Origin of the sequence: Prolixibacter denitrificans (genome assembly GCF_003014495.1) — a bacterium.
Taxonomy (GTDB): Bacteria; Bacteroidota; Bacteroidia; order Bacteroidales; family Prolixibacteraceae; genus Prolixibacter; species Prolixibacter denitrificans.
On sequence record NZ_PYGC01000001.1, the window covers coordinates 1 to 57671 of the forward strand.

Consider the following 57671-nt stretch of genomic DNA (forward strand, 5'->3'; position numbering starts at 1 on the left):
GCCTCTTCTCTTCCCTTTTTAACCTCCCACTGAACGCTGCTCCCCTTTCGGAAAGCGGATGCAAAGAAAGCGTATTTTTTCGTATTACTCCAAACTGGAACGCGACTTTTTTAACAAAAGAATCAAAAGTCGCTCATTTACAAGAGTAAAAATTTTCTAATACGTCAATGGATTACATGCCTTTTTCGCTAGAGGGCGAATTGTTAAACGAGATCGAAGGGCAAAAGGTTTACAGATTTCAGAAAAAAATTCACCTCTGAGAAGGAAATTTTACAAAACGACTCACCACGGCATAGCTAAGTAAGTTCGGAAACCCGAACAGACATCGACTTGAAAAGACAAAATACCTTCATTCCAACTTCAAGCCTCAACCTTTCCGTTGAACTCCGGGTCAACTCGACCAATAACGGAAATCCTACATCCACCAGACAAACAACCTGACCATTCTCGTGGAGCAATCGCTTAATGTTTCCCTCCAGCTGATTTTGAATAGAAATTTCCGGAACAGGATGCAACGAGATGGCAATATCGCCTGGCGGAACCGAAACTTTTACTTCTCTCCCCAAGGCAACACCTTCATTGCAAGCTTCGCAATGCACCTTTACCTTTTTCTCCCCTTTCTCACCGGTAAGTGTTGTTATTCCCCGCTCTTCGTCGACTTCATCGACATAGAGAGAAATCACATTCAGCAATCCCTCTCCGGAACTTCGGGGCAACATTTTTCGCGATAAAACGAGATCGAGATATTTGCCGAATGCTTCAATGCGACCATCACGCACCATGAGAATTTCATCGGTCAGGCGAAGAATATCAGGTAAATCGTGACTCACGACCAACATGGGAATTCGATACTTTCGGTGAATACGAACCAGGTAAACCAGGATTTGTTCCCGCAAGGCGACATCGACCGCCGAGAACGGTTCGTCCATCAGCAGTAACTGCGGAGAGCGTAACAACGCCCGTCCCATGGCAATTCGTTGCTGTTCGCCGCCTGAACATTGCTCCGGCTTCTTTTTCAAAAGGTGACCAATTTCCAGAGTAGAAACCACATCATCGAACTGGATATGCCGCTGCGATTTCGGTAACAGCTTTTCACCATACCGGAGATTGTCTTCTACCGAAAGGTGCGGGAAAAGCCTCCCCTCCTGGAAAACAACTCCCAACTTCCGGTTACGGGAAGGAATATCTATTTTCTTTTCTTTATCGAGAACAACCTCGTCGCCGATGCGGATAAGACCTTTATCCGGACTCAGCAAGCCATTGACTATTTGAAGCAACGTTGTTTTTCCATGCCCCGACGGACCATAAATTCCGGTAATACCTTCTCCGAAGACACATTTCATATCGAACTGAAACTGTCCACGTGATAAAGTTGCCTGGAATTCAATAACGTTCTTCATCGGAATGGTTCTTCTTTTGATTGACTATCTTTTTGAGCGTTTGATTGCTCTTCTGTTTAGAAATTCTGCCACAATCATGGCCAACAACGACAACAAAACCGAAATCATTACCAAACGGAAAGTCGCTGTATCCTGACCGGGAACCTGCATATAGGAAAAAACTGCTAATGGCAGCGTTTGTGTCTCACCTTCTATGTTTCCCGCAAAGGTGATGGTAGCTCCGAATTCACCCAAACTTCGGGCAAATCCCAAAACAAACCCGCTGATAATGCCCGGCGACGCCATCGGTAGTGTCACCGAAAGAAACGTCTTTAATCGCGAGGCACCTAATGTACGTGCGGCCTCTTCATATTTCACATCGACCAGCTCGATGGCCAGCCTGATGGAGCGCGTGATTAATGGAAATGATACGACCACACTGGCCAACAGCGCTGCATAAAAACTGAACGCAATGCGAATTCCGGCGAGGTCATAAAGCCATTTTCCTATGATTCCGTTCGTGCCAAGGATGATGAGTAAAAGATAACCTGTTACGACCGGCGGCAAAACCAAAGGAAGATGTATCACTCCTTCCAGCAGCGCTTTCCCACGAAAGTGATTGCGCGCCAAAAACCAGCCTATAGCAATAGCAAAAGGCAGTGCAATAACCGAAGACCAGATTGCCACTTTCAGCGAAAGCGAAATGGCAGATAAATCGGAAGCAGTAAAATGAAACAGGTCGGTCATTTGTTAGTGTTGGATTTTCCCGGCTCAGTAATGGCTTTGAAACCGAAACTTTTCCAAATATAATCAGCTTCAGCGGAATGCAAATAATTCAACAAAGAATCAGCCGCCGAACCGCCATATTTTCCTTTCGCAGCCCAATATTCAACTGGTTGATGAGAGCTTTCAGGAAAAACTCCCACAGCCCTGACTTTATCCGATTTCATAGCATCGGTTGCATAAACAATCCCCATTTCACACTCGCCCAGCTCGACCACCATCAAGGCTGAACGCACATCTTTCGTCTTCAGAAAGCGAGGTTCCAACGATTTGTACCACCCTAAAGATTTCAATGCTTCAGCTGCATATTGCCCCGCCGGAACATGTGCCGGATCGCCAATAGCTAATCGTCCGGCAAATGCTTTTGGGAAATCCAGTGATGAAGAAATATTCAATGTATCGATTGAGCTGTTCTGGGGAACCACAGCAACCAGTCTGTTCCGGGCAACCGAAAAACAGGCGGTAGAATCAGCTGAGCCATTTTCAATGGCAAACCTCATCCAGCGCGGACTGGCCGATAGATAGATGCCGGGCGTAGCTCCCTCCTGCATTTGTCGCGCCAACGTTCCGGAGGAGGCGAAATTCAATGTAACCTTCATTCCCGATCTCACCTGATATTCTTTAGCCAGTGTTGTCATTACATCGGCTAAACTGGCTGCCGCAAAAACGCTTACTGTCTGCTTCGACTTTTCTGCCGAATGCCCTTTATTCTTTTTCGATTGACAGGAAAAAGTGAATATGAGAATGAAACTAATTAGTCCGGTTTTAATGCGCATACATTCGGAGTTTCTACAAATATAGAAAGGTAACCGGGAACGGCTTCTGCTCGTAAACATTTACGGCAAAATGATCGCATATTTTACATATCGAAGCAAAATCAGATTACTCTTCAGGCATTATTTATGATTAATTTTTATTATTTTTACTGTTACACGAATAATATTTTCACTGTATTTGAAGCCATTTTATTGCGATTTAAAATTCGAAAAAATGGGCTGTTAAGCCAATACAGGCCGCCGGAATTTCTTCGTGATACAGAACTCAATTAAACTTTTCCCAGATGAGTCAGATTATTCAATGTAACTTAACCACACATTCGCACCAATTAGCTTTTATTGACTTACTTAACCACTATATTTCGGATGATATGGGTGGCGGCGAGACCCTGAGTCGCTCGAAAGCTGAAGAACTATACGAGCAATTGAATAATCAGCCCAATTTCCGTGCGTTTTTTGTTTTGTATGAGGGAGAAGTTGCCGGAATGATTACCACATTCAAAAACATCTCTACTTTCCAGGTACGACCACTCATCAATATTCACGACGTAATCGTAAAAAAGAACTACCGAAACAAGGGACTAGGGCATAAACTGGTGGGTTATGTTCTCGAGCTGGCGCGAAATGAGAATTGCTGCCGGGTCAATCTGGAAGTACGGGAAGATAATCACCGGGCAATGGAGGTTTACCGCGATTTTGATTTCGGACCGACCAATCCGAGAATGGTTTTCTGGGAACGAATACTCGATGAATCAGAAGAACGGGTTAAATCGGCCGCTACAGAAGAAGACTTATCCAACGATTAAAATAAAAAGAGGCCCCAAACTGAGGCCTCTTTCTTTTTATGCTTCGTATTTGTAATGTCCGATATCTTCGAGTGATGAAGCCCGAATGAATTCGGCCCTTGAACGTACTTCAGCCTTGGCAATCTTATTGAATACAGCTGCTGAACGCAGGAACGAGTTATCGCGGTTGGTATCGAGAACCAGCAGGTAACTCATAATGATATAACCTGCCATCTCCACCAAACGACGCGCATGGAAATCGAGGAATTCATTATCCTCTGCATCATGCACTTTCTTCACGGCTTCTTCGTAATCCTCCGTAAGTGAAATCAGTGTCCGACGGAATTTTTCCAATTCCGGTTTCAGATCGGCCTTTTCGTATTCACGGATTTTCTTCAGATAGCCACCGGTTGTCACACCACGAATAGCAGCAACAACCTGCAACTGGGTAGTTCCTTCATAAATAGAAGTAATACGGGCATCGCGATAGATGCGCTCGACCGGATAATCCTTCATGAAACCAGAACCACCGTGAATCTGAACGGCATCGTAAGCATTCTGGTTACAATACTCAGAACTGATACCTTTAGCCAGCGGCGTAAAGAAATCGGCCCAACGCTGATATTCTTTCATTTCGTCGCGCTCTTCTTTCTCCAGTTTACGCTCTTCGGCAATATGCTGATAAGTCTTGTAGACATCGACAAAACGGGCAGTTTCATACAACAAAGTACGCGAAGCATCGAGTTTGGCCTTCATCACCGAAAGCATTTCATATACGGCCGGGAACTCGATAATGGCTTTGCCGAACTGCTGACGCTCACGGGCATAATCCAACGCTTCCCGGTAGGCAGCCTCTGATACACCAACCGACTGTGCGGCGATACCCAGACGGGCGCCGTTCATCAAAGCCATTACGTATTTGATTAGTCCCATACGGCGGGTACCCACCAGTTCGGCAGGAGCATTTTTGAATACCAACTCACAGGTTGGAGAACCAATGATACCCATTTTGTGCTCGATACGGCGAACAGTTACACCTCCCTGCTGCTTATCGTACACAAACATTGAAAGGCCACGACCGTCTTTAGTTCCTTCTTCCGAACGAGCCAGCACCAGTGAAATATCGCCATCTCCGTTGGTGATGAAACGCTTCACACCATTCAACATCCAGACACCTTTTTTCTCGTCGTAGGTTGCTTTCAGTTGAACAGACTGTAAATCGGAACCGGCATCCGGCTCCGTCAAATCCATTGCCATGGTCTCGCCTTTACAAACCCGTGGCAGGTAATGTTCTTTCTGCTCGGGAGAAGCGAACTCATTCAACGTTTCAGCACAATCCTGAAGTCCCCAGATATTCACAAAACCAGCATCGGCGCGCGAAACAATGTCGGCTGCCATGATGTAAGGAACGATTGGGAAGTTGAGACCACTATATTTCCGCGGAAGCGTGATTCCCATCAAACCGGCATCAACCAATGCTTTGATGTTCTCGGCGGTTCCGCTGGCGTAATTCACGTGGCCGTCAACAACCTCTGGACCTTCCTGATCGACACCCTCAGCATTGGGTGCAATGATGTCGCCACAGATTTCTCCGACCACTTCCAGTACACGATCGTAACTGTCCATCGCATCCTCGAAATCGATTGGGGCGTAATCAAATTTTTCCTTATCGGTGAAATTCCGCTCTTTGAGAGCCACAATCTTTTGCATCAGCGGATGCGAAAGATGGAATTTCAAATCTTTATTATCGTTATAATAATTTGCCATTTCTCTTGTTTTTTCGGGACAGACCCGGTTCAACCCTCAATTACTTGGTGTTCTTTTTATAAAACCTGATCATCTTGGGAATCACTTCACCAACATCACCGTGAATCACATAATCGGCAATGCTGTTGATGGGAGCATCGGGATCGGTATTGATGGAAATAATCTGTGCCGATTCTTCCATTCCCGCGCGATGCTGTACCTGTCCTGAAATACCGCAGGCAATGTACAGTTTCGGACGAACGGTTACACCGGTTTGTCCAATCTGACGTTCGTGCTCGGCATAACCGGAGTCAACGGCAGCACGCGAAGCACCAACTTCTCCGCCTAGTACCTCGGCCAGTTCGTACAACATTTTGAAGTTCTCTTTCGAACCTACGCCATATCCGCCAGCCACAATAATGGGTGCACCTTTGATGTTCACTTTCTTTTTCTCCATGTGGCGCTCGATAACTGCTACCACAAAGTCTTCATCAGAAACATACTGTGCTACATCGAGCTTCTTCAGCTTGCCTTTATATTCCGGATTGAAAACCTCTTTTTTCATCACGCCTTCGCGGACCGTTGCCATTTGCGGGCGACAGTCGGGATTGATAATGGTAGCGATAATGTTTCCACCGAACGCGGGGCGAATCTGGTACAACAGATTTTCGTAAGTTTTACCGGCTTTCTTGTCCTCGTGTGGGCCAATTTCCAGACTGGTACAATCGGCAGTTAATCCACTATGAAGAGCAGAAGAGACACGTGGTCCTAAATCGCGACCGATTGGCGTAGCTCCCATGAGGGCAATCTGTGGTTTTTCTTTGTCGAAAAGCTTATTCAGAATAGTTGCATGAGGTAATGTAGTAAAAGGCTCCAAACGAGGATCATCAGCAATATACACTACGTCAGCACCATAGGGAAATATCTGTTCTTCGACGCCATCAAGTCCTTTGCCGATGACGATAGCTTCCAGTTTGCATTTGAGTTGATTGGCGAGGCTACGTCCTTTGGTCAGCAATTCCTGACTCACTTCGGCCACAACACCTTCCTCAACTTCGCAATATACAAATACGTTATTCATGATTTTCCATTTTTAAATCATCAGCTTGAGCATTAACCGATGGTGTGGCTCAAAATCAATTCTTTCATTAACAAATCGATATCATTGTCGACCGGCTTGAGAACTTTGGCATCTTTTGCCTGCAATACCACGTTCTCTATTTTCTTCACCTTCGTGGGTGAACCGCTCAGTCCAAGCTGTTCCTGCTCAGCCTTGATATCGTTCACTGTCATCTCACGAATATTGAGGTAAGGGCGTGAATCATACAGATAGAGGTAATCCTCGCTGGCTTCCTGACGCTCGGTTACGGTGCGCGCATGCTTGTATTTCATCAGCAAAGTCGCATTCCGGGTACGACACGGAGCAGCACTGCTGTTAACAGTCACAACCAGCGGAAGCGGAGCCTTCACAGTTTCCACACCATTTTCGAGACGACGAAGAGCCGTCACATGTTTCCCCGTGGAATCGATAATTTTCTCTACATATGTTACTTGCGGAAATCCCAGCTTTTCAGCCACCTGCGGACCAACCTGGGCGGTATCACCATCGATAGCCTGACGGCCGGCGATAATCAGATCGACTTCGCCCATCTCTTTGATAGCCTGTGCTAATGCATATGAGGTAGCCAGCGTATCAGAACCGGCAAATGCTCTGTCTGTCAACAAAACGCCGTCATCAGCCCCACGATACAATCCTTCGCGGATAATCTCAGCAGCACGGCCAGGGCCCATGGTTAATAACGAAACAGTTGTTCCGGGATAACGGTCTTTTAATTGTAAAGCCTGCTCCAGCGCGTTCAAATCCTCAGGGTTGAAGATAGCGGGCAAGGCTGCCCGGTTCACTGTCCCGTCGGCTTTCATGGCATCTTTCCCAACATTTCGCGTATCGGGAACCTGTTTTGCCAAAACTATAATTTTTAAACCCTTCATAGTGATTTTGTATGAGTTTTATATTCACGGAAGTGAGCAAATATAGAATTTCAACCATATGTTATCAAGATGAATTTAAGACACTTATGTCCGAATTAGGATTTCGTTTTGAAAAAAGGATAAAAGCACATCGGGTTCATTAGGCTCCACATCCCATGGGTCAAGAGATTAAAACAAATTAATCTTCCGGTCGAAAGTTTATAATACAGGAGAGGTTCTTCTCAATTTAGAATAATTTTATTTTTGGAAAGACTCTAAACAGGCTGATACAGCGCGAACAGCTGTCGCACAAGGGAAACTACTTACACTATAATTTAGGGCGAATTAGCTACTGTTTTCGGATAGTTAGTTCAAAACCGGCTTCTCGCCTTTCCGCTTTATCGTCATCAATTTGTTCTTGACCATGTAATTGGCAAACTTTTCGTAACCGTGTTCCTGAATAAGTGAAATGGCAGCCGGACGGTCGCTGTTAAATAATACCGACATTACTACTCATATCCTGAAGATTCAATTATTGGGGCAGCCTTAGTCTTTCATCCGGACGGAAAGAAATTCTGTTTAGTATAATTCCGGCTCTGAAATAACCTCTATTTGCTAAACAATAACGAGATGAAGTCTTCACGTCCTCGAGATGAAGAACTTTGTGGGGCGAGATGAAGAAGTTGTCGCGACGAGATGAGCATCGCAAACCAGCAAGATAAAGTTTCCGCACCATCGGGATGAAGTTCCCGAGCCGAAAAGAAAATAAACTCATTTTGATGACCCGTTTTGCAAGTGACTTTTACATCTTTTCCCAAAATGTCACCATTACCATTCTGTCCTCCTGAAAAAGACATTTGTCCACATCACTTTTCGTCGAGCATAATATCTTGCTAACTTTAATCCAAGGAAGAATCCATACCAATGAAGAAGAAATTACTATTGATAGCTGCACTTGGCAGCATGGTGATGGCCTGCGAGAAAAACTCGACTCCGGGTGGCACTGGAATTCAAGTCGACACAACAGCTACAGCCTCAACTGATACATTTAATATTCTTGATATAAAAGATACCTACGCCGATTTGGCTGACTATAGTCATTGGCGCGATTGGGGACCATACAATTTGCATGATCCATCGATTATGTATACCGGAGACTATTATTATTGCTATTCAACCGATGTAGCCTACGGACAAGATATCCAGCGAAGCAGCATCATGGTTCGTCGTTCCAAAGATTTAGTCGACTGGGAATATCAAGGCTGGGCTGTGGACGGTCTTCCTTCCCAGGCGGTTCAGTACATTAAGGACAACGGAGGTACCCCGTTCGATGGAGTTTGGGCTCCATACATCATGAAAGTGGGCAACCAATATCGTCTCTACTATTCCTTGTCGTCTCCCACACCGAAGTTGAGTGCTATTGGACTGCTCACCAGTACTTCACCTGATGGCCCCTGGACCGAAAGTGGCCTCGTGGTTACCTCAAAAGAGTCGATACAGATGACCAATGCCATCGACCCGACGGTTCTGGTTACACCCAGTGGGGACCAATATATGTACTACGGCTCAGCCTGGGATGGCATTTACATCCTGCAGCTTGACCCGGCAACCGGTTTGCCAAAGAAAGCAAATGATAAAGGTGTTCGCATCGCAGCCCGTGGCTGGACGGGAAATACCGTCAATGGAAACATCGAGGGACCGGAAATTATTTATAACCAGGAACAGCAAAAATATTACCTGTTCATCTCGTATGACTGGCTCGAAACGAAATACAATGTGCGGGTAGGACGCTCCGACTCTCCCACTGGTCCGTTTGTCGATTACAACGGAGTGAACATGAATGAAAAGTCGGACAACATCCCGATGCTTGAAGCGCCCTACAAGTTTATGGGACACGCCGGATGGCAGGGAACGGCTCATTGCTCCGTGTTCAAAAACAATGGCGTGTACTACATGGCAAATCAAGGCAGACCGGTAGTGAACAAATACTTCATGGATATGATGGTTCGCCGCGTCTTCTGGACCGACGATGGCTGGCCGGTGGTTTCGCCCGAACGATATGCCAACATCGAACAGTCTACTATCACAAAAGATGAGCTGACCGGCCAATGGGAACGGATTGTTTTAGGTTACCAGGTGGTACCCGGCTATGGAGATCAACAAACTTCCCCTGATTTGCAAGAGTCTGTTTACATGAAAGTAGGAGCTGATGGCTCGATAGATGACGACTCTGCTAATTCGTGGACATTCTCCGGCAACCAACTAACACTCAACTGGAGCGACGGAACGACCGACAAAGTGATTGTGAGCCGTGGCTATGACTGGGAAAATCACAAAAAATGTTTGGTTTTCACCGGATTAAACAACCAGGGAACAGCCATTTGGGGCAAAAAATAAACTAACTTGATTATTCTTTCTCGGGGAAAATGAATCCAGATTTTCCCCGAACAACAACCTTATAATTACCGGAAAAGTGTGCCCTGAAAGGCACATATATGACTGAATAACTTATGAAAAATGTAATTGAGATGAAAAAAAGCTATTTTCTGCTTCTTGCTTTTTCGTTCCTTTTCGGGATAACCGTGCAGGGACAAAGCACGCTAACACTACACACCGAGCAGGCCAAAACGAAGATCAACAAAGAGATTTACGGCCATTTTGCGGAACATTTGGGACACTGTATTTACGGTGGTATCTATGTGGGAGTTGATTCAGATATTCCCAACATTCGCGGTTTTCGCGAAGATGTGGTCGGCGCACTTCAGGATATGAAAATCCCGTTACTTCGCTGGCCGGGCGGTTGCTTTGCCGACACCTATCACTGGAAAGACGGCATTGGCCCTCAACACAAACGGCCTTCCATTGTGAATGTCCACTGGGGCGGTGTTACGGAAGATAACAGCTTCGGAACGCACGAATTTCTCGATTTTTGTGAACTGATTCACGCCGAACCATATATCAACCTGAATGTTGGCTCGGGAACCGTACAGGAAGCGTCGGAATGGGTCGAGTATGTTACTTCATCCAACGAAAGTCCGATGACCAAACTCCGGAAAGAAAACGGTCGTGATAAACCATGGGACGTAAAATACTGGGGAATCGGTAACGAAAACTGGGGCTGTGGAGGAAACATGACGCCGGAGTATTATGCCGATTTATACAATCGCTTCGCCACTTATTGCCGGGGTAATTTGTACCGCATTGCCGGTGGCCCCAGTGTAGACGACTACAACTGGATGAGAGTCATCATGCAGAAAACTTCACTTCACCCGTATCTCGTTCAGGGCGTTTCGCTGCACAACTACACCTTCACCACCAGCTGGACCGACAAAGGTTCAGCCACTGATTTCGATGAAGGAGGATGGTTTTCGGTATTGCAAAATACTCTGAAGATGAAAACGCTGATTGAGCGTCATTCCAGCATCATGGATCAATATGACCCGAATAAGCGGGTTGGTCTGATTGTCGACGAATGGGGAGACTGGTTCAATGTAGAGCCCGGAACCAATCCCGGGTTTCTGTATCAGCAAAATACGCTACGGGATGCATTAGTGGCCGGTATCAACCTCAACATGTTTAACAACCATGCCGACCGGGTTAAAATGGCCAACATCGCCCAGATGGTGAATGTGCTGCAATCGGTTATCCTGACGAAAGAAAAGGAAATGGTGCTGACACCCACCTACTATGTGTTCAAGATGTACAGCGTTCACCAGGATGCTACCATGATTCCGGTCAATCTCAATTGCGATGATTACGAATACAACGGACAATCGGTTCCCGCAGTCAGCGCATCCGCTTCGGTAAAAGACGGGGTTGTTAGCATTACACTTTGCAATCTGAATCCTGAAAAAGCGGAAAGTATCGATTTGACTTTAACCGGACAAGAATTTGCATCAGCAAGCGGACAGGTCATCACCTCTCCCAATATGAATGATTACAACGATTTTGGACAAAATGAAAAGGTAGCGTTAAAAGCTTTCGATGTGAAGAAACCAAAAAACGGCAAACTTTCGGTCGAGCTTCCTTCGAAATCGGTTGTACTGGTGCAATTAAAATAGCTCAAAACGTTTACTCATAAAAAAGGGACAGATGAACTACATCATCTATCCCTTTTTTTTAAAATTGCCAATAACTTATTAATCTTTTGCAAAGGAATATTTCAAAGAAAGCCGCCAGCCATGATAAGTTATCGATTGTCTGTCACCAAAAACAGGGGTTCCCATGAAACTAACATCAAATCCAAGATTTTGAATCAAGGGTACGTGAACACCACCCAATACTGCAAATTCCAGGTTCCCGATAGATACATTATCTGTATTTGCTACATAATACTCTGTCTTAGAATTGAAATTCCAGATGCCCGCCACTCCGATATATGGTTTAAAGAATTTGGGCTTATACCACTTCACTGATAACGGCACTTCCAATGCATAGGTTGTATTTTTCAGATTCAGTACCGATTTCGGTTCGTGATAATCAAATGATTTCACAGAAAAATATACCTCCTTTTGAAAAGAAAATGCCTCCGAAAAAGGCTTTTCCGAAGCATATCCAACTTGAAATCCGATTTTGGGAGAATATGCTAATATGTTGGGTTGCATATCATTCATTCCAAAAACAAAACTTTGCTTCTTTTCCTGGGAAAAGGAGAGACAGCTAATGCCTAAAATGGCAATTAGTAGAACGATTTTTCTCATAGTCAATAATTAGTTAGTGGATAGGATGATGAATACCTGGTCTTCTTAGAATGTATTCACAATCAATACCTAACTAAAATAATAAATTGTTAACTATAAGAAAAATGTTCTACAGTATGCTCCTTTAATATTTTACCAGCCGGAAAATGGCCGATGCATGGGGCCTCAATTCCACGCTTATCTTTCCATTCTTTACCGCCTCTGTTTTCTGTGTCCATAGATTATGGACGGCATAATCGCCTCTTGCTCCCAGCTCTGATAAACTAACTGAAATTACTTCCGGCTTTTCATCGGTTGTATTGAACAGAGCCACATACTTATCTTTTGAATCCGGAACATCAGCCGCCCAAACAATCAAGCCATTATTATTCTTCAATTCCCGGTTGTTGATGCTGTGCTGATCGACATCTAACAATTCGCCATTGGTAATTAGGGAATTCGTGAAATCGTCGTTGCTGGGCAAGTCGCCACCGAACATCAGCGGAGAACGGAACATCGCCCAAAGATTCATCAATGTATACTGCTCGTCTTTGGTAAAACCAGTCTTGCGGGGCTCACCCCGTTCACCGCGAATGGAAATGCGGCCTAAAGGAAGCATATCGGCATCAGCCCAGTGGCCGGGACCGCTGTAAGGAGCCCATTCCTTGCACAATTTAAACATCGGCTTCAGGTAGTTCCAGTTATCCCAAAAATCGTCGCAAATACGCCACATATTGGCATGTGTCATGATATGTTTGGCTTTAGCCAATGGCGTCGCACCGGGCGAAGTACTCAACACCATCGGTCGCCCACACTGATCAATGGCTTTCCTTATCATTTCGATTTCGCCCTGATGATACGGGCGAGATAAATTATCCACCTTCACAAAATCAACTCCCCACGATGCATACAAATCGAACAGCGAATTGTAGTAAGCCTGGGCACCTGCCTTCGTCGAATCGACGGTATACATGTCCCGCAGCCATTTACATTGCTGTTTCTCCGAATAGATATCCCGGGCGTGGTATTTCGAATCGACAATCGGTGTGTTTTTCTTTACTGCTTCCACCGGAATCCCCCGCATGATGTGGATACCAAATTTCAAGCCCTTGTTGTGAATATAATCAGCCAACGGAGCAAAACCTTCTCCATCGGCAGCGGATGGGAACCGGTTAACCGCCGGCGTTAGTCGCCCAAAATCGTCCATGCAATAGATGGGATCGGTCTGATTGTAACCATGTGCCTTCGTGTTCTCAACGTACCAACGAATATCAACGACGATGTATTGCCAGCCATATTCTTTCAAATGATCGGCCATGTAATCCGCATTGGCTTTTACTTCCGCTTCCGTAACGGTTGGTCCGTAACAATCCCAACTATTCCATCCCATCGGAGGTGTTTCTGCGTAAGTGTAAAACTTAGTTGCGGATTTCTGTTTCTTCGCCGAATGGCATGAACCAAACGAAAAGACTATCAATAAAACAATTACAAGATTGGAGATTTTGCTCAGATTCATATTGGTCTTTATTTAACAGAAGCTAAAAATAGAAAAGGTGGGATTCAGAAACAAACCCCACCTTTTACTTTCAATCAATCGCTATCCAAATGTACTAAAACTAATTCGTCATTTTTTGATGTGACCTTTGATCATCGTGAAAGAATGCGGTGCAAAGGAGTAGGTAAATTTCTCTGCATTTCTCACTTTGATATCAGGCTTTTTCTCCGTTTGTACGGTTGTCTTACCGAAATCATTTTCCGATTTCACGTTCGGTCCGTTTACTTCGTAAACCTCGAAATTACCATCGAATTTGCCTTCTTCCGAAATCAAATCGGTCGGAATGGCTTTGTCCTTATTCCGGTTCACTACACAAATCGTTACTTCTCCATTGTCGTAAGTGGTAGACACGTCGAGATAGGGAACATTCTTCTGGATGGTTTTCGATTCCCCTAAACCGATTGGAAACTCTTTGGTGCTGTATGTACCACAATCAACATACGTATCGAGCGAAGTACCTTTCACGTTATTGGAGAATAACTGGAACGGATAATAAATGGTCTGCTTGAACATCCCTTTCTCGGAAGTAAAAATCGGTGCAATCACATTGACCAACTGAGCCAGGTTTGCCATCTTCACCACATCCGCATTTCGTACGAACACATTCAGGAACTGGGCAATTACCAGTGCATCTTCCAGGTTGTAATGCTCTTCGAGGGCACGGGTTCCGTGCATCGATGCTCCGGCGCGGGCACGGTACCATACGTTGTACTCGTCCCATGCAATGTGAATCGGCCCGCGATCGCCACGGTCAGCTTTTTCCATCTCACGGGCAATCATCCCTTTCACAATCTTGGTGCGCTGCTCACAAACCAGCGGTGTAGACATGAAATCGTAGTAATTATTTTCGGGATTTCCCACGTAAATATGCAACGCAATATAATCAACGACATCCCTTAGTTCGTGCAGAATCGTCTGATTCCAGGCATTCGGATCGGCATCCGGACGATAGTTCGAAGAACCGGCTGCTACCAGTTTAATATCCGGCGACGTCAGTTTCATCAACTTTGCAGCTTCACGCGCCTTTTTGCTGTAATCTTCCGCATTCAGGTGGCCCAACTGCCAGAAACCATCCATCTCGTTACCCAAACTCCAGTACTTGATATCGTAAGGCTTTTCATGGCCATACTTTTTGCGAAGTTCGGCATAGTACGGTCCGCTATCGACATTGCAGTATTCCACCCAGCGCTGTGCTTCCTCGATGGTACCGGTTCCCATGTTGACCGAAAAGTAAGGTTGGCTGCCAATTTCCTTGGTATACTTCATGAATTCGTCGGTTCCAACCCGGTTATTTTCCAGGCGTCCCCAGGCGAGTTCAAGACGCGTCGGCCTTTTGTCTTTCGGACCAACTCCATCGAGCCAGTGATAGTTGGATACGAAGTTTCCTCCCGGATACCGGACCAGCGAAACGTTTAGATCTTTCACTGCCTGCTTCACATCATTACGGAAACCATCTTTGTCGGAAAGCGGTGATCCCGGATCGTAAATACCTCCATAAACACAACGTCCCAGATGTTCGACAAAACTTCCGTAGATGTTTTTATCGACTTTACCGATCGTCCGATCGATATCGATTTTTATTCTGGCGTTTTGTGCCGATAGAACTTGCGTCCCGGCCAAAAATGCCATCGCTGTCGCTGCGATGAGCAACGGCTTTCTCGTCTTCAAAATCTTCATCATCTCTTCTTAATCTATCGTTAGAAACACGTTTATTTTCAAAGTTTCACTTCGGGCCAGCCTTTATCGCTCCAGGTAATTTTCCGGATGAGCAGTTTTGGCCTCCCTCCGTCATTACCATCATACCCATGAAAAACCAGGTAATCGACTCCATCGAAATGCACTACTGCATTATGGCCTACACCATGCCAGCGCTGATTTCCTGCCAGCACAATGCTGCCACCACCTCTGGCCATCGGTTTTCCACTTTCATCGACATATGGGCCGGTTAATTTCTTTGCGCGACCTACAATCATTTTATAGGTGCTGTTCACTCCTTTACAGCAGTAATCGATGGAAGCAAACAGGTAGTAATATCCGTCTCGTTTGAATATGAAAGGAGCTTCAATGGCATTGCCGCCTGCGTCTTTCGGATTGTCATCAACGGCAGGTGGATTCGGTGCATTTGGGTCTGTCTTTCGCGAAGCAATGGTCGGAATGTTCGCCAGGTCGTCATCAACTGACATGGCATCTTTACTCAGCTTCACCAGTTTTATTCCGTCCCAGAACGAACCGAAAACCAGGTAAGGTTGCCCATGACTATCTAGCGCCATGTTGGGATCGATAGCATTCCAGTTTGTTTTTCCGGGATAGGATTGAATCACTTTCCCGTGATCCACCCATTTGAATTCCGGATCGGTAGGATCCAATGTCTTATTGGTTGCCAGCCCAATGCACGATGTGTTTTTGCCAAATGCTGACACCGAATAATACAGGTAATACTGACCATTATAGAATGAAATATCCGGAGCCCAGATATGGCCTTTAAAACCGGGGACAGCCTTCACAGCCCACTCGGGTGCTTTGGCAAAAACCGGATCTTCTTTCTTCCAATTTTTCATATCGGTTGAAGAATAAACCTTTATCCCCCATCCGGTGCAAAAGATATAGAAGGTATTGTTTTCACGAATCATTACCGGATCGTGCACAATGGTATTTTGAGCCAGAAGCGGCCCGAAAATAAGTACAAAGGCTGCAGTGAACAGCCCACTTTTCAATATTTTCAGCATTGGCTTCATACTTTGGTTTTATGATTGACTTTTCTTTCCCCAAACAGACCGTCCACTTCCGTTTAAGCCTGTGAACACAATGGTTGGAACACGTGGTGATGCCTCCCAATCGAGCTCACGAACAACGTTCAATTTCAAGGAGCCAACAGTCAGAATTCCTGTAGTTGAATTATACGACCATGTTCCGGTTACCGCACCGGTTGCTTTGTGATCCAAGCTCAACGTCATGGCTGATGAGGTTTGCTGCTTTTTGTACTGGTAATTTAAGGTGATAACCTCCCAGCTACCAGTCAGGTCACTTTCAGCAATAGCATCCTGTGGAACGGCCGCGTAACGCTCGGGTAATACAACCGGCCACCCATCCTCTGTCCATTCAATTTTTCGCACATGTCCCATCATAATAGCGTTGCTATATGCATTGCCATTGGTGTTTGCTGGAAGTCGGGCCTGCGAACAGTAATACCATTGATTGTTGGTTTCGTCTTTAAATACACAGCAATGCGAAAATCCTACCCAACCAGAGTGATTATTGAATTTATACGGATGTGTAATTATCGGGAAGCAATCGCTTCCGCTGGCTGTCGACCCATCATATGAATAATAAGGTCCTCTAATACTTCTGGCCCGGCAGACTCTGGTGTTATAAGCCACTGACAATTCATCGTAAGCCAGGAACAAATAGTAATAGCCGGTTTCAGCGTTATACATGATTTCGGGACCTTCTGAGGCTTGCCATCTTGAGCCATCCGAACGAGTGTATATTCGGGTGCCCCAGGTTGATTCATCGTTGATATCGAATTTGTGTAAAGGAAGACCAGTATCAGGGTTTAATTGAATGGCAACAATACCACTATGCCAGGAGCCGTAAATCAACCAGTTTTCACCTTCCGGTGTCACAATCATGCTCGGATCAATGGCATTGTATTTAAAGTAAGCGCTCCAGTCGTTCAAACTGCTTCGCGACCAATCGGTACCTCTATCCGATACAGAACAGACAACCATTCCGTGATCTACCCACTGGTTACTTGACAAATCCGATGTCTCCATCATGCCTATAAAAGCCTTCTCGGTCCACGAACCGTCGAAGTTGTCAGCCGTATTTACTTTACCTGTTTTGATATAATTGTCGACCACTACGCTATAGTACATACGGTAGTTGTTGCCAACTTTGCGAATAACCGGCGCCCAGAATCCATACCTGGGCGAATCGATTGGACTAAGGCCAACACGCGCCCGCATATTGTTCAGGGTATCTTTCACCCAGGCCGGCTCGGTCGACATAGCCATTCCAATAAAATCCCAATGGACCAAATCTCTGGAACGACGTGCCAGAAAGTGACCGTGACCAACATGCGCGTTGCCATAAGATGCATCGGTGGAATACATGTAATAGTATGTTCCATCGAAAACCACACTCGGGTCGTGCACATTTGCCAGGTTCCATTGAGAACGGTCACTCCACGAAGCTATCGCAGAATAGTCGTCCGCGTAAGTTGGTGCGGTGTAATCTGTCGTCGTGCCAGGCTCCTTCGTTTTGATGCCTGTAGGTGCTATTTCGTCTTTTGTACACCCTGCAAGTGACACGGCAATTATGCTGACAGATAAAATGAGTAAATACTTTAGTTTCACGGATCATGAATTTATGTTAGAAACTCCCTTATCGACAAAAAATACGTCGATAAGGAAGTCTCTAATTTTAGAGTATGATTCCTACTTTACAACTGGATGAACACTCCATTTTGCTAAGAAAGCAGGTCCATTATCTTCGTTCTTGTTTGCCGAGTTACCTACAAGGTTCGGGTTGGCATCAAGAGTAGATTGATAAATTGGGAAATATTCATGTCCCTTGTTGTAGTATTGGAACGATGAAGCGCTGGCGGTTTCAGCGGTAAGCTCATCAGTATTGGCTGTGCCATCGAGCTTATAATAACCGTGTTGAATCAACTGATTCATCCGACCAGCATCGTAGAAAAATCCCCAACGAAGCAAGTCGATACCACGTCCGTTTTCACAACCAAATTCTTTAGGACGCTCAACGTTGGCTATTTGCTCGAAAAGAGCATCAGCAGTCGGGAAGTCCGCAAGTTGAAGATCGGGAAGAGCAACGCGTTCACGTACCTGGTTAATGTAATCGATAGCCGTTTGTGTTGGGCCATTGATTTCATTTTCGCATTCTGCTGCACGCAGTAAAACATCGCTGTAACGCATCAGGCGCAAGTTGATACCATTATGCAAACCTGTAGTAACAGAATTGATAATGTTGGTTCTTGCATAGGTCCACTTAGCAATTGATATACCGCCCTGAGCAGTGTTCGATACAGGAGTTTCCGTAATGTCGGTTTGATAAACCGTGTTGGTACGAGGATCTCCATTAGGATATGCCGCAGTTTTCACGCCGGTATCGCTATTGTATTCATCTTCGTATGTAACCAACGTCCAGTATAAACGGGGATCGAGACGACCATCAGTACATTTCTCTTTTTTGAACAGGTTATACAACCAGGGAGAGCCAGCCAGGTCACCCCAGCTACCGAATACCTGAGAAGCATAGTTACTTTCTACAGCGTTCCCCTGAGTCGCTTCCGAGCTAATATTTACCGGAGTCCACTCTTCATCGGTACCACCTGTGCCATAATCCATAAATTGAACTTCGAAGAGGCTTTCTGCATTGTTTTCATATGCCGGTCCTTCTCTGAAGTTGTCACCATAGTCTGCCATCAGGTGATAGCTTCCGTACTTGCCAGCGATGATGTCTTTCAGTACGGTATAAGCTTCAGCATATTTATGACGGAACATCAGTACACGAGCCAGATATCCGGCAGCAGAACCGCATGTCGCACGACCTTTAGCCCATTCGCCACCATCATCCCGTGAAGGCAAGATTTCCATAGCCGTTTTGAGGTCAGTCTCAATCTGGTCAAACACTTCGTCTTGCGTATTATTCGAGGCATACATGGTATTGATGTCAGAATATGAAGCATAGTCTGTAATCAATGGAACCGTCTGGTAATAGGTAGCCAGGTTATAATATGCCAACGACCTGAGGAAGAGAGCCTGTCCTTTAATTTGATTATAGGCATCCTGAGACATATCAACATTATCAACTTTCGACAAAACAAAGTTTGTGCGGTTAACCACATGGTAGTTGTCACGCCATGGCCACAAGTTACCGATTGCGTCTGTAGCTGTTGCGTTAAGGTTATCGTACGCCAAATACCATTGCTGAGATGAGTTCCAGACTTCGTCTCCACGTACAGCATCCAAAGTATAGCCAACGCGGGCAAATGTACCTTCGAGGCGAATACGGTTGTAGCACGCGATGATGGCCTCCTGAAGATCTGATTCTGTATTACCAAAATCGTAGGTTGTCTGATTGTTCGGGTTCACAACATTGAGTTTGTCATTGCAGGACGACATGCCCACAATAAGCGCCAACGTTGCTAATATTATAGTTAATCTTTTCATATCGATATCCTATTTATTATAGATAGATTACATTTTTAGAATGAGAAGTGTACTCCGGCCATTATGGTTCGTGGTGTTGGATACGAAGCATAGTTGTAACCAGGAGTGAATGTACCTCCTGCGAAGTCTACGTTGTAACCTTTGTATTTAGACAGTGTGGCCAAATTCTGACCCGATACGTACACGCGAACGCCGTTAACATAACCACCGAACCATCTGTCAGGAAGGTTATATCCCAACTGGACGTTACCAATCTTCAGATATGATGCATCCTGAATGAAACGCTGACTGAACATATCGTTGGTGATTGATCCCGTCGATTTGTATGCTACGCGAGGCACATTGGTGTTTGTGTTATCCGGTGTCCAGGCATTCAACAGATCAACGCTTTTGTTGAGCGCACCATAGGAACCGTGCAATGTGAGGTCAACAAAATCTACTGCTTTGAATTTTAAAGCTCCGAATGTCGATACGCTCAGGTCAAAACCTTTCCATTCAACACGTGCATTCAGACCGTAACTAATCTTAGGTAAACCGCTCCCCAGGAATGTTTGGTCATCGGCTGTAATTTCACCATCGTTGTTGAGGTCGGCATACGCAATATCACCTGGTTGTGCTCCGTTCTGATTGACGTGATTACCTTTCGAGTTAACACGATTATCTATCTGGTCCTGCGACTGATATATCCCCTGAGAAACGTAACCATAGAATGAGCCTACTTCACGACCTACCTCCGTGCGGCAGTAACCATCGGTACGAGGTTCGTCTGAAACCCCCAGCTTCGTTACCTCGTTCTTGAGGGTAGATACGTTTGCAGAAATGTCATACTTAACAGCATGTTGATGATTGTGATATGCAAGCAGGAACTCAAGACCTGAGTTGATCATGGTTGCAGCGTTCATCGTCACAGTAGTGTTGGTAGCACCTGCACTGCTTGGTACTGCTACACTGTAAAGAAGGTCTTCTGATGTCGCCTTGTACCAATCAAAAGTAAACTCCAACTTATTGTCGAACATACCGAGGTCGAGACCAACGTCAACAGTTTTCTTCTTTTCCCAATGAATGGCTGTGTTTACATAGTTTGAGATTGCTGATCCGGTAACTTTATTATTTCCAAAACTATAGGTATAGTTACCTCTCGACATCACATCCATATATTGGTATTCACCGATGTTCTCATTACCCAGTTCACCATAGCTACCGCGAACCTTGAGTAGGTTGATAATCGACTTGGGTACAGGGAAGAAGTTTTCACGCTCAATACGCCAACCTCCTGATACAGATGGGAACCAGCCCCAACGGTCCGTTGCAGAAAGACGGCTGGATCCATCGCGACGTGCTGTTGCCGAAAGAAGGTATTTCTGATCGAAATTATAGTTGATACGACCGATATACGATGCCAATACGTGTTCGGTCTCATGGCTGGTTGAAGACGTCGTCGCTGCGTTGTTTACTTGCAGGAAGTATGGTTCAGGCAAGTTAACACCTTTGCCTGTGAGCGTGTGAAAGAGCTCGTGCTCGAATGTTTGACCCACAACTACATTGACGTGATTGCGTCCGAATTTACCATCGTAGGTGACGGTGTTTTCTATCAGTGCATCACTATAGTTACGATACCCCTCTGACAGATTTTCGTTACTCTTTGCCAGGTAGTTTGTTGTGCTCTGTATAAATGCAGGCACGAATGTCAAATCCTTGGCAATGGTTTTGCTGTACGACAAGTTAAGGTTGTAATTCAACTTGTGATTGCTACTCTGAAGACCAATCATGTTGATCAGGTCAACATTGGCTGACCCTGAAGCTACAATGCGATCAACTTTTGTGTTCCTCTTTAGCAGATTATTTTCCAGTAGAACGTTCGTTACACGCAGGTCTCCATGAACGTCATCGTAGTAAGTACCGTAACCGTAAGAGTCGTAATGGTATTCTGTTGCAGCGGGAAGTTTGTCATCAAGAACCCAGGTAGATGGATCATAAGCTTTGATGGTTGGAGGCAAAAGCAAAACCGAAGCCATCACAGGATATTGTGCACCATATAATCCTTGCACATACTCGTTGGCATTGCTGAGCGCCATATTATCCTGATCGCTGTGGCTATATACTACGTGCGTTTGAATTTTGACAAACTTCGTATCCATGGTATTGTTGATACGGGCCGTATAACGGTTGAAGTTAGGACCTGCACCTTCCATGGTTCCTTGCTGACCATAGTAGTCGAGTGCAATATTATACGTATTGTTTTCGCCACCTCCCGAGAGGTTAACGTTGTGATCCTGACGAATACCTGTTTTAAACGCCGCATCGAACCAATCAGTGTTCACTTTGGGCGTACCATCGGCGTTATACAAAGATTTTGGGCTTGTAGGATCGTATCCCGCAGGCACATCCATACCGCTGTTATTATATGCCATGGTGACGTACTGGCCATATTGTTTGGCATTCATCACATCATACACACCTTTCTGCACCTGGTCAAATCCATAGTAGCCGCTGTAGTCTATCTTCATGGGCTGGTTCTTCTTACCCTGCTTTGTGGTGATGATAACCACGCCGTTGGCAGCACGCGAACCATAAATTGCAGCAGCAGAAGCATCCTTCAGTACCTGAACACTTGCGATGTCGTTCGGCGAGAAATCACGGATGGATGTTCCCATCGGTACTCCATCGACCACATAAAGCGGTGCGGTGCTACCGAACGAACCTACACCACGAATACGTACGGTAGGATCAGCTCCCGGTTGTCCGTCGGATGTAATTTGAACACCGGCAACTTTACCTTCGAGCATGGTTGAGATGTTTGAGTGGGATGTCTTCTTCATCTCGTCAGTGTTAACAACGGCAACTGAACCGGTGAGGTCAACCTTTTTCTGTGTACCGTAACCGATTACCACCACTTGATCGAGTTTTTGTAAATCCGAAACCAATGTGATGTTACCGAGTTCTGTTTTTCCTCCAACGGCTACGTCCATACTTTTGTATCCGATAAAAGATATTTGTAGCGTAGCATCTGAAGGGACAGGAAGAGAGAAGTTACCATCAATGTCGGTAACCGTACCTTTGGTAGTACCCTTTACGGCAATAGTAGCACCGGGAATGGGTTGTCCTTTTTCGTCAACAATTTTACCTTTTACTGTTATATTGTCTGGCTGAGTCATTGACATCTGGCCGGCATTGCCGTTGCCATCTGCATAGGTTGCCGGTGCGAGCGCAAGCAATCCCGCCAGTATTAAAAATAAATATTTCATAGTATAAGTATTGTTATCTTATTGATTATTGAACAATTACGAGGTAATCCCCCTCTGTTACGAGTGCGCTGCTCAAATCAGCACTGTCGACTGTTATACCCGCATACTTTTGGAAATGCGTTTCGCCCGTGGCGTAAGTAACATTGTAAAGTACATCAGCCGTGTTGTCACCATTGTTTGTAACCGTGATGACTACCTTAGAGCCACTTATGCTTGATGCAAAAATGTCCCAATTCCAGTCAGAGGTCAGGGTAGCTGTGCCATAGCCGGTGCCCCATCCAAAGTTGTCCATTCGAACTACAGCATCAGCAGCATCAGCAGCATTACCGTCAGTATTCAAATTGCCAGCTTTACCAAGAGTCACACTAGGGCTGTGCCAATTTGAAGCATTGTCGGAGTAACAATACATTGTATATGTTTTACTCGAACCTGATGCGACGACTGCGGTATCCCCGTAAGTTGGCCACGGTGTCGAGAAGTCAGTAGCACCGATTTGACTTAGACCTTTTACAAGAGTCAACGGGCAAGTTGTAGTAACTGTGTCGGTTGCACCATAATAAGATATGACAGCGGACTGAGAACCGTCGGCAGCTGGTATCTTACTAAAATGAAGAGATGTGTTTGGTATAACACCTGTTGTATTATCTGAATATGTACCTGTTACTTCGAGACCTTGCGTATTGAATATGATAGAGTCGCTGTTGAAGTAATAGTATGTGGATATGTTTGGCTGGGTAGTAACCGCCAGACTTGCAACAGGCATTTTCACCTCTATATTGTAGTAGGTTGATACAGCCTGGGTATATGCACCTTGCTTGGTTTTGTTATAAGACACAATAACTGTCTTTTGACCAAGTGTAGTCAGATCAGGAATAACGTTGAATGATAAATCTGTCGTATCAACTTCGGTAGAAGATCCATCAGCAAAATAGACAGTAGCTGTCGCATTACCCCAGACATCTGCATTGCCTAACTCAGTAAAAGTAGGAGTTCCTTTAACAACAAGAGAGTCCGGATTAACGTCTTCAACTGTAGTTATTTTAGAAGGTAACAGGTATGCCTTTTTCATCAGAAAATGGCTGTTATCGCAGATCAAGTAAGCCACGATATCATCAGTGGCAGAAACCGGTTGTTGATAGGTTTCGACCAGTGTTGTACCGTTTGTTCCAACAGCAGTCGCTGTTACGAATGCATTGCCGGTAACCGAGTGATCAATATCGATTGAAACAGTAGCACCATCCATCGTTTGGCGGAAGTCGTCCCAAATATCGCCGTTACCGTTGGTATCGGGATAGTTTTGGGTAATCATGTTTAAGTCGAAATCACTGTTACCCCAGCCGTAAGCATCAGAACGGAGAACAAAGTATTCTGAATAGGCGGCATTGTCGTCGGTACTATGAGCTGCTAAATTGGCAACACATAGGTTCCAGTTGTTCCAGTTGTTTGCCTCAGAACCGTGGTTAACAAACTCCAAATGCAAGAGCTTGTTTGCCGGAACGGTAAAGTAATCAGAGAATGCAGTATGCCATGCGGAACTGTTATCTTCAGCTCCTACTATCGCTGTAGTGATAGTAAGGTAAGTCGTGTCACCTGTATCCATACTTGCTTTTGCAGCTGCAATTGAGTCGATCCTGCTCTGCAGGTCGGCGGGGGCACCAATTGAATAAGTATCCAACTTCTGGCACCCGGCAAAGCCAAATGCTGCCAAAACTGATGCGAACAAAACGCACCTCATCAGTTTAGTTGTTTTCATAGATTTAAATTTGATTGAATTCATCCTGTTTTATATTTATATGCGGTTCGTTTGTGTCGTAACTAACACGTCGATTTAGTTTCCTGAAATAGGGAATTTTTCTGCCGTCAATGTCAGCAGGCAGTTGGTCGTACTGCCTTTTCTCATTTGCATGGATGAGTTGAGAATTACCAGCTCCATCATTGGCGATGGTTCGGTCTGCGGCATTCAATCATGCTCAATCAACAGATTCATATTCCAGGCAGTCTCTTAAGGGAGTTACTGCCGATCTGACGATCAATGTATGTTCTTATTGGGATTGGTTGTGCCACAAGCGGACATGCCTGTAGCCGAAATAGCAGACCTGCAGAAGCAAAAAGCAGGTGCGTAACAACAGCTTTCAGTTTCATCATAGGATTGGTTTGAATCGTTTAATTAAGTAGGGTAAAAATAGATTAAGGAAGTGTGCTTAATGAGGACGAAAGGATATTTGAAGTGGACAAAACAGGAATTCATTCGTGCACTCCTAAACGAACAAACACAAACAAGATGTAAATCAAACACTTATTTTTTAGCTTGAAATTCTGAAGGACTCATCCCATAGAATTTTCGAAAGATGCGGCTGAAGTATTTGGGGTCGTTAAATCCAACCCGAAAAGCAATATCTGAGATCGGTTCGTTACTTTGCCGGATCATTTCCACCGCTTTTTTCAGTTTGTAGGAATTGATGAAATCGGTAATATTCTGATCGGTCAGCGCCTTGAGTTTTTTGTACAACAGACTGCGACTGACAAACATTTCGCCGGCAAACTGAGCTGCAGAAAACTCCGGCTCGGTATACTTCTTTTCTAAAACATCGTAAGCCCTGTTCAGGAATTCTTTATCCAACGGATTGCTGGCAATTTCATTCACCGTAGCTTCATGTGTTGTGCTGAACATTTTCTTCAATTTCCTGCGACCTTCTATCAGGTTTTTCATTCGGGCCTGTAAAACCTGCAGATTAAAAGGTTTTGGTATGTAATCATCTGCTCCGGTCTCCAAGCCTTCAACCAGGTTTTCAACCATTGTCTTAGCAGTCAGTAATATCACAGGAATGTGACTCGTTTGAATTTCCCTCTTCAAACGACTGCACAACTCGATACCATCCATAACCGGCATCATCACGTCACTAATGATTAATTCCGGCGAATATTTTTTTGCCAATGCGAAACCTTCGTCTCCGTTTCCGGCTCCAATGATTCGGTAATCATTTCTCAATGTTTGAGTAAGGAACGTGCGCAAATCAAAATTGTCTTCCACAATCAGAACCAATGGCTTCGATTTGGCTTCCTCATCTTCCACCGTCGCGTCCAAATCTTCCTCAACAGCATCATAGTTTATGTTCTGAGCCAGCACATCCACTTTTCCCTGCAAATTCACCTCCATCGGAACAGCTGTTTGATCCAGCTCCTTCTCCTCAAACCGATCTTCCGTGTAGGGTAATAAAACTTCGAAACTGGTTCCACTTCCTTTTTCGCTTTCCACTTTAATTTCGCCGTGAAGGGCCTGGACCAGTTCGAACGTCAGTGCCAACCCGATTCCGGAACTTTTCAGGTTCGCGCCTTTCTCTTCACTAACCTTGTAAAAACGTTCGAAAATAAACGGCAAATGCTCTTTGTCGATTCCTTTTCCTGTATCAACCACCTTAATGCTAACGTACGGAATAGGAAAATCACCGGTCGCTTTTTCATGCACAAAGCTGACCTCCATTTTGATGTTTCCTTTGGGCGGAGTGTTTTTAAAGGCATTCGAAAGCAGATTGTACAAAATGTTCTCCAGCTTTTCTCCATCGAACCAGGTCTCTGCGGGAGCCTTTTTAGAATCGAACACATAATCCACTTGCTGATGCTGGGCCAAATCCTGGAAAGACTCAAATATCTGGAATAAAAATTCGTGTAGATTTCCCTTACTTACCCGGAGATCCATCTTACCCGACTCTATTCGCCGGAAATAGATAAGCTGATTGATGAGATGCAGTAAGCGTTGCGCATTCCGATTAACAATCTTCAATGTATGCAACGTTTTCTTATCCCCTTTCAGGGTCTTCATCAACTCCTCAACTGGATCGATTATTAAAGTCAACGGCGTTCTGAATTCGTGCGATATATTGGTAAAAAAACGTAGCCGGAGCTGATTGACCAGTTTCACCTTCTCGTTCAACGCGATCAATTCGTCACGCTGTTGTCCAATTTTTTTGTTCTGTTTTTCCAGTGCCTGCTTCTGTCCCTCAATCAGTTTCTGCCGTTCACCCAATTCCTGATTAATATGTCGCAGGTTGTCTGCCTGATGACGAAGGGTTTCTTTCTGTTCCTCAATTTTCTCGGTCCGCTCTTTCACCTGAAGCTCGAGTTTCCGCTTTTGTTCTTTGAGGAAACGGGTGCGATAGCGTATGTACGCCATCACCATGAAAATCACAAATACAATGAACAACACTCGGAACCAGGCCGTATCGTAAAAAGGAGGATGAACGATGATTTTCAGTTCTGCCGGTTTATCGGACCAAATGCCATCGCTATTGGTTGCCTTGACCTTGAACGTGTAAACACCTCCCGACAAATTGGTGTAGTTCGCAAACCGACGGGTAGCCGGCACCTCCACCCAATCCTGATCGACACCTTCCATTTTGTAGGCATATTTTATCTTTTCAGGAAGGAAATAATCGAGCGCGGAAAACTCAATGGAGAAGACCGCGTCTTTGTATGACAGCTCCACCTGTTTTGTTTCCGAGATTGACTTCTTCAGAATAATGTTCGAGTGGTATTTTTGCCCAATCTTAACCGGCGTGTTGAACACCGAGAAATTTGTAAAAGTTGGGGTGGTCGATTCTCGGTATAATTCAATATCCGCCGCGTTGAAATAATTCAATCCGGCAATGCCGCCAAAATACAGATTGCCCTGGGCATCTGCGTCGGAAGCAGACCAATAGAACTGGTCGCTCAACAATCCATCCTTTACAAAAAAGTTCTGGAATTCATCCGTATTCGGATTGAACTTCGACAACCCTTTATCGGTACTAATCCACAGGTTTCCCTGAAGATCCTCTTCAATGGCATAAGCCACGTTGTTGCAAAGTCCGTTCTTTTCGTTAAAATGAACAAAGTGCCCTTTTCCGTTCCCCTCATCGATATACTTACAGATGCCATCGCCGTAGGTTCCAATCCAGATGGTTCCATTCCTGGATTCATGCAACGAAATCACATAATTCCCCGGAAGGGAAAGAGAGTCACCCGGTTCATTAAAGTAAACCTGGTAACGGATGGAATCGAGTTGAGCAATGTTATCCAGCTGACTGGTATCTATCCGGTAAAGTCCGTTTCGTGTGCCAATCCAAAGGCGCTTATGGTGGTCCACCAGAATGCAACCAACCTGCAACGGTTCCGTTAGGTTCATCTTGTCGTGGACATGGGCAAATACGTCATTGTTTAGGTTGAGAATATCCAATCCGCCCAGTGTTCCCAGCAGCAGTCTGTTCTGGTCCAGTTCGGTAATCGATGAAATGAAATCGGAACATATGCTCTGTGAATTGGTATCATTGTGACGGAACGTTTGAAATTTCCCTTGACTCAACGAGACCAACCGGTTCAAACCGCCTCCCCAGGTTCCCATCCATAGCTGGTGCCGACTGTTCCGGAAAATGGAAGTGACAAAATTACTTCCAATCGATCCCGGATCGTTTACATCGAACTCGAAGCGTTCAACCTTCTTTCCGTTATCCGTTACCCGGTTCAGTCCACCTCCTGCAGTTCCTACCCACAGCACATTCTTTTCTTTCAATATCGAATTGATGGTATTGTGACTTAAGCTGTTAGGGTTAGCAGGATCATTTACCATCGAGTGAAAAGGCTTCTGATAAACATTGTAATAGTTTACTCCCCCCTTATCGGTGCCAATCCAAACGTCGCCTTCATCATCCGTTAAAATGCTGTTCACAAACGGATTGTTCAGGTTCTCATTCTTCTCGGCATTTCCACTCAAGTGGGCAAATGTATGAGTAGCAGGCTCAAAATAATTCAACCCGCCGAGCGTTCCGACGATAATATTCCCCAGTTTGTCTTCCTCGATAGCAGTAACCCTGAGGTGATTCAGGTCCGTCGGATCATTCACCTGGTCGGAATAGTAATAAACACGATCTTCCGAAGCATCGTATTCATACAAGCCGGTGTCGCTTCCCACCCAAATATTATCATTCGAATCGACGAAAACACTGGAGATACTCACTCCCTGAACAGCATTCCTGATTTGCTTGTATTTTGGGGAATCTTGCAATGTTTTCAAATTGATTACGGCCAGCCCCTCGCTCGTGCCTACCAGTGCAAGATCCTGATAAATGTTGATCTCATTGGTATGACGATTGGGCAATAAATCATTGTCCAGCTGATACGCTGTTGTATCGGTAGCTGAAAAGCGGATGTACCAAACGCCGTGACTTGCTGTTGCCACCCAAAGACGATTCTGCTGGTCGAACGCCAGGTGACTTATGGAATAATTGCTAAAAGTAGATGCGATGTTATGGGGCGTGTAAAACTGGTCATGACTGAAAAGATAATGTGCAAGGCCATTCCGGGTTCCCACCCAAATATCTCCTTTTTCATCTTCGCAGAGCGCCTGGACAAAGTTATCGGGCAAGCCAGCCGGCTCCGATTCCTTCCGGTAGGTTTTGAAACTGTATCCATCGTATCGGCACAGCCCATTCCATGTACCGAACCACATGAATCCCCGCTTGTCTTTCAGAATGTAATCGACAGTATTTTGAGGCAAACCATCGTTCGCTGTTAAAAACTGAAATTTATAGTCAACGTTCTGTGCCGCCACAGTTTTTCCACCATCAAACAGAAGCAGAATGAAAAGCAGACCCAATGACCATATCGTCGATTTCCTTGTAATCATCTGTTGTCAAATATAACACAAAGCCCCTACCATTTCACCAGAAGGTCTTTCACACGCAGCCTGTTTTAAAATATAAAAACTACAGTCCGATTACAAGTGTATTTTTGACACCTTTTATTATCTTCGTCGATTTTTTATGATACTACAAGCATTCATCGGGTGGTCAAACGGTCAGGACTCAAACATAAAAAAGCCATCCCTCAATGCTGAAGGATGGCTGAAATTCAGTTTTATTTAGTTATCAGGCCAGAAATGTCATCAACACACCGGCAGCAACGGCCGAACCGATAACTCCCGAAATATTACTGGCCATGCAGTATTGCAAAATATGATTACCCGAATCATGCTTCAAGGCAATTTCGTTCGCCACGCGCGATGCCATTGGGACTGCGCTCAATCCGGTAGCTCCCACCAGCGGATTGATTTTCTTTTTGGAGAACACATTGTACAGCTTCACTGCCACGATACCTCCAGCGATGGAAATAGCGAATGCCAGAAAACCGCCAACGATAATTCCCAACGTTTTGGGTTCCAGAAATACTTTGGCTGTCATGGTTGCGCCTACGGTCAGGCCCAGAAAAATGGTAGCCGAGTTCATGATGGTTGTGGTGGCCGCATCGGTCAGCCGCCCCACCGTGCTTCCTATTTCCTTCACCAGGTTGCCGAAGAACAACATCCCCAAAAGCGGAGTTGCTGTCGGCACCAGAATAGCAATCACGATGATCATCGAAATCGGAAACAGGATTTTCACCAACTTCAGATTTTTGATCTTATGCTTCGGCGGGAACAATTTGTCCTGCTCTTTCATGTTAATCTTTAACTCATTCTTCGAAACCAGACCTCTTACAACCATTGGGATAATCACCGGTACCAGCGACATATAGGAATAAGCCGCGATAGCGATCGGTCCCAGCAAATGAGGAGCCAGTTTGATGGTTGTGTAAATGGCAGTCGGACCATCGGCACCACCAATAATTCCGAGCGAACCGGCTTCACGAGGCGTAAAACCGAGCGAAATGGCTGCCAGAAAAACGGTGAAAATGCCAATCTGTGCTGCAGCGCCGAAAAATGCCAGTCGCAGATTTCGCAGCATCGGACCAAAATCAGTCAATGCTCCCACTCCCATAAAAATCAGTGGCGGTAACAAGCCGGTTTTAATCAATGCGTAATACAGAAAGTTCATGATGCCAAACTTGTGGGCAATCTCGAACAGGTTCATATAGTGCTCGTGTCCCAACTCAATGCTTTCGCCAGGCACAACGCCCATCTGGCCACCGGGAAGGTTTGCCAGAATGATACCAAAAGCAATTGGAATGAGCAGTAAGGGTTCGTATTTTTTCCGGATTCCGAGGTACAGGAGCACCGAGCCAATGAGCAACATCAGCAATACAGCAGGGTGCTCGAAGATCGCCTGGAACGCGGTCATTCGATACAGACTTTTTAAAATTTCCATGTTAATCAGGTTTCAGGCCTTACTTAATCCGGACCAGTACATCATCCTCTTCCACATCACTGCCACTGTTTTGAACAAGTTCCACGACCTGTCCGCCAGCATCGGCTTTTATGGCGTTGTATGTTTTCATGGCCTCGACATATCCCACCAAATCACCGGCACTAATGGTATCACCTACCTTGATGCCCGTTTCAGAGGAATCTTTCGTTAAGTAAAACTTACCTTCCAACGGAGCCAGAATCTCCCTAACTTTTCCATCAACGGCAGGTTTCGCAGCAGGCTGGTTATTTGTAGCTGCAGTAGCAGCAGGTACTTCAGCGACTGGTTGCTCATCGCCGTAAGAAACCGTTACTTTGAAATTCTCTCCGTCAACATTGATATTCATGGAAGTTGGCGCAAAATCGCCCGATGCGACCGGAGCCGGAGCTGCTGGTGCAGCAGATTCAGACCTGGTGTTCACTCCACTGCCTTCCGCTTTGCGCTTCACTAAATCTTCATTAAATGCCTTTTTGGCTTCGCCTGATTTGTATGCTCTGTACTGTTCGGGATGCATCGCCAGTTCAAGCAATTCTTCGTCATCCTGACCGTAGTCCCAACCTTTTTCGTCCATTTCCTTGCGGAAAGAATCGAGAGCATCCGGATACGGATCTTGCGGATGTCCGGTATAAAACTCTTTGCCCGCTTCTTTGGCAAGTTGGGCAAGTTCCGGAGCCAATTCTCCAGGCAGTTTTCCGGAGTAACCCAAAATCATGTCCCAGATGTTGTCGGCAATCATCGACCAGCGCTCTTTGCCTTTCTCCATCTGCATTACATTCATCAGCGCCAGATTCTTCACATACTGGCTAAAAGGAGTCACCAGTGGCGGATATCCCAGTTTGGGCCAGATGTACTTCACTTCATCGAAAAGCTTGATAAGCAAATCGTCCTGCGAAAGTTGTGGTTGATTGCGTTTGGCTTTCCATTTGTTCAGACTGGCCAGGTTATTTTCCAGGTCTGCCATCAAACTCCCCATCATTCCGCCGGGAAGACCGGGACCAATCAACAGAGAGTTGATGTAGCGGTTGCGCGGAGTAATATAATACCCCAGAAAATCGTCGATGAATTCCTGTGTCAGGCTGCGCACCTTCATGTACTCAGTCATGTTGATATTCGGCACATCAAAGCCGTCGTCCTTCAACATTTCATGAACAGAAAGCAGGTCGGCATGTCCTGTTCCCCACGAAAGCGGCTCCATGCCTACGTCGATGATATCTGCTCCTGCGCGAGCTACTTCCAGGATGGAAGCCATGGTGAAACCCGGAGTAGTATGTCCGTGGTATTCAATGATAATTTCGGGGTGTTTTTCCTTGATCCCGGCGGTAATTTTCCCCAACCATGCCGGGCGCCCAACGCCTGCCATGTCTTTCAGACAGATTTCATCGGCTCCTGCCTGAATTAAATCATCCGCCAGGTTGACGTAGTAGTCCACCGTATGAACATCGGAGTAAGTAAGCGAAAGTGCTGCCTGAGCAATCATTCCGCCTTCTTTGGCATATTTAATGGAATCTTTAATGTTACGCGGATCATTTAATCCACAAAATGAGCGGGCAATATCGGTTCCCTGCTTTTTCTTCACCTTGAACATCAGGCGACGCACATCAGCCGGGACGGGGCTCATTCGTATGCCGTTCAGGGCACGCTCGAGCATATGGGTTTGGATTCCTGCATCGTTGAAAGGCTGCGTCCACTCACGGACTGATTTATTCGGATTTTCACCAAAAAGGAGATTGATTTGCTCAAACCCACCACCGTTGGTCTCTACTCGTGCAAAACATCCCATATTGACGATATGCGGAGCTACCTTCATCAACTGATCCACCCGGGGAACATATTTCCCCGACGACTGCCACATATCACGGTACAACAGTGAAAATTTGATTTTTCGCTTCATAGTTAAATTCTTTTTGCCGAATCGGCACAGTTGTTTTATTGTTTTAAAGGTTTATTGGCTTGGGCTGGCGTGGGTGTCAGTCAAGTCAAAGTTTTTCGATATTGGTAATTTTTCCTTTGCCCTTGGTGGCGATGTTCACTGCGGCAGTGATGGCTGCCAGTTTCTTTCGACTAATTCCTTCGCCCGTATTGGATGGTAAGACCTTTTCTGCTTCCGGAAAATATTTGTTAACCAAGCGGATAATTACATTCCCGAAAACGACGACGAGGAAAAGAATCAGAAAAACAGTGATCATACCTACTCCAAGAAGCTTAAATGCCAAAGCATATTCACCACTCATAATCTAGATATTTAATGTTTTACATTTTTATATAAAAGTTTTCCCACGAAGGCCAATTTTAGTGATTAAAACATTCAAAATGAAACTAAATAGTGGCGCCAAAATTCACTTTTCGTTCAAACAAAAAAAGCCCTTCCGATTCGGAAGGGCCTTTAATATTCTGTATCAATTAATCAGTTAAGCTTCACCTTTGGGACCGAAATTCATCGGTATGCCCGGCTCGTGACCTTCAGCAATATTCTTGATGGGGCCATGAAGCGACTCATACTTCTGAATATTATCCTGCAAAGCCTTCATCAGCCTTTTGGCGTGCTCGGGGGTAAGAATTACCCTCGATTTCACCTTGGCCTTGGGAAGTCCCGGCATTACCCGGATAAAATCCACAATAAACTCGGTAGGTGAATGGGTGATGATGGCCAGATTGGAAAATGTTCCCTGGCCTACTTCATCACTCAATTCGATGTTCAACTGATTTTGTTGATTTTTATCTTCATTCATGGTAATACACTTTATTCAGCATCTACATTTTCAGATGCCTTGATGTCTACCAAACGATCGTACTCCTCACGTGAACCAACTACCAGGTTGCGGTATTCGCGCTTACCGGTACCAGCCGGGATGAGGTGTCCGCAGATGACGTTCTCTTTCAAACCTTCGAGGTAATCGACTTTACCGTTGATAGCGGCTTCGTTCAATACCTTGGTCGTTTCCTGGAACGACGCAGCTGACATCCACGATTTGGTTTGCAGTGCTGCACGGGTAATTCCCTGGAGTACCTGGTTTGAAGTAGCTGGTACAGCCGGACGTGCTTCCACAACCTTTTTATCGCGACGTTTCAGTTGCGAGTTTTCATCGCGCAAACGACGGGCAGTGATAATCTGTCCCGGACGCAGCGTTTCTGAATCACCCGGATCGTTTACAACCATTTTGTCGTAAATCCAGTCGTTTTCCTGGTTGAACTCGCTCTTATCGACAATTTGTTTTTCGAGGAAGCGGGTATCTCCCGGATCATCGATATCGACTTTGCGCATCATCTGACGAACAATTACTTCAAAGTGCTTATCGTTGATCTTCACACCCTGCATACGATAAACATCCTGTACTTCGTTCACGATGTATTCCTGAACTTCGGTCGGACCTTTAATCCTCAAAATGTCTGCCGGCGTAGTAGCACCATCAGAAAGCGGTGTACCTGCACGAACGTAGTCGTTCTCCTGAACCAAGATCTGACGAGACAGCGGAACCAGGTATTTCTTCACGTCGCCTACGCGCGAAGTGATGATAATCTCGCGGTTACCACGCTTGATTTTGCCCAACGATACTTCACCATCGATTTCAGAAACAACGGCGGGGTTCGAAGGATTACGTGCCTCGAAGAGCTCGGTTACCCTCGGCAAACCACCGGTAATATCGCCCGCTTTACCTGAAGCACGCGGAATCTTCATCAACACATCACCCGCTTTCACGGTAGCACCTTCGTCAACACTCAAGTGACCTCCTACCGGAAGGTTGTACGAACGCAACACCTCGCCATTCTCATCGAGAATACGCAGGGTCGGGTTCTTGGTTTTATCTCGGGTTTCAACGATTACTTTCTCCTTATATCCGGTCTGCTCGTCGGATTCTTCACGATAGGTAATTCCATCAATCAAATCCTGGTATGAAACGCGACCTTTGAATTCGGTAATAATTACACCGTTATACGGGTCCCATTCACAAAGTTTACTATCCTTGGTAATAGGCTCGCCTTCTTTCACGTAAAGTTTAGAACCGTAGGGCAGTGCATGTGTCGACAACGGAATACCCGTATTCTTGTCAACAATCTTCAACTCGGCCAGACGGCTGACAACGATATCCATGTCGTCACCGGCATCATCGGTCCATTCAACCGAACGTAGTTCTTCGAACTGTGCGATACCATCGTAACGGGCCACCACAGTAGACTGTGACGAAACGTTACCGGCAATACCACCCACGTGGAAGGTACGCAGCGTCAACTGAGTACCCGGCTCACCAATCGACTGGGCAGCAATTACACCAACCGACTCACCAGCAGAAACCATGTTACCTGTAGCCAGGTTGCGGCCATAACATTTGGCACAAACACCCACTTCAGATTCACAGGTCAATACCGAACGAATTTCTACGCGCTCGATGGGTGACTCGTCGATAACTTTCGCTATCTCTTCTGTAATTTCCTCTCCCGAACGGATGATTAGAGCACCGGTCATCGGGTGGTAAATATCATGAACAGTGGTACGACCCAAAATACGTTCATACAGCGATGCAACGATTTCTTCGTTGTTTTTAATAGCGCTGGCTACCAATCCACGCAATGTACCACAATCACTTTCTGAAATAATCACATCCTGCGCAACGTCAACCAAACGACGGGTCAAATAACCAGCATCGGCGGTTTTCAGCGCGGTATCGGCCAAACCTTTACGAGCACCGTGAGTAGAAATAAAGTACTCCAGTACCGAAAGTCCCTCCTTAAAGTTGGCCAAAATCGGGTTCTCAATAATCTGAGCACCTGTTGAACCAGACTTCTGAGGTTTCGCCATCAATCCACGCATACCACACAGCTGACGAATCTGCTCTTTCGAACCACGGGCTCCCGAGTCAAGCATCATGTAAATCGAGTTGAACCCCTGTTTGTCGGTGCTCAACGTTTGCATTACATTCTGCGTCAACTTGGCGTTAACGTGTGTCCAGATATCAATCACCTGGTTGTAACGCTCGTTGTTGGTAATGAAACCCATGTTGTAGTTGGCCATCACCTCTTCAACTTCGGCATAACCTTCGGCAACCATATCTGATTTTTCATCAGGAATGATCACATCATCAAGGTTGAATGACAAACCTCCACGGTATGCCATCTTATAACCTGTGTGCTTGATATCATCGAGGAACTGAGCGGTAACAGCGTTACTGGTACGTTTCAGGATCAATGAAATAATTTCGCGCAATGCCTTTTTGGTCAACAACTTGTTGATATAACCGGCTTCTTTCGGCACGAGCTCGTTGAAGATGATTCGACCAACAGTCGTCTCAATCATCGTCTCGGTCAGTTCACCGTTATCATCGAGGTCGGTTACTTTACAGTTGACAATTGCGTGTATTTCGGCTTTGCCTTCGTTGTGTGCAATAATTGCTTCTTCCGGAGAGTAGAAAGTCAAGCCTTCGCCCCGGGCACCTTTCCGTGGTTTGGTCATGTAGTACAGACCCAATACCATATCCTGAGAAGGAACGGTAATAGGAGCACCGTTGGCCGGGTTCAGCAGGTTGTGCGATGACAACATCAGCAACTGAGCCTCCAGAATGGCGGCATTACCCAACGGAAGGTGAACAGCCATCTGGTCACCGTCGAAGTCGGCGTTAAAACCGGTACATACCAACGGGTGCAGACGGATAGCTTTACCTTCGACCAGTACCGGCTGGAATGCCTGGATAGAGAGTCGGTGAAGCGTAGGAGCACGGTTCAGCATAACCGGATGTCCTTTCATCACGTTCTCCAGAATATCCCAGATAACCGGGTCTTTCCGGTCGACAATTTTCTTCGCTGATTTAACGGTCTTTACAATACCGCGCTCAATCAGTTTACGAATGATGAACGGTTTGTAAAGCTCGGCAGCCATATCCTTCGGAATACCACATTCGTGGATGCGAAGTGTCGGTCCAACCACAATTACCGAACGGGCAGAGTAATCGACACGTTTACCGAGAAGGTTCTGACGGAAACGTCCCTGCTTACCTTTCAGCGAGTCGGAAAGTGATTTCAGTGCACGGTTGTTATCCGTTTTCACTGCGTTGGACTTACGGCTGTTATCGAAGAGTGAATCAACAGCTTCCTGAAGCATACGTTTCTCGTTACGGAGAATCACTTCGGGAGCTTTGATTTCAATCAGTCGTTTCAAACGGTTGTTACGGATGATAACCCGACGATACAGGTCGTTCAGATCGGAAGTGGCGAAACGTCCACCATCCAACGGAACCAACGGACGCAGATCCGGCGGAATAACCGGAACTACTTTCACGATCATCCACTCCGGACGGTTACGGCCTTTCGACGCACGGAAAGCTTCAACTACCTGCAGGCGTTTCAACGCCTCGTTTTTCCGCTGCTGCGAAGTTTCGGTGTTGGCTTTGTGGCGAAGATCGTACGACATTTCATCCAGATCCAGACGCTCGAGCAGACGGTATAGTCCTTCGGCGCCCATATCAGCGATGAATTTGTCCGGATGATCATCATCCAGTCCCTGATTTTCCTTCGGCAAAGTCTCGATAATATCGAGATATTCTTCTTCCGTAAGGAAATCGAGATATTTTACACCATCATTACGTTTGATACCCGGGTTGATAACCACGTAGCGTTCGTAGTAAATGATGGAATCGAGTTTCTTGGTTGGCAAACCAAGCAGGTAACCGATTTTGTTCGGAAGTGATTTAAAATACCAGATGTGGGCTACCGGAACCACCAGTGAGATGTGTCCCATGCGCTCACGACGTACTTTCTTTTCTGTCACTTCCACACCGCATCGGTCACAAACGATACCGCGGTAACGGATGCGTTTGTATTTCCCGCAATGACATTCATAGTCTTTTACAGGCCCGAAGATCCTTTCACAGAAAAGACCGTCACGCTCGGGCTTATAGGTGCGGTAATTAATCGTCTCTGGCTTCAGTACTTCCCCGTGTGAACGTTCCAGAATTTCTTCCGGAGACGCCAAACTGATGGTGATTTTCGAGAAGTTACTTTTGACCTTGTTGTCTCGTCTGAATGCCATAATTTATCGAAAGAGTTTGTAAAGAATACAATATCTGAAGTATGGTGCTTCGGGAATACCGGGCATGTGAAACACACCCGGTTTACCCAAAGCTTAATATTCTACTACTCGAGGTTTACGCTCAATCCGAGTCCCCTGAGTTCGTGCAACAATACATTCAACGATTCGGGAATACCCGGACTTGGCATCGGATCGCCTTTTACAATGGCTTCGTAGGCTTTTGCCCTTCCGATGACGTCGTCGGATTTCACCGTCAGAATTTCCTGCAGGATGTGTGATGCACCGAATGCTTCGAGTGCCCAAACCTCCATCTCTCCAAAACGCTGACCACCAAACTGTGCTTTACCACCAAGCGGCTGCTGCGTAATGAGTGAGTACGGACCGATTGAACGGGCGTGCATCTTATCTTCAACCATGTGGCCCAGTTTCAGCATGTAGATAACACCTACAGTTGCCGGCTGGTCGAATGGTTCACCGGTTTCGCCATCATGCAGAACAGTTTTACCGAAGCGTGGTACACCAGCTTTATCGGTATATTCCGAAATTTCTTCCAGCGATGCACCATCAAAGATAGGAGTGGCAAATGTCAGTCCCAGTTCTTTTCCGGCCCATCCCAGAACGGTTTCGTAAATCTGTCCCAGGTTCATACGTGATGGTACACCCAGCGGGTTCAATACGATATCTACCGGAGTTCCGTCGGCCAGGAACGGCATGTCTTCGTCGCGGACAATCCGCGATACGATACCTTTGTTACCGTGGCGACCAGCCATCTTATCACCAATCTGCAGTTTCCGCTTTTTAGCGATATAAACTTTGGCCAGCTGGAGAATTCCGGCTGGAAGTTCATCACCGATGGTTACGTTGTAACGCTTACGACGGGCAACAGCTTCCGCTTCCTTGTACTTCATGATGTAGTTGTTCACAAGGTCGCGAATCATATCGTTCTTATCCTTATCGGTCGTCCATTTGTTTGGATTCACGTTCAGATAATCGATTACCTGCAGTTGTTTCAGGGTGAACTTGGTTCCTTTCGGAATGATATCCGTATTGAAGTAATCTTTTACACCCTGCGATGTTTTACCATTAACAAGGGTAAAGATTTTATCGTATAGAATTTCGTTCAGTTTTTCAATTTCAGCTTCAAACTCGCGGTCAATTTGTTCGAGCAAAGGCTTGCTGGTAATCTTGCCTTTTTTCTCTTTCATCACGCGGGAGAAAAGCTTCTTATCGATAACTACACCACGAAGTGAAGGAGAAGCTTTCAACGAAGCATCTTTCACATCACCGGCTTTGTCACCGAAGATAGCACGGAGCAGTTTTTCTTCCGGAGAAGGATCGGACTCTCCTTTCGGAGTAATTTTACCGATCATGATATCGCCGGGTTTCACATTCGCTCCAATGCGTATCAGACCATTTTCATCGAGATTGCGGGTAGCTTCTTCACTTACGTTCGGAATATCGGAAGTGAATTCTTCTGCACCACGTTTGGTGTCACGTACTTCGAGTGAGTACTCGTCGATGTGAACCGAGGTGAAGATGTCTTCACGGACAATCCGCTCAGAAACCACAATTGCATCCTCGTAGTTATATCCCTGCCAGGGCATGAAAGCAACTTTCAGGTTGCGTCCCAGTGCCAGCTCTCCTTTTTGAGTTGCATAGCCCTGAGTCATCAGTTCGCCTTTCGTTACCCGCTGGCCCTTAAAAACCATCGGTGTCAGATCGACACAGGTACCCTGGTTGGTTTTCTGATATTTTTGTAGATAATATGTTTTCGTATCCGAATTGAAGCTCACAAAGCGCTCCTCATCGGTCATATCATATTTAACAACGATTTTATTCGCGTCAACATAGTCGATAACACCATCGCCTTCAGCAGCAATCTGAACGCGGGCATCACGAACTACGTAGCCTTCCAGTCCGGTTCCAACAATCGGAGCTTCCGGACGCAACAGCGGAACAGCCTGACGCATCATGTTCGATCCCATCAATGCACGGTTGGCATCATCATGCTCGAGGAAAGTAATCAATGATGCAGCAATCGATGCAATCTGGTTAGGACCAACGTCCATCAGAGCGATCTCTTCAGGACCAGCAACCGGGTAGTCGGCGTCGAGGCGCGACTTAATGCGGTTGTTAACAAATTCGCCGTCTTCTTTCAGTGGTGCGTTTGCCTGAGCGATGATTTTACCTTCTTCTTCTTCAGCTGTCAGGTAAACAACGTCATCGTTGCTCAAACTTACTTTTCCGGTTTCTACCTTGCGGTAAGGAGTCGAAATAAATCCGAGGTCAGTAATCTTCGCAAATACACAGAGCGAAGAAATCAGACCAATGTTCGGACCTTCCGGGGTTTCGATCGGACACAGGCGACCATAGTGCGTATAGTGAACGTCACGAACCTCGAAACCGGCGCGTTCGCGGGACAGACCACCAGGACCGAGTGCCGACATACGACGCTTGTGCGTCATTTCGGCCAGCGGGTTGGTTTGATCCATGAACTGCGACAGTGCATTGGTACCGAAGAAGGAGTTGATAACCGAAGAAAGAGTCTTCGAGTTAATCAGGTCAACCGGGGTGAATACCTCGTTGTCACGAACATTCATCCGCTCACGGATGGTACGCGCCATACGGGCCAGACCTACACCAAACTGGTTGTACATCTGCTCTCCAACTGTACGAACACGACGGTTCGACAAGTGGTCGATATCATCGACATCAGTTTTCGAGTTGACCAGTTTTATCAGGTACTTGATGATTTCGATAATGTCCTCTTTGGTAAGCACGCGGGTATCCATATCAATGTTCAGCCCAAGCTTCTTATTAATACGGTAACGTCCTACTTCTCCCAGGTCATAACGAACTTCTGAGAAGAACAATTTTTCGATTACATCACGTGCGGTTGCATCATCCGGCGGCTCAGAGTTACGCAGCTGACGGTAGATGTGCAATACCGCTTCTTTCTCCGAGTTACACGGGTCTTTCTGCAAGGTATTGTAAATGATGGCATAGTCACCAACATTCTGCTCTTCCTTGTGCAGAAGGATCGTTTTTGCACCCGAATCAAGAATTTCATCAACGTGCTCGGGTTGAATAACCGTCTCACGATCGATGATTACTTCGTTACGTTCGATGGATACCACCTCACCGGTATCTTCATCGACAAAATCCTCTACCCATGTTTTCAGAACACGAGCAGCCAGTTTACGACCAACAACCTTTTTAATTCCCGATTTCGAAACCTTCACTTCATCAGCGAGACCGAAGATTTCGAGAATCTCCTTATCGCTCTCGTATCCAATCGCACGCAAAAGGGTGGTAACTGGTAGTTTTTTCTTCCTGTCGATGTATGCAAACATCACATTGTTGATGTCGGTTGCAAACTCAATCCAGGAACCTTTAAAAGGAATAATCCTTGCTGAATAAAGTTTGGTTCCATTAGCATGTACACTCTGACCGAAGAATACGCCTGGTGAGCGGTGCAGCTGCGATACAACTACCCTTTCAGCACCGTTAATGACGTATGAGCCACTGGGTGTCATGTATGGTACGGTGCCAAGATATACATCCTGAACCACCGTATCGAAATCTTCGTGCTCGGGATCGGTACAGTAAAGCTTTAATTTGGCTTTCAGGGGGACACTGTAAGTGAGCCCACGCTCGATACATTCGGTAATCGAATATCGGGGCGGATCGACCTGGTAATCGAGAAATTCGAGGACGAAATTATTTCGGGTATCAGTTATTGGGAAGTTCTCCTGGAAAACGCTACTCAATCCTTCGTTTTTCCGTTCTTCAGGAGAGGTTCCCAACTGGAAAAATTCTTTGAAAGATTTAATCTGCACCTCCAGAAAGTCGGGGTACTCGAACCTACTCTTGGTAGATGCAAAACTAATTCTTTGATTTACAGTATTTGAAGACATTATCGACCAAATTAAGGAACCTAAAATATAAACATAAAAAGGCTTAGAATCCCTTTCCGGGATTCTAAACCGTATATAACCTCAGAAGTACAGGTCAAAGTCTTATTTGAGTTCAACTTCAGCTCCAGCTTCTTCAAGTTGAGATTTAAGAGATTCTGCTTCTTCTTTCGAGACTTTTTCTTTGATGGCTTTCGGCGCACCGTCAACCAATTCTTTGGCTTCCTTCAGACCTACACCAGCTAATTCCTTAACCAGTTTTACTACGGCCAATTTTGAACCACCAGCAGCTTTCAGGATAACATCAAACTCAGTTTGAGCTTCTTCAGCGGCACCTTCGCCACCAGCAGCAGGACCAGCAACGGCTACAGCAGCAGCTGCAGGTTCGATGCCATATTCTTCTTTCAGGATCTCAGCCAGTTCAGTAACATCTTTTACAGTCAGATTTACCAGTTCTTCTGCAAGCTTTTTAAGATCTGCCATTTTCCTCGAGATTTAAATATTAAGTGATTAAATTTTTTAACTCTAAATTGTAATAATAATTAGGCGTTACGCTCTTCCAATGTTTTCAATACACCAGAAATTGTTGAACCTCCAGACTGAAGAGCCGAGATAAGATTCTTGGCCGGTGACTGGAGCAGTGCGATAACGTCTGCAAGCAATTCTTCTTTCGATTTGATATTTACCAATACTTCCAACTGATCGGCACCAACGTAAGTTGATTCTTCAACATAAGCACCTTTCAATACAGGTTTCTTGTTTGCCTTAGCGAACTCTTTGATGAGTTTTGCCGGTGCATTACCAGTATTGCTAAACAGAATGGATGTATTTCCTTTCAGTACATCATAAAGCGTCTCAGTTTCTTTTTCAGAATTCTCGAGGGCTTTACGGAGCAGCGTATTCTTAACTACAATCAGTTTTACTTCACGCTTGTGACACAACCGCCGTAAGTTACTTGACTTTTCGGCATCCAGGTCAGCTATATCGGCCAAGTAAAAATGACTGTATGAATTGATCTGCTCGGTTAATTGATCAATAACCTCTATTTTTTCGGATCTTTTCATCGCAATTATCTTTTACTTAGTCCAAGCAAGACTTAGGTTCAACCTGAATCCCTGGGCTCATGGTACTCGAAACATAAATGCTTCTAATATAAGTACCTTTTGCAGCGGCGGGCTTTAATTTCTGAATGGTATGTACAAACTCGCGGATGTTCGCCTCGATTTTATCCGATTCGAATGATACTTTTCCAACTGAGGTATGAACAATACCATATTTGTCAACTTTGAAGTCGATCTTACCCATCTTTACTTCTTGGATAGCCTTACCAACTTCCATGGTAACGGTTCCACTTTTGGGATTGGGCATCAGACCACGAGGTCCAAGAACACGACCCAACTGACCTACTTTTCCCATTACCGGAGGCATGGTGATCACAACGTCTACATCGGTCCAACCGCCTTTGATTTTCTCGATGTATTCATCCAGACCAACATAATCAGCACCTGCTTCTTTGGCTTCGGCTTCCTTATCAGGAGTTACCAGAGCCAGCACTTTTACTGACTTACCGGTTCCATGGGGCAAAGTCACAACACCGCGTACCATTTGGTTGGCTTTCCTGGGATCGACCCCGAGACGGACGTCTATATCAACCGAAGCATCGAATTTGCTACTGGTAATTTCTTTCACCAGCGATGACGCTTCTTCCAAAGTATAGACTTTCCCGGCTTCGAGTTTCTCCAAAGCAGCCTTTTTATTTTTGGTAACTTTTGCCATTTGGACGTTTACTTTTTTAGTTATTAAATGGAGAGTCTCCGGTTACGGTAATCCCCATACTCCGAGCGGTACCGGCAACCATACGCATCGCCGATTCCACGGTGAAACAGTTCAGGTCAGTCATTTTGCCTTCGGCAATTTCCTTCACCTGATCCCATGATACCTCTCCCACTTTGTTTACGTGAGGCTCCGAAGATCCTTTCTTAACCTTTGCTGCATCAATAAGCTGAACTGCTACAGGCGGTGTTTTTACGATAAAGTCGAATGACTTATCGGCATACACGGTAATTACTACCGGTAATACTTTGCCTGCCTGCTCCTGCGTTCTGGCATTAAACTGCTTGCAGAACTGCATGATGTTCACCCCTTTGGCACCAAGGGCCGGACCTACGGGAGGTGAGGGATTAGCTGCACCACCTTTAATCTGTAATTTAATTAATCCAGCAACTTCTTTTGCCATAACGTTTTTTTAGAAAAAGTTACGTTACTCCTTTTCTACTTGCATAAAGCTAAGCTCCAAGGGAGTTTTTCGACCGAAAATCTTCACCATTACTTTCAGTTTCTTCTTCTCCTCATTGACTTCTTCAATGATTCCGTTGAAACCGTTAAATGGTCCGTCGGTCACTTTGATGGTCTCACCAACAACGAACGGCACTTCAAAACCTTCGCCACTTTCCTGAAGCTCGTCGACTTTACCAAGAATCCGGTTTACCTCTGACTGACGCATCGGAACGGGATCGCCGCCCTTCGTGTCACCCAGAAAACCAATCACATTGGTAATATTCTTTAGCATGTGTGGAATCTCTCCCACCAATGCTGCTTCAATCAGGACGTAACCCGGGAAGAAGTTGCGTTCTTTTGCCACTTTCTTTCCGTTGCGGATTTGATATACCTTTTCCGTCGGGATTAAAACCTGTGAAATGTAATCCTGAAGACCAGCATTCGCAACTTCACTTTCGATATATTCTTTTACCTTCTTTTCTTTTCCTCCGATGGTTCGAAGAACATACCATTTGCGTTGAATTTCACTCATTACGGTCCTCCAGAATCAAATTAATAGAATAAACTGTAAATAAATTTCATCGCATTCTCGAAAACGAGATCGATCAAAAATATAAACAGTGCGATTATTAAGGAAGCAACCATTACTACTACTGCACTATTCTGTAATTCCTTCCAGGTTGGCCATGTTACTTTGTGCACCAACTCGGTATAGGCTTCAGAGAAATAAGATTGTATCTTCATATCCGAATTTAATTCGTTTTGTTTCTCTTTACGAGATTGTCGGGTAATAAGAGTCGAACTTATCATCAAAAAAAACTGCCCCAAACCGGCCTACCCGTTGTAAATACAGTCCCGGACATAACATCCGGGACTGCTTTATTGTTTAAGCTTTATGCATTCAAATTACTCTACAATTTCAGTAACCTGACCGGCACCTACGGTACGACCACCTTCGCGGATTGCGAAACGCAGACCGAGGTTCAATGCTACCGGGTAAATCAGCTCAACAGTAATTGATACGTTGTCGCCAGGCATTACCATTTCAGTTCCTTCAGGAAGAGAAATCTCACCGGTTACGTCAAGCGTACGCAGGTAGAACTGCGGACGGTATTTGTTGTGGAAAGGAGTGTGACGACCACCTTCTTCTTTCTTCAGTACGTAAATCTCAGCTTTGAACTTGGTGTGAGGAGTGATTGAACCCGGCTTAGCCAGAATCATACCACGCTTGATTTCTTTCTTATCAACACCACGCAGCAACAAACCTACGTTATCACCAGCCTGTCCGTCATCAAGAATCTTACGGAACATCTCAACTCCGGTACATACAGTCTTACGACCTTCAGCACCCAAACCAATCATCTGCAGCTCGTCACCAGTGTGAACAACACCAGTTTCGATACGACCTGTAGCAACGGTTCCACGACCAGTAATAGAGAATACGTCCTCTACCGGCATCAGGAAGTCTTTGTCGATGTCACGCGGAGGCAGCGGAATCCAAGTATCAACTGCATTCATCAGTTCCATTACTTTTTCTTCCCACTCTTCTTCACCGTTCAGTGCACCCAAAGCAGAACCCTGAATAACAGGAGTATTGTCACCGTCGAATTCGTAGAATTCGAGCAGTTCGCGTACTTCCATCTCAACCAGCTCCAGCAATTCCTCATCGTCAACCATGTCAACTTTGTTCATGAAAACAACGATACGAGGAACGTTTACCTGACGAGCCAACAGAATGTGCTCACGAGTCTGAGGCATAGGACCATCAGTAGCAGCTACCACAAGAATAGCTCCGTCCATCTGAGCAGCACCAGTTACCATGTTCTTTACATAGTCGGCGTGACCAGGACAGTCAACGTGCGCATAGTGACGGTTCTCAGTCTGGTACTCTACGTGAGCAGTATTAATAGTAATACCACGCTCTTTTTCTTCAGGTGCATTGTCAATAGAATCGAATTCTTTTATTTCAGACAATCCCTTTTTTGCCAAAACTTTAGTGATTGCAGCTGTAAGTGTTGTCTTACCGTGGTCCACGTGGCCAATGGTACCAATGTTCACGTGGTCTTTGGACCTGTCGTAATGTTCTTTAGCCATAACTCCAAAAATTAGATAGTGTGTTTTAAATTTTCTATTTGTTAATCATCTAATCTTTTTACGAGCCGATGACGAGAATTGAACTCGTGACCTCTTCCTTACCAAGGAAGCGCTCTACCCCTGAGCTACATCGGCAAAATTAGAGCGGGAGACGGGATTCAAACCCGCGACCCTCAGCTTGGAAGGCTGATGCTCTATCAGCTGAGCTACTCCCGCAAAAATTTCACGTGGGGAGAGCAGGATTCGAACCTACGAAGGCATAAGCCAGCAGATTTACAGTCTGCCCCAGTTGGCCACTTTGGTATCTCCCCAATTCAATAAAAATTCCAATGAACCTTAGTACTGTTTTCCTGATAAACTGAGCGTTTTAAAGACAAGAGAACCCCCGCATTCATCTAGCAAACAGCCATTTACCCTCGATAGTTACGTTTAATTCCAAGCTACCTGCCCAAACTACGTCCCTATACACAGAACAAACCATTTCTAAGGAATTCCTCCCTAAAAATGGTTTGCAAATGTAAAAATTTTTTTGCCTAAAAAGCAAATTTACCACACTTTTTTTAAATTATTTAGCCTTTAGTTTTTCCTTGTATTTCTTGAGCTGACGACGCAATGCATCGATCGCCAAATCGGTCGCTTCCTCGAAGGTTCGGGCCTGCTTTTTGGCAAAGAGGTTTTCATTGGAAGGAACGGACAGTTTTATCTCCGATACTTTGTTTTCCTTTTCCTCGTCGTTTACCAGTTTCAGCACTATATCGGCACCGATAATCCCGTCAAAGAACAAGTCCAACTTGTTTACTTTTTTTTCACAAAATTCGATCAGCTTCTGATCGGCTTTGAAATGAACTGCTTGTACTTTAACGTCCATAATAGATCCTCCATTCGTTTAAGCTCTGGGGTGAGCTTGTTTATAAACTTCTTTTAGCTTCTCAAAAGATGTATGGGTGTAGACTTGCGTTGCTGCCAGGTTAGCGTGTCCTAACAACTCCTTGATTGCATTCAGGTCAGCCCCATGATTCAAAAGATGCGTGGCAAAAGTGTGCCGCAGGATATGCGGACTTTTTTTATCGAGTGTGGTAACTTTAGCCAAATGTTTTTTCACAGAACGATAGACCAGCTTATCGTAAACCGGTTCACCGGCTGCTGTCATAAATAAAAAACAAGACCCTTCTCCGAAAAGTTCACGCCGTTTGGCAATATAGGTGGTCAAATCGCGATTTATTTCACGTGGGTACGGAACTAACCGCTCCTTGTTTCTCTTCCCCAGAACTTTCACCATACATTCGTTTAGGTTCAGATCTTCCGTTTTTATGGCTCGAAGTTCCGCCAGGCGAATTCCGGTTCCGTAAAAGAGGCTTATCATGGCCTTATCACGAAGGCCTTCAAAATCATCACTGAAATACTTCCCGTCCAACAACCGGTTGATTTCGGTTTCCTGAAGAAACGAAGGAAGACGTTTACTTACCCGGGGCGCAATAACACGATCCATGGGGTTTGTCTCCAGCAATTCTTCCCGCATCATAAACCTGAAATAAGTCTTCAGCGTAGAAAGTTTCCGATTAACGGTCCTGGCCGAAATATCCTGCTCCATCATGGAAATAATCCACTGTCGGACCAGGTGAAAATCGACCGCCTCTAAACAAAAATCCTCCACCAATTCATTCCCGAAAGAAATAAACTGATCGAGGTCTTTTTTATAGGCCGCCAGCGTATGTGGCGAATAACGCTTTTCGTATTTCAGATAATTCAGAAATGATTCCTGATTAAACATTGAAAAGGGTTAAAGAGATTTAAATTCAAGATACGAAAAATTTCGCACCCATTTTACATATCTCAGCCCTTAACATGCCTTAATCTTCCTCACGCTGCATTTGCTGAATATAGATCGCTTTTTTAATCTCCGTGCGACGCTCAACCGAAGGTTTGGTATATGCCTGACGACTACGCAGTTCTTTTACTACTCCGGTTTTTTCAAATTTTCTTTTGAAACGCTTGAGAGCACGTTCAATGTTCTCTCCTTCTTTCAAGGGAATTACAATCATACCGTTTCCTTATTACTTATTTATTCGAGTTTCTTTATTATTCCTGATTTCGGGTCGCAAATTTATGAATATTCCGTTACGAATCAAACTGTCAGCACCAAATAATTAGTACCAACAACAAATTATGCTGCCGAAAATTACGGCGCAAAGATAATGTAAGGTTGTAGTTTTTCAACTTTTTCAGGAAGGAAAATATCGTCCAGCGCTTCGAAACCTTTAATCTTCCCCTCTTTTTCCCTTCTGTTCACTACCGCTTTGGCTTCACGGTAGTTGATATACGGATGACGGGCCAAATCGCCCAGCGAGGCAAAGTTGATTTGAATGGACCGCACAGAATCCGCCGTTACCTTTAGATAAGGAACAGCCCGGTCATAATGCTCCGGTCTCAGACCATACACTTCTCTCAATTGCCCAACCGAATAATATCCGCCCAACAGCCTGCGATATTTCACAATTCGCCCAGCCAGCACCGGACCAATTCCCGGTAGTTTTTCCAAACTGACAGAATCGGCACTATTTAAATCGAGAACCGGAATCACTTTCTTCTTTACCGGAACCGCCGCTCGCACCTCGCTCTTAGCACTTGCCACTAACGTACGGACAGGTTTAACCTCTGTACTTTTTATAGCCCGAGGTGTTGCATCTTCTTTCATCCGGACAAAAGGAATAAGCTTTTCGCTGACCGAATCGGGTAAACCATAAATTTTCCCGATATCTTCCGGTTTCCGAAAATGTCCTCCTTTGCGCAGATAGTTCGCCCAGTTCGATGCCGGCTTTTCCGCAATTCCCATTGCCAACAACTCCTTTCGGGAAACCTTGTTAGGATCGAACGGAACAGGATGCAGCCGATATTTCTCTCTCAAAAGACTATCGCGTTTTTCCTGATAAGCCGTCACCTGCTGTTCCCATTCGGTGAAATCATATTTCGGAGATGAAACAATAACAGGCAACAACAGATTAATTGCTACCATTACCAATAAAATGGCAAGCAAAATCAAAACTCCATTTTTCTCTCTTTTCGAGAAACTGAAATATGTACGCAGAAACGGAAATTTCATAGATCAGATGTCCTGGATTGACAACTTCTATAATTAAAGTTACAAAAAAAGCTTCCTGTTAACCAGAAAGCTTTTCACGGAAGTTGATATTTTCGATTTAAAATTTCAGAATTCCAAGACTATTCAAAAAGACAAAGGCAATAGCCACCGGCGCCAGAAACTTGATGATGAAATAATATACCTTAAAGAGTTTTTCGTGCCCACTTTCCCCTTCAACGCCATCTTTTACTGCCGCCTTCTTAAGAATATAACCGGCAAAAATGGTAATCAACAATCCGCCGAAAGGCAACAGAATGTTGGATGAAACATAGTCGAACAAATCAAATGCCGTCTTATCAAACAGGGTATTATCTTTTAACGGACCGTAGGACAGGGCACTCAACACTCCCAAAACACCAACTGTAGCCCCGGACAGCCAAGTCGCTTTCTTACGACTAATCTTTAACTCCTCAGTAAAATATGCTACAATCACCTCCAGCAATGAAATGGAAGACGTGAGTGCAGCGATGACAAGCAGAACAAAGAATAACAATGCGAAGAAGTATCCTCCCGGCATCTGCTGGAAAATATTAGGTAAGGTTATGAATACGAGTTTAGGCCCTGCATCCGGCTCGATATTGAAAGCAAAAACGGCTGGAAAAATAGCGACTCCGGCCAACACGGCTATCAGTGTATCGGCTAACGAAACAGAAGCCGCTGTGCTCATTAGTCTTTCCTTCCGGTTAATGTAGGAGCCATAAGTTATTATGGTTCCCATCCCGAGACTAAGCGAAAAGAAAGCTTGCCCCAGGGCTTCCAAAACCGTGTTGGCACTTAGCTTACTGAAATCGGGTTTGAATAGAAAATCCAGCCCTTCCCCTGCGCCGGGAAGGGTAATCGCACGAATGTCGAGAATAATAATGATCACCAGCAAAACCGGCATCAGGATTTTCGTATACTTCTCAATCCCCTTCTGAACACCTGCCACAACAATCGCCGCTGTCAGAAAAAGAAAGATAAGCATCCAAACTACCGGCCAGACTGAACCTGAAACAAAATCGTTATACATCGCATTCAACTCTACCGGCGTTTTCCCCGTAAAGCCATTTTTAACGGCCTGAAGTGTGTACTCCAACGTCCATCCGGCTACTGCACTGTAAAAGGATAAAATAAGGAATGCTGCCGCTACGCCCATGATGCCGACTGCCGGCCATCCGGTTTTCGGGGCAAGGAATTTAAAGGTACCGTAAGCATTTCGTTGAGCGCTTCTTCCAAGTGTCATCTCGGTTAGCATTAGCGGAATGCCAATGAGAACAATGAAAAACAGGTACATCAGGAAAAACGCACCTCCTCCGTTTTCTCCCAGCACATAAGGGAATCGCCAGATGTTACCGAGTCCGATGGCCGAACCGGCCGCTGCAGCGATAACTCCAAAGCGACTTGAAAAGCTGTCTCTGTTGCCTTGCATAAGGTAGTCAGTGTTAGTTTGAAGAATGAGACTACAGGTAATCTCTATTTAGAATAAATAAAGTTATTTATAATCAAGTTATTATAGCGGGCAAATTTGTCACTTTTTTTCGAATTGCCCAAGAGCATCCCCATGCTGCACAATGCATATAAACACAAAAAAACCACCCGAAGGTGGTTTTCATGATATAAGAGAAATAAGAAAATTTCGCTATTAGTTGCGATCCAAAGCGTTCAGTGCTTCGAAAGCTTCTTTCAGGCGATCGATAACACCTTGCTCGCCGGCACGCAGCCATACACGAGGATCATAGTATTTTTTGTTTGGCTTTTCTTCGCCTTCCGGGTTACCAATCTGCGATTGCAGGTAGTCGTGGTTTTTAGCTTCGAATTCACGAACACCATTCCACATAGCCCACTGAGTATCGGTATCGATATTCATCTTGATAACACCATAACCGATAGCTTCGTGGATTTCTTCCGGTTTGGAACCTGAACCACCGTGGAATACAAAATTAACCGGCTTCTTGTCTTCAAGACCCAGTTTTTCAGCAATGTAATCCTGAGAGTTTTTCAGAATAATCGGACGCAATACGACGTTACCTGGTTTGTAAACTCCGTGTACATTACCAAATGAGGCTGCAACAGTGAAGTTAGGAGATACTTTGCTCAATTCAGTGTAAGCATAGTAAACGTCTTCCGGCTGAGTATAAAGCAATGAATTATCGATTCCGGTATTGTCAACACCGTCTTCTTCACCACCGGTGATACCCAACTCAATTTCGAGGGTCATACCCATTTTGCTCATGCGAGCCAAGTATTTTTTCGAAATCTCGATGTTTTCTTCCAGTGTCTCTTCTGACAGGTCGAGCATGTGCGAACTGAACAACGGTTTTCCGTACTGCTCAAAGTGCTTTTCACCAGCATCAAGCAATCCGTCAATCCAGGGCAACAGTTTTTTTGCTGCATGGTCAGTATGAAGAATTACATGTACTCCGTATGCCTCGGCAACAGTATGAATATGTTTGGCAGCTGAAATTCCTCCAAGAATAGCAGCTTGCTGACCTTCGAGTTTCAACCCTTTACCTGCATAAAAAGAAGCACCACCGTTTGAAAGCTGGATGATGACCGGTGAGTTAACAACTTTAGCAGCTTCCAATACTGCGTTAACTGTATCGGTTCCGGTTACGTTTACTGCCGGAAGAGCAAAGTTGTTCTCTTTAGCTACTTTAAAAATGGTCTGAAGGTCTTCCCCGGTTACAACACCAGGCTTAATGTTTTCGAATAATTTTGCGCTCATAGCTCTTATTTTACAGGTAGATGTAACTTACTATTAATAACCTAATTCTCGTGGTTATCATGTTAAATAACCGGTTGCAAAGGTACGAATAAAAAATGGAATAATGTTTTACAACACCTGTTAAAACAACGTTAAAAGGGATAGCCAATTGCGAAGGTAACATTGAAATCATCAGATGTTAAGGGGCGGCTGCCAACGATCCATCTGGAGCCTTGCGGCAAGGATGGATCGCGCAATTTCATACCAACATCCAACCGAAAGATAACATAGGAAAAATCGAAGCGGAAACCGGTTCCTGTTCCAACAGCCAGCTCTTTGTAGAACTGTCCTAACCGGAATTCTGTTCCAGGGCGGTTATCATTCAGCGACCAGATATTTCCCACATCGAGGAAAAGAGCCCCTTCCAGCATACCAATCATCTTGTAACGGTATTCGATATTACCTTCGAGTTTGACATCTCCGGTCTGATTGGGAAAAGCATTCGGATCGGCTTTGTAACTACCCGGACCAAGTGAACGGACCGGCCAGGCCCGGATATCATTGGCTCCACCGGTGAAATATTTCCGTTCGAACGGAACCTGCTTCGAGTTACCATACGGAACAGCAATTCCACCAAAACCACGAATGACTACCGTATTGTATTTATCGAGCACCCAACCCCGGCGATATTCCAAATCGGTTCGGAAATACTGGGCAAACGGTGTTCCCAGAAATTTGTACTGCCCTCCAGCCAGTGAATCGGTCAGTTCCTGTGGGCGATTCGCCAGTTTACTGTATGCATACAAAGTATTTCCCGCCGTTTCGAATGAGGCCCGCAGATACTTGTAGTTGGTTCTCTTCTGCAGACGCTGAGTATTGTATGTATAAATATAATTAAGCGACGAAATAGAGTGGTCAGTATATGAACTGCGGATATACAGGTTCTCGATGGAAGCTATAAACTTCGGATCGTAGGAGAACATTTTCACCAGGTTAAAATCGAGCAAATTGATCCGGTGTGTCGAATATTCAGACGATTTCCACTGGTATCCAAAACTAGCCCGGGCAATAGTACGCGTATAATCAGGGCGACGCTGATAATTGTAAGCCAGGTTGAAAAGTGTCTTGGGAGTGGAGTATTGAAACAGCCGCGTAGAGCGAAAGGGTGCTAAAAATTTAGGCAACGTAAGTTTCGTGTCAATCCCGGTTTCCAGTGTATTAAAGAACTTGACAGAATCCTTCACACCATAACTTTGCCGCTCGGTTGCACCCCGTAATTGTACATCGAGAATCTCTCCCCCCTTGAATAGATTGCGGTGCTGATAATTCAGGTTACCGGCGACTCCCAGGTTGCCCGACGAGTTGGTCCCTTCCAGCGCAAATGAATACGACTGTTTCGACGAGGGAGTCAACTGAATGACACAATCGAGCATCGGATTCCCCAGCGAATCACGTTTTCCGGTTTCTTCAAACTGAATATTAATCACTTTGAACAGACGCAACAACGATAATTCATTGTATGTACGTTCTACCTCACTCACTTTATAATATCCCGCATCGCCAATGTGATTGGCGTTCATAAGTAAATCAGGGCGGAAACGCAGCGAATTCTTGTAAATGAAGTAATAATTATCAACTTTCAAAGTATCCTGCGGAACCATATCCAGATTCAAATGCTCTCCGAACAAGGCCTTCCGCGGTTCATATTCCGTCAGGAAATAAAAATTCCGAAATGTAAATTTTTGATGTGGCTGGTATTCCACATTACCAAGCGAATCCTGAAACTCTCGTTCTCCCACCAGCATCGTAACTGCCGATTGCCGTTTCCCCAGCGTAGTATCAGCCTCGTATGAAATACTATTCCGGTTCATCCGGTAGTAGCCCTGGTCTTTCAATGTCCGAACCATTCGCAGTCGCTCACTGGCCAGCTTGTCCATGTCTAGATTTTCGTCTTCATGAATGGTCGACAATGACGAATCTTTGTGAACAATAGTCCGGAGCGAGTCGTCCAGTACATCGACTTTGTAACGATCGATGGTATACGGTTGATTGGCGGTAATCCGGTAAACGACTTCGGCTTTTTTCTTTTTCCGGTAAACGGTATCGGTCACCACAGCATCGTAATAACCTTTGTTGTGCATGTACCGTTTCAACTCCTGGTCGGAGCGTTTGGTCAAAAACGAATCGTAAATAACCGGAGCTTCCCCGATTCGTTTCAGCCAGCCATCACTCTTCTTTCGTGAAGACAAATTGTAAAGTGCCAGGTGAAACTTCCAAAACCCGAGGATGGATGTATTGGGAGTTTGTCGCAGATAATTTTTTAAATCCTGTTTATCAACCTGCTTCGTATCGACATCCACTTTCACTTTATTCAACAGGTATTCATCCTGCGGAACAAATTTGGTCGTCCGGCACGAAAAAAGTAACAAAACCAGAAAGGCCAATCCGGAAATCAGCTTTATTATTCTCAACAAATCCTTCAATACTTCAAAAATTGGAAACCTCACAAATATAGTGAACTCAATAATTTAAAATCGTTTATTTTTGTTGAAGTTTAATGTCTAAAACAGTATAGCCGTTTGCTCTCAAAAAACAAAATAAAACAACTTCGTTCGCTTCATCTGAAAAAATTCAGGCGCAGTGAAGGTCTTTTCGTTGCTGAAGGCCAAAAACTTGTTCTCGATCTTCTCGATTCGAAAATGGAGGTAAAGGAAGTATTCTGTACTCCGGAGTTAATCTCCACCGTCGAAGGGAAAGGATTTAATCCGAAGAATATTCATTCCTCAGAATTGGCGGATTTAAAGAAAATCTCCCAGCTAAAATCATCACCTGATATTGTCGCCACTGTGCAAATTCCCGAAAATTCACTCTCGTGGGAAGAAATTGCCGGCGATTTGTGCCTGGCTCTCGACGGTGTTCAGGACCCGGGCAACCTGGGAACCATTATCCGGCTGGCCGACTGGTTCGGCATCCGAAATATTCTTTGTTCGGAAGATACAGTCGATTTATATAACCCAAAAACAGTACAGGCCACGATGGGCGCGATTGCCCGCATCAGGCTGCACTACGGAAATCTGACCGGTTATCTTCAACGCGCCAACGAAATGGAAATTCCGGTATACGGCACATTTCTCGAAGGCCAAAACATTTATTCCGCGCCTCTTTCTCCCAACGGAATTATCGTGATGGGTAACGAAGGAAAAGGTATTTCGGAAAGTGTCGAGCCGTTCATTCAGCATAAAATTCACATCCCTAATTTTCCGGCTAACCGGGAAACATCCGAATCACTGAACGTGGCCATGGCTACTTCGATAACCTGTTCCGAGTTCAGACGCCGGATGATGCCCCGCAAACCTTAACCACCGCTTCGGCACATCGTTCTCCGTCAATGGCGGATGAAACAATACCTCCGGCGTAGCCCGCACCTTCACCGCAAGGAAAGAGTCTTGACACCTGTACATGTTCCAGCGAAATTTTGTCCCGCGGAATTCGTAGCGGCGACGATGTGCGCGATTCTACGCCCAGGATGAGCGCATCATTTGTGAGAAATCCGTTGGCTTTTCGCCCGATTTGAACAAATCCCTTTTGCAGTTTTTCACGAATGACTCCGGGCAACCATTCATGCATCGGCGATGACTGAATTCCTGGTCGGAAGGATGTCTCCGGCAAGTCTAATGACAGTCTTCCTTTCACGAAATCATCTAACCGCTGGGCCGGCGCCAATTGCGAACGGTTAGCCTGCCGAAAACACTTCTGCTCTAAATCGGATTGAAAATGCAAGCCGGCCAACTGTTCAAAACGCTTGTAGTTTTTAGGGATGTCTTCCAACCGAATCTCCACGACGATTCCCGAGTTAGCAAACCTTCCGCCCCTTCCCGAAGGCGACATGCCATTCACCACTAACTCTCCGGGAGCGGTCGCTGCAGGAACAATCACTCCGCCGGGACACATGCAAAAAGAGTAAACGCCACGCTGCTCTACCTGTTCGACAAAAGAATAGCTGGCAGCCGGAAGAAATTCGCCTCTGGGCCTACCATGATACTGGATCGAATCAATCAGCTCCTGCGGATGTTCAACCCGAACGCCCATGGCAAAAGGCTTGCCTTCGACAACCAGATGTTTGTCGTGCAGCATTTGATATACATCACGGGCCGAGTGGCCAGTCGCCAGAATGACAGCTTTCCCTGTCAATTCTTGCCCATCCGCGAGTTTTACTCCGGTAGCCTTTCCGTTCTGCACCGTAATATCGGTTACCCGCGAATGAAAATGAACTTCGCCACCAGCTTCGACGATGGTTTCGCGCATCGCGGTTACAACCCGGGGTAATACATTCGTTCCGATGTGCGGATGAGCGTCAATCAGAATATCGTCCTGAGCACCGTGAAAATGAAGAATTTCCAGAATGCGATTAACGTCTCCGCGCTTTTTTGAGCGGGTATACAGTTTTCCATCAGAAAAAGTCCCGGCTCCACCTTCTCCGAATCCGTAATTGGAATCCGGATCGACCTGCTGATCGCGATGAATAGCTGCGATGTCGCGTTTCCGCTCGCTGACACTTTTTCCCCGTTCCAGAATAACCGGCTTCATCCCCAGCTCAATGAGCCGAAGTGCCGCGAACAAACCGGCCGGACCAGCACCGACAATAATAACCGGTTCAGCTTTCGTAACATCGGGATAGATTTTTTCGGATGGCTTAAGGGGTTCCGGTTCCTCATCGACGAAAGCGAGAATGCCCAGGTTGATTCGAATGTCGCGACGGCGAGCATCTACCGAACGACGACGAATAACGATGCCGCGAACGCGTTCCTCTTTCATCCGCAATTGCGAAGCCACGATTCGTGACAACTGCTTCTCATCCGCTGCCTGCTTCGGGCTAACGGAGATGTTGATCTCTTTCTGCAACTTACTTCTTTATATAAAGACTTACGATTCCTGTAAAAGGAATTTTCCGTTACAAAAATACAAACATTCGAGCCTTGCCTGACGAGGAATTATTCAAAATAGAAGATAAGGGAAAAGACATTGGAAGTGAGCCGTTCGACAGCAAATCCGTAGTAAGGAATTCGATTTTCATCTGTACCGATGCTGTGATCGATTAAGTTATCGACGCCCAACGACACCCTGAACTCAGTAGATAACCGAAAAAACTGCAGGTAAGAATCCAGCCCCATCGCGAAATCGACATAAGCGCCGGTTTTGTACATATGCAACACGCGCTCGGCGGCACGTTTATTCTCCAGGTCGATGCGATAAGTTCCGCCCAGGTAGATGTATGGGCGCAGGTTGCCA

At 45.3% G+C, this 57671-nt stretch carries 42 protein-coding genes and 3 tRNA genes (1 of these 45 running past the window's edge); 4 read left to right on the forward strand and 41 right to left on the reverse strand.

The window, feature by feature from the left end; genetic code table 11:
* Positions 1-296: 296 nt before the first annotated feature.
* Genes modC through modA form a run of 3 tightly spaced genes read right to left on the reverse strand, consistent with a single transcriptional unit; the run spans position 297 to position 2938 of the window.
* Complete coding sequence (gene modC, locus CLV93_RS00005) at positions 297-1400, reverse strand: molybdenum ABC transporter ATP-binding protein (protein WP_106540125.1); 1104 nt, start codon at positions 1398-1400, stop codon at positions 297-299.
* 24 nt (positions 1401-1424) lie between these two features.
* A complete protein-coding gene (gene modB / locus CLV93_RS00010) occupies positions 1425-2126 on the reverse strand; it encodes a molybdate ABC transporter permease subunit (protein WP_106540126.1) in 702 nt (233 codons plus the stop codon).
* Entirely contained in the window at positions 2123-2938 is an 816-nt protein-coding gene (gene modA / locus CLV93_RS00015) for a molybdate ABC transporter substrate-binding protein (RefSeq protein WP_170108826.1), read from the reverse strand. Before modA ends, modB begins: the two co-directional genes overlap by 4 nt.
* Before the next feature lie 284 nt (positions 2939-3222).
* Here modA and CLV93_RS00020 point away from each other — a divergent pair, with 284 nt between their 5' ends.
* Complete coding sequence (locus tag CLV93_RS00020; RefSeq protein WP_106540128.1) at positions 3223-3744, forward strand: GNAT family N-acetyltransferase; 522 nt, start codon at positions 3223-3225, stop codon at positions 3742-3744.
* A gap of 36 nt (positions 3745-3780) precedes the next feature.
* Here CLV93_RS00020 and CLV93_RS00025 read toward each other — a convergent pair whose 3' ends face one another.
* The 4 genes from CLV93_RS00025 to CLV93_RS20165 all read right to left on the reverse strand — a co-directional run bounded on the left by CLV93_RS00025 (position 3781) and on the right by CLV93_RS20165 (position 7944).
* Positions 3781-5490 (reverse strand): acyl-CoA dehydrogenase family protein, encoded by a 1710-nt coding sequence (locus CLV93_RS00025; RefSeq protein WP_106540129.1) that lies wholly within the window; start codon positions 5488-5490, stop codon positions 3781-3783.
* Positions 5491-5530: 40 nt separating this feature from the next.
* Positions 5531-6550, reverse strand: a complete 1020-nt coding sequence (locus CLV93_RS00030; protein WP_106540130.1) for an electron transfer flavoprotein subunit alpha/FixB family protein — start codon at positions 6548-6550, stop codon at positions 5531-5533.
* A 32-nt stretch (positions 6551-6582) separates the two neighbouring features.
* The gene (locus CLV93_RS00035) at positions 6583-7434 is read right to left on the reverse strand and encodes an electron transfer flavoprotein subunit beta/FixA family protein (RefSeq protein ID WP_246187281.1); all 852 of its coding nucleotides are present in this window, start codon (positions 7432-7434) and stop codon (positions 6583-6585) included.
* 369 nt (positions 7435-7803) lie between these two features.
* On the reverse strand, positions 7804-7944 hold the full coding sequence (locus CLV93_RS20165) for a hypothetical protein (RefSeq protein WP_153637070.1): 141 nt from the start codon (positions 7942-7944) through the stop codon (positions 7804-7806).
* 417 nt (positions 7945-8361) lie between these two features.
* On the opposite strand from CLV93_RS20165, the gene CLV93_RS00040 reads away from it, so the two are divergent.
* Both CLV93_RS00040 and CLV93_RS00045 read left to right on the forward strand, forming a co-directional pair.
* Positions 8362-9834, forward strand: coding sequence for an arabinan endo-1,5-alpha-L-arabinosidase (locus tag CLV93_RS00040; protein WP_106540132.1), 1473 nt, complete (start codon positions 8362-8364; stop codon positions 9832-9834).
* Positions 9835-9965: 131 nt separating this feature from the next.
* Positions 9966-11498, forward strand: coding sequence for an alpha-N-arabinofuranosidase (locus CLV93_RS00045; protein WP_106540133.1), 1533 nt, complete (start codon positions 9966-9968; stop codon positions 11496-11498).
* A 78-nt stretch (positions 11499-11576) separates the two neighbouring features.
* Here the strand turns inward: CLV93_RS00045 and CLV93_RS00050 are convergent, their stop codons facing one another.
* From CLV93_RS00050 to tamL, 32 genes are all read right to left on the reverse strand, one after another.
* Positions 11577-12137, reverse strand: coding sequence for an outer membrane beta-barrel protein (locus CLV93_RS00050; protein ID WP_106540134.1), 561 nt, complete (start codon positions 12135-12137; stop codon positions 11577-11579).
* A gap of 124 nt (positions 12138-12261) precedes the next feature.
* Positions 12262-13632 (reverse strand): glycoside hydrolase family 27 protein, encoded by a 1371-nt coding sequence (locus CLV93_RS00055; protein ID WP_106540135.1) that lies wholly within the window; start codon positions 13630-13632, stop codon positions 12262-12264.
* Positions 13633-13740: 108 nt separating this feature from the next.
* Positions 13741-15351: an alpha-N-arabinofuranosidase gene (locus CLV93_RS00060; protein WP_246187282.1), complete on the reverse strand. Its 1611-nt coding sequence runs from the start codon at positions 15349-15351 to the stop codon at positions 13741-13743.
* Between the two features lie 35 nt (positions 15352-15386).
* Complete coding sequence (locus CLV93_RS00065) at positions 15387-16397, reverse strand: arabinan endo-1,5-alpha-L-arabinosidase (RefSeq protein WP_211297708.1); 1011 nt, start codon at positions 16395-16397, stop codon at positions 15387-15389.
* Between the two features lie 18 nt (positions 16398-16415).
* Positions 16416-18026, reverse strand: coding sequence for an arabinan endo-1,5-alpha-L-arabinosidase (locus CLV93_RS00070; RefSeq protein WP_106540137.1), 1611 nt, complete (start codon positions 18024-18026; stop codon positions 16416-16418).
* Between the two features lie 81 nt (positions 18027-18107).
* Positions 18108-19862: a RagB/SusD family nutrient uptake outer membrane protein gene (locus tag CLV93_RS00075; protein ID WP_106540138.1), complete on the reverse strand. Its 1755-nt coding sequence runs from the start codon at positions 19860-19862 to the stop codon at positions 18108-18110.
* Positions 19863-19897: 35 nt separating this feature from the next.
* The gene (locus CLV93_RS00080) at positions 19898-23107 is read right to left on the reverse strand and encodes a SusC/RagA family TonB-linked outer membrane protein (protein ID WP_106540139.1); all 3210 of its coding nucleotides are present in this window, start codon (positions 23105-23107) and stop codon (positions 19898-19900) included.
* Between the two features lie 25 nt (positions 23108-23132).
* A complete protein-coding gene (locus tag CLV93_RS00085; RefSeq protein WP_106540786.1) occupies positions 23133-24860 on the reverse strand; it encodes a hypothetical protein in 1728 nt (575 codons plus the stop codon).
* 543 nt (positions 24861-25403) lie between these two features.
* Positions 25404-29765, reverse strand: coding sequence for a hybrid sensor histidine kinase/response regulator transcription factor (locus CLV93_RS00095; protein ID WP_106540141.1), 4362 nt, complete (start codon positions 29763-29765; stop codon positions 25404-25406).
* A 241-nt stretch (positions 29766-30006) separates the two neighbouring features.
* Positions 30007-31218 (reverse strand): sodium ion-translocating decarboxylase subunit beta, encoded by a 1212-nt coding sequence (locus CLV93_RS00100; protein WP_106540142.1) that lies wholly within the window; start codon positions 31216-31218, stop codon positions 30007-30009.
* A gap of 19 nt (positions 31219-31237) precedes the next feature.
* A complete protein-coding gene (locus tag CLV93_RS00105; RefSeq protein WP_106540143.1) occupies positions 31238-33148 on the reverse strand; it encodes a biotin/lipoyl-containing protein in 1911 nt (636 codons plus the stop codon).
* A gap of 85 nt (positions 33149-33233) precedes the next feature.
* A complete protein-coding gene (locus CLV93_RS00110; RefSeq protein ID WP_106540144.1) occupies positions 33234-33488 on the reverse strand; it encodes an OadG family protein in 255 nt (84 codons plus the stop codon).
* A 177-nt stretch (positions 33489-33665) separates the two neighbouring features.
* The gene (locus tag CLV93_RS00115) at positions 33666-33986 is read right to left on the reverse strand and encodes a DUF3467 domain-containing protein (protein ID WP_106540145.1); all 321 of its coding nucleotides are present in this window, start codon (positions 33984-33986) and stop codon (positions 33666-33668) included.
* Between the two features lie 11 nt (positions 33987-33997).
* A complete protein-coding gene (rpoC, locus tag CLV93_RS00120) occupies positions 33998-38275 on the reverse strand; it encodes a DNA-directed RNA polymerase subunit beta' (protein WP_106540146.1) in 4278 nt (1425 codons plus the stop codon).
* A 104-nt stretch (positions 38276-38379) separates the two neighbouring features.
* Positions 38380-42192: a DNA-directed RNA polymerase subunit beta gene (gene rpoB, locus CLV93_RS00125; protein ID WP_106540147.1), complete on the reverse strand. Its 3813-nt coding sequence runs from the start codon at positions 42190-42192 to the stop codon at positions 38380-38382.
* A gap of 102 nt (positions 42193-42294) precedes the next feature.
* The gene (rplL, locus tag CLV93_RS00130; protein ID WP_106540148.1) at positions 42295-42672 is read right to left on the reverse strand and encodes a 50S ribosomal protein L7/L12; all 378 of its coding nucleotides are present in this window, start codon (positions 42670-42672) and stop codon (positions 42295-42297) included.
* Positions 42673-42731: 59 nt separating this feature from the next.
* Positions 42732-43253, reverse strand: a complete 522-nt coding sequence (gene rplJ, locus CLV93_RS00135; protein ID WP_106540149.1) for a 50S ribosomal protein L10 — start codon at positions 43251-43253, stop codon at positions 42732-42734.
* Between the two features lie 16 nt (positions 43254-43269).
* Positions 43270-43965 (reverse strand): 50S ribosomal protein L1, encoded by a 696-nt coding sequence (rplA, locus tag CLV93_RS00140; RefSeq protein WP_106540150.1) that lies wholly within the window; start codon positions 43963-43965, stop codon positions 43270-43272.
* Positions 43966-43981: 16 nt separating this feature from the next.
* Positions 43982-44425 carry a 50S ribosomal protein L11 gene (gene rplK, locus CLV93_RS00145; protein WP_106540151.1) on the reverse strand — a complete coding sequence of 148 codons (444 nt, stop codon included), beginning with the start codon at positions 44423-44425 and terminating at the stop codon, positions 43982-43984.
* Between the two features lie 24 nt (positions 44426-44449).
* Entirely contained in the window at positions 44450-44998 is a 549-nt protein-coding gene (gene nusG / locus CLV93_RS00150; protein ID WP_106540152.1) for a transcription termination/antitermination protein NusG, read from the reverse strand.
* Positions 44999-45018: 20 nt separating this feature from the next.
* A complete protein-coding gene (gene secE / locus CLV93_RS00155) occupies positions 45019-45276 on the reverse strand; it encodes a preprotein translocase subunit SecE (protein ID WP_308788916.1) in 258 nt (85 codons plus the stop codon).
* A gap of 96 nt (positions 45277-45372) precedes the next feature.
* Positions 45373-46560: an elongation factor Tu gene (tuf, locus tag CLV93_RS00160; RefSeq protein ID WP_106540154.1), complete on the reverse strand. Its 1188-nt coding sequence runs from the start codon at positions 46558-46560 to the stop codon at positions 45373-45375.
* Between the two features lie 63 nt (positions 46561-46623).
* Positions 46624-46695: transfer RNA gene (locus CLV93_RS00165), tRNA-Thr, on the reverse strand.
* Positions 46696-46703: 8 nt separating this feature from the next.
* A tRNA-Gly gene (locus CLV93_RS00170) sits at positions 46704-46776 on the reverse strand.
* 12 nt (positions 46777-46788) lie between these two features.
* Positions 46789-46871, reverse strand: a tRNA-Tyr gene (locus CLV93_RS00175).
* A gap of 254 nt (positions 46872-47125) precedes the next feature.
* Positions 47126-47428 (reverse strand): ribosome hibernation-promoting factor, HPF/YfiA family, encoded by a 303-nt coding sequence (gene hpf, locus CLV93_RS00180; protein WP_106540155.1) that lies wholly within the window; start codon positions 47426-47428, stop codon positions 47126-47128.
* 18 nt (positions 47429-47446) lie between these two features.
* On the reverse strand, positions 47447-48331 hold the full coding sequence (locus CLV93_RS00185) for a tyrosine-type recombinase/integrase (protein ID WP_106540156.1): 885 nt from the start codon (positions 48329-48331) through the stop codon (positions 47447-47449).
* A 79-nt stretch (positions 48332-48410) separates the two neighbouring features.
* Positions 48411-48602: a 30S ribosomal protein S21 gene (gene rpsU, locus CLV93_RS00190; protein WP_106540157.1), complete on the reverse strand. Its 192-nt coding sequence runs from the start codon at positions 48600-48602 to the stop codon at positions 48411-48413.
* Positions 48603-48739: 137 nt separating this feature from the next.
* Positions 48740-49660 (reverse strand): helix-hairpin-helix domain-containing protein, encoded by a 921-nt coding sequence (locus CLV93_RS00195; protein WP_106540158.1) that lies wholly within the window; start codon positions 49658-49660, stop codon positions 48740-48742.
* A 97-nt stretch (positions 49661-49757) separates the two neighbouring features.
* Entirely contained in the window at positions 49758-51107 is a 1350-nt protein-coding gene (locus tag CLV93_RS00200; protein WP_106540159.1) for a sodium-dependent transporter, read from the reverse strand.
* 213 nt (positions 51108-51320) lie between these two features.
* Complete coding sequence (gene fbaA / locus CLV93_RS00205; RefSeq protein WP_106540160.1) at positions 51321-52403, reverse strand: class II fructose-bisphosphate aldolase; 1083 nt, start codon at positions 52401-52403, stop codon at positions 51321-51323.
* A gap of 131 nt (positions 52404-52534) precedes the next feature.
* On the reverse strand, positions 52535-54856 hold the full coding sequence (tamL, locus tag CLV93_RS00210; RefSeq protein ID WP_146141920.1) for a translocation and assembly module lipoprotein TamL: 2322 nt from the start codon (positions 54854-54856) through the stop codon (positions 52535-52537).
* Between the two features lie 105 nt (positions 54857-54961).
* Here tamL and CLV93_RS00215 point away from each other — a divergent pair, with 105 nt between their 5' ends.
* Complete coding sequence (locus CLV93_RS00215; RefSeq protein WP_106540162.1) at positions 54962-55741, forward strand: TrmH family RNA methyltransferase; 780 nt, start codon at positions 54962-54964, stop codon at positions 55739-55741.
* On the opposite strand, the gene CLV93_RS00220 is transcribed toward CLV93_RS00215, so the two are convergent.
* Positions 55710-57284 (reverse strand): NAD(P)/FAD-dependent oxidoreductase, encoded by a 1575-nt coding sequence (locus CLV93_RS00220; RefSeq protein ID WP_106540163.1) that lies wholly within the window; start codon positions 57282-57284, stop codon positions 55710-55712. The two genes, CLV93_RS00215 and CLV93_RS00220, sit on opposite strands and share 32 nt — an antisense overlap.
* 89 nt (positions 57285-57373) lie before the next feature.
* Positions 57374-57671: the final stretch of a type IX secretion/gliding motility protein PorT/SprT gene (gene porT, locus CLV93_RS00225; protein ID WP_106540164.1), read on the reverse strand. 521 nt of this gene lie beyond the right edge of the window; 298 of the gene's 819 nt are visible here — the last part of the coding sequence; the start codon falls outside the window, past its right edge; the stop codon is at positions 57374-57376.

Coding starts and splice junctions, on each gene's coding strand:
- rpsU (WP_106540157.1), bottom strand. CDS start 48,602: ATGATTGTAATTCCCTTGAAAGAAGGAGAGAACATTGAACGTGCTCTC.
- rplA (WP_106540150.1), bottom strand. CDS start 43,965: ATGGCAAAAGTTACCAAAAATAAAAAGGCTGCTTTGGAGAAACTCGAA.
- CLV93_RS00060 (WP_246187282.1), bottom strand. CDS start 15,351: ATGATGAAGATTTTGAAGACGAGAAAGCCGTTGCTCATCGCAGCGACA.
- rpoC (WP_106540146.1), bottom strand. CDS start 38,275: ATGGCATTCAGACGAGACAACAAGGTCAAAAGTAACTTCTCGAAAATC.
- modB (WP_106540126.1), bottom strand. CDS start 2,126: ATGACCGACCTGTTTCATTTTACTGCTTCCGATTTATCTGCCATTTCG.
- CLV93_RS00020 (WP_106540128.1), top strand. CDS start 3,223: ATGAGTCAGATTATTCAATGTAACTTAACCACACATTCGCACCAATTA.
- CLV93_RS00100 (WP_106540142.1), bottom strand. CDS start 31,218: ATGGAAATTTTAAAAAGTCTGTATCGAATGACCGCGTTCCAGGCGATC.
- tuf (WP_106540154.1), bottom strand. CDS start 46,560: ATGGCTAAAGAACATTACGACAGGTCCAAAGACCACGTGAACATTGGT.
- CLV93_RS00050 (WP_106540134.1), bottom strand. CDS start 12,137: ATGAGAAAAATCGTTCTACTAATTGCCATTTTAGGCATTAGCTGTCTC.
- rpoB (WP_106540147.1), bottom strand. CDS start 42,192: ATGTCTTCAAATACTGTAAATCAAAGAATTAGTTTTGCATCTACCAAG.
- CLV93_RS00075 (WP_106540138.1), bottom strand. CDS start 19,862: ATGAAAAGATTAACTATAATATTAGCAACGTTGGCGCTTATTGTGGGC.
- nusG (WP_106540152.1), bottom strand. CDS start 44,998: ATGAGTGAAATTCAACGCAAATGGTATGTTCTTCGAACCATCGGAGGA.
- fbaA (WP_106540160.1), bottom strand. CDS start 52,403: ATGAGCGCAAAATTATTCGAAAACATTAAGCCTGGTGTTGTAACCGGG.
- rplL (WP_106540148.1), bottom strand. CDS start 42,672: ATGGCAGATCTTAAAAAGCTTGCAGAAGAACTGGTAAATCTGACTGTA.
- CLV93_RS00055 (WP_106540135.1), bottom strand. CDS start 13,632: ATGAATCTGAGCAAAATCTCCAATCTTGTAATTGTTTTATTGATAGTC.
- CLV93_RS20165 (WP_153637070.1), bottom strand. CDS start 7,944: ATGTCGGTATTATTTAACAGCGACCGTCCGGCTGCCATTTCACTTATT.
- CLV93_RS00095 (WP_106540141.1), bottom strand. CDS start 29,765: ATGATTACAAGGAAATCGACGATATGGTCATTGGGTCTGCTTTTCATT.
- CLV93_RS00200 (WP_106540159.1), bottom strand. CDS start 51,107: ATGCAAGGCAACAGAGACAGCTTTTCAAGTCGCTTTGGAGTTATCGCT.
- modC (WP_106540125.1), bottom strand. CDS start 1,400: ATGAAGAACGTTATTGAATTCCAGGCAACTTTATCACGTGGACAGTTT.
- CLV93_RS00030 (WP_106540130.1), bottom strand. CDS start 6,550: ATGAATAACGTATTTGTATATTGCGAAGTTGAGGAAGGTGTTGTGGCC.
- CLV93_RS00025 (WP_106540129.1), bottom strand. CDS start 5,490: ATGGCAAATTATTATAACGATAATAAAGATTTGAAATTCCATCTTTCG.
- CLV93_RS00045 (WP_106540133.1), top strand. CDS start 9,966: ATGAAAAAAAGCTATTTTCTGCTTCTTGCTTTTTCGTTCCTTTTCGGG.
- rplJ (WP_106540149.1), bottom strand. CDS start 43,253: ATGAAAAGATCCGAAAAAATAGAGGTTATTGATCAATTAACCGAGCAG.
- CLV93_RS00080 (WP_106540139.1), bottom strand. CDS start 23,107: ATGAAATATTTATTTTTAATACTGGCGGGATTGCTTGCGCTCGCACCG.
- CLV93_RS00085 (WP_106540786.1), bottom strand. CDS start 24,860: ATGAAAACAACTAAACTGATGAGGTGCGTTTTGTTCGCATCAGTTTTG.
- rplK (WP_106540151.1), bottom strand. CDS start 44,425: ATGGCAAAAGAAGTTGCTGGATTAATTAAATTACAGATTAAAGGTGGT.
- CLV93_RS00065 (WP_211297708.1), bottom strand. CDS start 16,397: ATGCTGAAAATATTGAAAAGTGGGCTGTTCACTGCAGCCTTTGTACTT.
- hpf (WP_106540155.1), bottom strand. CDS start 47,428: ATGGACGTTAAAGTACAAGCAGTTCATTTCAAAGCCGATCAGAAGCTG.
- CLV93_RS00105 (WP_106540143.1), bottom strand. CDS start 33,148: ATGAAGCGAAAAATCAAATTTTCACTGTTGTACCGTGATATGTGGCAG.
- CLV93_RS00040 (WP_106540132.1), top strand. CDS start 8,362: ATGAAGAAGAAATTACTATTGATAGCTGCACTTGGCAGCATGGTGATG.
- secE (WP_308788916.1), bottom strand. CDS start 45,276: ATGATAAGTTCGACTCTTATTACCCGACAATCTCGTAAAGAGAAACAA.
- modA (WP_170108826.1), bottom strand. CDS start 2,938: ATGCGCATTAAAACCGGACTAATTAGTTTCATTCTCATATTCACTTTT.
- CLV93_RS00110 (WP_106540144.1), bottom strand. CDS start 33,488: ATGAGTGGTGAATATGCTTTGGCATTTAAGCTTCTTGGAGTAGGTATG.
- CLV93_RS00195 (WP_106540158.1), bottom strand. CDS start 49,660: ATGAAATTTCCGTTTCTGCGTACATATTTCAGTTTCTCGAAAAGAGAG.
- CLV93_RS00115 (WP_106540145.1), bottom strand. CDS start 33,986: ATGAATGAAGATAAAAATCAACAAAATCAGTTGAACATCGAATTGAGT.
- CLV93_RS00185 (WP_106540156.1), bottom strand. CDS start 48,331: ATGTTTAATCAGGAATCATTTCTGAATTATCTGAAATACGAAAAGCGT.